Source organism: Pseudomonas nitroreducens TX1, assembly GCF_000313755.1.
In the GTDB taxonomy this organism is placed as follows: Bacteria; Pseudomonadota; Gammaproteobacteria; order Pseudomonadales; family Pseudomonadaceae; genus Pseudomonas; species Pseudomonas nitroreducens_A.
In genome coordinates this window covers 1-55,271 of sequence record NZ_AMZB01000106.1, presented here as the reverse complement: position 1 = coordinate 55,271, position 55,271 = coordinate 1, and the positions used below count along the sequence as shown (strand labels likewise).

The 55,271-nt window shown below is 67.2% G+C and carries 51 protein-coding genes and 3 pseudogenes (1 of these 54 running past the window's edge); 33 read left to right on the top strand and 21 right to left on the bottom strand.

What is annotated here, in order from left to right:
• A protein-coding gene (ycaC, locus tag C167_RS0112340; RefSeq protein ID WP_017518589.1) for an isochorismate family cysteine hydrolase YcaC crosses the window boundary here: on the top strand, positions 1-490 show its 3' portion. Its footprint begins 137 nt before the window's first position; only the last 490 of its 627 coding nucleotides appear in the window; its start codon lies beyond the left edge, outside the window; it ends in the stop codon at positions 488-490.
• Between the two features lie 48 nt (positions 491-538).
• On the opposite strand, the gene C167_RS32505 is transcribed toward ycaC, so the two are convergent.
• Positions 539-823 carry a hypothetical protein gene (locus tag C167_RS32505; protein ID WP_017518588.1) on the bottom strand — a complete coding sequence of 95 codons (285 nt, stop codon included), beginning with the start codon at positions 821-823 and terminating at the stop codon, positions 539-541.
• Positions 824-1,565: 742 nt separating this feature from the next.
• A complete protein-coding gene (locus C167_RS0112330) occupies positions 1,566-2,852 on the bottom strand; it encodes an OprD family porin (RefSeq protein WP_017518587.1) in 1,287 nt (428 codons plus the stop codon).
• Between the two features lie 192 nt (positions 2,853-3,044).
• On the opposite strand from C167_RS0112330, the gene C167_RS33675 reads away from it, so the two are divergent.
• On the top strand, positions 3,045-3,341 hold the full coding sequence (locus C167_RS33675) for a DUF6021 family protein (protein ID WP_235154317.1): 297 nt from the start codon (positions 3,045-3,047) through the stop codon (positions 3,339-3,341).
• Between the two features lie 97 nt (positions 3,342-3,438).
• Here the strand turns inward: C167_RS33675 and C167_RS33670 are convergent.
• A pseudogene (locus C167_RS33670) lies at positions 3,439-3,840 on the bottom strand (HAD family hydrolase); the annotation flags it as partial.
• Here C167_RS33670 and C167_RS35465 point away from each other — a divergent pair.
• The 4 genes and pseudogenes from C167_RS35465 to C167_RS0112305 all read left to right on the top strand — a co-directional run.
• Positions 3,754-4,436 (top strand): annotated as a pseudogene (locus C167_RS35465) (LysR family transcriptional regulator substrate-binding protein); the annotation flags it as partial. The pseudogenes C167_RS33670 and C167_RS35465 sit on opposite strands and share 87 nt — an antisense overlap.
• Before the next feature lie 86 nt (positions 4,437-4,522).
• Positions 4,523-5,650 (top strand): MFS transporter, encoded by a 1,128-nt coding sequence (locus C167_RS0112315; protein ID WP_017518585.1) that lies wholly within the window; start codon positions 4,523-4,525, stop codon positions 5,648-5,650.
• An 87-nt stretch (positions 5,651-5,737) separates the two neighbouring features.
• Positions 5,738-6,067, top strand: coding sequence for a c-type cytochrome (locus tag C167_RS0112310; protein WP_200860153.1), 330 nt, complete (start codon positions 5,738-5,740; stop codon positions 6,065-6,067).
• Positions 6,068-6,186: 119 nt separating this feature from the next.
• A complete protein-coding gene (locus C167_RS0112305) occupies positions 6,187-7,074 on the top strand; it encodes a sterol desaturase family protein (RefSeq protein WP_017518583.1) in 888 nt (295 codons plus the stop codon).
• Here the strand turns inward: C167_RS0112305 and C167_RS0112300 are convergent.
• The 7 genes from C167_RS0112300 to C167_RS0112265 all read right to left on the bottom strand — a co-directional run bounded on the left by C167_RS0112300 (position 7,063) and on the right by C167_RS0112265 (position 12,264).
• Entirely contained in the window at positions 7,063-7,746 is a 684-nt protein-coding gene (locus C167_RS0112300) for a helix-turn-helix domain-containing protein (protein ID WP_017518582.1), read from the bottom strand. The two genes, C167_RS0112305 and C167_RS0112300, sit on opposite strands and share 12 nt — an antisense overlap.
• Positions 7,733-8,293, bottom strand: coding sequence for a GNAT family N-acetyltransferase (locus C167_RS0112295; protein WP_017518581.1), 561 nt, complete (start codon positions 8,291-8,293; stop codon positions 7,733-7,735). The genes C167_RS0112300 and C167_RS0112295 overlap by 14 nt, the downstream gene beginning before the upstream one ends.
• Positions 8,294-8,654: 361 nt before the next feature.
• A complete protein-coding gene (locus C167_RS0112285) occupies positions 8,655-9,584 on the bottom strand; it encodes a LysR family transcriptional regulator (protein WP_017518579.1) in 930 nt (309 codons plus the stop codon).
• 40 nt (positions 9,585-9,624) lie between these two features.
• A complete protein-coding gene (locus tag C167_RS0112280) occupies positions 9,625-10,599 on the bottom strand; it encodes a quinone oxidoreductase family protein (protein ID WP_017518578.1) in 975 nt (324 codons plus the stop codon).
• A gap of 114 nt (positions 10,600-10,713) precedes the next feature.
• Positions 10,714-11,058 (bottom strand): VOC family protein, encoded by a 345-nt coding sequence (locus tag C167_RS0112275; protein WP_017518577.1) that lies wholly within the window; start codon positions 11,056-11,058, stop codon positions 10,714-10,716.
• Positions 11,059-11,103: 45 nt separating this feature from the next.
• Positions 11,104-11,514, bottom strand: a complete 411-nt coding sequence (locus C167_RS0112270; protein WP_017518576.1) for a hypothetical protein — start codon at positions 11,512-11,514, stop codon at positions 11,104-11,106.
• 93 nt (positions 11,515-11,607) lie between these two features.
• The gene (locus C167_RS0112265; RefSeq protein WP_017518575.1) at positions 11,608-12,264 is read right to left on the bottom strand and encodes a hypothetical protein; all 657 of its coding nucleotides are present in this window, start codon (positions 12,262-12,264) and stop codon (positions 11,608-11,610) included.
• Positions 12,265-12,373: 109 nt separating this feature from the next.
• Here C167_RS0112265 and C167_RS0112260 point away from each other — a divergent pair.
• From C167_RS0112260 to C167_RS0112245, 4 genes and pseudogenes are all read left to right on the top strand, one after another.
• Positions 12,374-12,600: pseudogene (locus C167_RS0112260) on the top strand (cyclase family protein); the annotation flags it as partial.
• A gap of 71 nt (positions 12,601-12,671) precedes the next feature.
• Positions 12,672-13,250 carry an NAD(P)H-dependent oxidoreductase gene (locus C167_RS0112255; protein ID WP_017518574.1) on the top strand — a complete coding sequence of 193 codons (579 nt, stop codon included), beginning with the start codon at positions 12,672-12,674 and terminating at the stop codon, positions 13,248-13,250.
• 66 nt (positions 13,251-13,316) lie between these two features.
• On the top strand, positions 13,317-13,697 hold the full coding sequence (locus tag C167_RS0112250; protein ID WP_017518573.1) for a MerR family transcriptional regulator: 381 nt from the start codon (positions 13,317-13,319) through the stop codon (positions 13,695-13,697).
• A gap of 85 nt (positions 13,698-13,782) precedes the next feature.
• Positions 13,783-14,127 carry a cupin domain-containing protein gene (locus C167_RS0112245; RefSeq protein ID WP_017518572.1) on the top strand — a complete coding sequence of 115 codons (345 nt, stop codon included), beginning with the start codon at positions 13,783-13,785 and terminating at the stop codon, positions 14,125-14,127.
• Positions 14,128-14,167: 40 nt separating this feature from the next.
• On the opposite strand, the gene C167_RS34465 is transcribed toward C167_RS0112245, so the two are convergent.
• A complete protein-coding gene (locus C167_RS34465; RefSeq protein ID WP_157791832.1) occupies positions 14,168-14,419 on the bottom strand; it encodes a hypothetical protein in 252 nt (83 codons plus the stop codon).
• A 142-nt stretch (positions 14,420-14,561) separates the two neighbouring features.
• Between C167_RS34465 and C167_RS0112235 the strand changes: the two genes are divergently transcribed.
• From C167_RS0112235 to C167_RS0112220, 4 genes are all read left to right on the top strand, one after another.
• Positions 14,562-15,311 (top strand): creatininase family protein, encoded by a 750-nt coding sequence (locus tag C167_RS0112235; protein WP_017518570.1) that lies wholly within the window; start codon positions 14,562-14,564, stop codon positions 15,309-15,311.
• 173 nt (positions 15,312-15,484) lie between these two features.
• The gene (locus C167_RS32495; RefSeq protein WP_017518569.1) at positions 15,485-15,874 is read left to right on the top strand and encodes a hypothetical protein; all 390 of its coding nucleotides are present in this window, start codon (positions 15,485-15,487) and stop codon (positions 15,872-15,874) included.
• Positions 15,875-15,898: 24 nt separating this feature from the next.
• A complete protein-coding gene (locus C167_RS0112225) occupies positions 15,899-16,315 on the top strand; it encodes an organic hydroperoxide resistance protein (RefSeq protein WP_017518568.1) in 417 nt (138 codons plus the stop codon).
• A gap of 138 nt (positions 16,316-16,453) precedes the next feature.
• On the top strand, positions 16,454-19,324 hold the full coding sequence (locus C167_RS0112220; protein ID WP_017518567.1) for an ATP-binding protein: 2,871 nt from the start codon (positions 16,454-16,456) through the stop codon (positions 19,322-19,324).
• A gap of 7 nt (positions 19,325-19,331) precedes the next feature.
• On the opposite strand, the gene C167_RS0112215 is transcribed toward C167_RS0112220, so the two are convergent.
• From C167_RS0112215 to C167_RS0112205, 3 genes are read right to left on the bottom strand one after another with little or no spacing between them, the layout of a single operon-like run.
• On the bottom strand, positions 19,332-20,018 hold the full coding sequence (locus C167_RS0112215; protein ID WP_017518566.1) for a response regulator transcription factor: 687 nt from the start codon (positions 20,016-20,018) through the stop codon (positions 19,332-19,334).
• A 32-nt stretch (positions 20,019-20,050) separates the two neighbouring features.
• Entirely contained in the window at positions 20,051-20,422 is a 372-nt protein-coding gene (locus tag C167_RS0112210) for a response regulator transcription factor (protein ID WP_017518565.1), read from the bottom strand.
• The gene (locus C167_RS0112205) at positions 20,422-23,220 is read right to left on the bottom strand and encodes a PAS domain-containing protein (RefSeq protein ID WP_017518564.1); all 2,799 of its coding nucleotides are present in this window, start codon (positions 23,218-23,220) and stop codon (positions 20,422-20,424) included. Before C167_RS0112205 ends, C167_RS0112210 begins: the two co-directional genes overlap by 1 nt.
• Positions 23,221-23,441: 221 nt before the next feature.
• On the opposite strand from C167_RS0112205, the gene C167_RS0112200 reads away from it, so the two are divergent.
• From C167_RS0112200 to C167_RS0112180, 5 genes are all read left to right on the top strand, one after another.
• The gene (locus tag C167_RS0112200; RefSeq protein WP_026078984.1) at positions 23,442-24,791 is read left to right on the top strand and encodes an epoxide hydrolase family protein; all 1,350 of its coding nucleotides are present in this window, start codon (positions 23,442-23,444) and stop codon (positions 24,789-24,791) included.
• Positions 24,792-24,849: 58 nt separating this feature from the next.
• Complete coding sequence (locus C167_RS0112195; protein ID WP_017518562.1) at positions 24,850-25,845, top strand: alpha/beta fold hydrolase; 996 nt, start codon at positions 24,850-24,852, stop codon at positions 25,843-25,845.
• 14 nt (positions 25,846-25,859) lie between these two features.
• Complete coding sequence (locus C167_RS0112190) at positions 25,860-26,360, top strand: cytochrome P460 family protein (RefSeq protein ID WP_017518561.1); 501 nt, start codon at positions 25,860-25,862, stop codon at positions 26,358-26,360.
• A 45-nt stretch (positions 26,361-26,405) separates the two neighbouring features.
• Complete coding sequence (locus tag C167_RS0112185; protein WP_017518560.1) at positions 26,406-27,242, top strand: oxidoreductase; 837 nt, start codon at positions 26,406-26,408, stop codon at positions 27,240-27,242.
• Positions 27,243-27,324: 82 nt separating this feature from the next.
• Entirely contained in the window at positions 27,325-28,098 is a 774-nt protein-coding gene (locus C167_RS0112180) for an alpha/beta fold hydrolase (protein ID WP_017518559.1), read from the top strand.
• Positions 28,099-28,138: 40 nt separating this feature from the next.
• Here the strand turns inward: C167_RS0112180 and C167_RS0112175 are convergent, their stop codons facing one another.
• On the bottom strand, positions 28,139-28,882 hold the full coding sequence (locus tag C167_RS0112175; RefSeq protein WP_026078983.1) for a class I SAM-dependent DNA methyltransferase: 744 nt from the start codon (positions 28,880-28,882) through the stop codon (positions 28,139-28,141).
• A 321-nt stretch (positions 28,883-29,203) separates the two neighbouring features.
• Here C167_RS0112175 and C167_RS0112170 point away from each other — a divergent pair, with 321 nt between their 5' ends.
• The 3 genes from C167_RS0112170 (at position 29,204) to C167_RS0112160 (ending at position 32,786) form a co-directional block, all read left to right on the top strand.
• Positions 29,204-30,583 (top strand): APC family permease, encoded by a 1,380-nt coding sequence (locus C167_RS0112170; RefSeq protein ID WP_017518557.1) that lies wholly within the window; start codon positions 29,204-29,206, stop codon positions 30,581-30,583.
• Between the two features lie 170 nt (positions 30,584-30,753).
• The gene (locus C167_RS32490; RefSeq protein WP_268744089.1) at positions 30,754-31,587 is read left to right on the top strand and encodes a LysR family transcriptional regulator; all 834 of its coding nucleotides are present in this window, start codon (positions 30,754-30,756) and stop codon (positions 31,585-31,587) included.
• 98 nt (positions 31,588-31,685) lie between these two features.
• A complete protein-coding gene (locus C167_RS0112160) occupies positions 31,686-32,786 on the top strand; it encodes a M14 family metallopeptidase (RefSeq protein WP_037006127.1) in 1,101 nt (366 codons plus the stop codon).
• A gap of 9 nt (positions 32,787-32,795) precedes the next feature.
• Here the strand turns inward: C167_RS0112160 and C167_RS0112155 are convergent, their stop codons facing one another.
• Positions 32,796-33,704: a LysR substrate-binding domain-containing protein gene (locus C167_RS0112155; protein WP_017518554.1), complete on the bottom strand. Its 909-nt coding sequence runs from the start codon at positions 33,702-33,704 to the stop codon at positions 32,796-32,798.
• Positions 33,705-33,863: 159 nt separating this feature from the next.
• Here C167_RS0112155 and C167_RS0112150 point away from each other — a divergent pair, with 159 nt between their 5' ends.
• The 5 genes from C167_RS0112150 (at position 33,864) to mrdA (ending at position 40,879) form a co-directional block, all read left to right on the top strand.
• On the top strand, positions 33,864-35,162 hold the full coding sequence (locus C167_RS0112150; RefSeq protein WP_017518553.1) for an NAD(P)/FAD-dependent oxidoreductase: 1,299 nt from the start codon (positions 33,864-33,866) through the stop codon (positions 35,160-35,162).
• A gap of 57 nt (positions 35,163-35,219) precedes the next feature.
• On the top strand, positions 35,220-36,311 hold the full coding sequence (locus C167_RS0112145) for a polyamine ABC transporter substrate-binding protein (RefSeq protein WP_017518552.1): 1,092 nt from the start codon (positions 35,220-35,222) through the stop codon (positions 36,309-36,311).
• Positions 36,308-37,576 (top strand): NAD(P)/FAD-dependent oxidoreductase, encoded by a 1,269-nt coding sequence (locus tag C167_RS0112140; RefSeq protein ID WP_017518551.1) that lies wholly within the window; start codon positions 36,308-36,310, stop codon positions 37,574-37,576. The genes C167_RS0112145 and C167_RS0112140 overlap by 4 nt, the downstream gene beginning before the upstream one ends.
• A 46-nt stretch (positions 37,577-37,622) precedes the next feature.
• Entirely contained in the window at positions 37,623-38,522 is a 900-nt protein-coding gene (locus tag C167_RS0112135; protein WP_017518550.1) for a DMT family transporter, read from the top strand.
• 464 nt (positions 38,523-38,986) lie between these two features.
• Positions 38,987-40,879, top strand: coding sequence for a penicillin-binding protein 2 (gene mrdA, locus C167_RS0112130; RefSeq protein ID WP_017518549.1), 1,893 nt, complete (start codon positions 38,987-38,989; stop codon positions 40,877-40,879).
• Positions 40,880-40,896: 17 nt separating this feature from the next.
• On the opposite strand, the gene C167_RS0112125 is transcribed toward mrdA, so the two are convergent.
• Genes C167_RS0112125 through C167_RS32485 form a run of 4 tightly spaced genes read right to left on the bottom strand, consistent with a single transcriptional unit; the run spans position 40,897 to position 46,044 of the window.
• Positions 40,897-41,118 (bottom strand): formate dehydrogenase subunit delta, encoded by a 222-nt coding sequence (locus C167_RS0112125; RefSeq protein ID WP_017518548.1) that lies wholly within the window; start codon positions 41,116-41,118, stop codon positions 40,897-40,899.
• The gene (fdhF, locus tag C167_RS0112120; RefSeq protein ID WP_017518547.1) at positions 41,115-44,012 is read right to left on the bottom strand and encodes a formate dehydrogenase subunit alpha; all 2,898 of its coding nucleotides are present in this window, start codon (positions 44,010-44,012) and stop codon (positions 41,115-41,117) included. The genes C167_RS0112125 and fdhF overlap by 4 nt, the downstream gene beginning before the upstream one ends.
• The gene (locus tag C167_RS0112115; protein ID WP_017518546.1) at positions 44,009-45,568 is read right to left on the bottom strand and encodes a formate dehydrogenase beta subunit; all 1,560 of its coding nucleotides are present in this window, start codon (positions 45,566-45,568) and stop codon (positions 44,009-44,011) included. The genes fdhF and C167_RS0112115 overlap by 4 nt, the downstream gene beginning before the upstream one ends.
• Positions 45,562-46,044 carry a formate dehydrogenase subunit gamma gene (locus tag C167_RS32485; protein WP_037006126.1) on the bottom strand — a complete coding sequence of 161 codons (483 nt, stop codon included), beginning with the start codon at positions 46,042-46,044 and terminating at the stop codon, positions 45,562-45,564. The genes C167_RS0112115 and C167_RS32485 overlap by 7 nt, the downstream gene beginning before the upstream one ends.
• A 369-nt stretch (positions 46,045-46,413) precedes the next feature.
• On the opposite strand from C167_RS32485, the gene C167_RS0112100 reads away from it, so the two are divergent.
• The 5 genes from C167_RS0112100 (at position 46,414) to C167_RS0112080 (ending at position 51,254) form a co-directional block, all read left to right on the top strand.
• Complete coding sequence (locus C167_RS0112100; RefSeq protein WP_017518544.1) at positions 46,414-46,779, top strand: c-type cytochrome; 366 nt, start codon at positions 46,414-46,416, stop codon at positions 46,777-46,779.
• Positions 46,780-46,792: 13 nt separating this feature from the next.
• Complete coding sequence (locus tag C167_RS0112095; RefSeq protein ID WP_017518543.1) at positions 46,793-48,187, top strand: D-arabinono-1,4-lactone oxidase; 1,395 nt, start codon at positions 46,793-46,795, stop codon at positions 48,185-48,187.
• 16 nt (positions 48,188-48,203) lie between these two features.
• A complete protein-coding gene (locus tag C167_RS0112090) occupies positions 48,204-49,481 on the top strand; it encodes a DSD1 family PLP-dependent enzyme (protein WP_017518542.1) in 1,278 nt (425 codons plus the stop codon).
• A 190-nt stretch (positions 49,482-49,671) separates the two neighbouring features.
• A complete protein-coding gene (locus C167_RS0112085; protein WP_017518541.1) occupies positions 49,672-50,712 on the top strand; it encodes an AraC family transcriptional regulator in 1,041 nt (346 codons plus the stop codon).
• 89 nt (positions 50,713-50,801) lie between these two features.
• Positions 50,802-51,254, top strand: coding sequence for a universal stress protein (locus tag C167_RS0112080; RefSeq protein ID WP_017518540.1), 453 nt, complete (start codon positions 50,802-50,804; stop codon positions 51,252-51,254).
• A gap of 267 nt (positions 51,255-51,521) precedes the next feature.
• Here the strand turns inward: C167_RS0112080 and C167_RS0112075 are convergent, their stop codons facing one another.
• Positions 51,522-54,329, bottom strand: a complete 2,808-nt coding sequence (locus C167_RS0112075; protein WP_017518539.1) for an ATP-binding protein — start codon at positions 54,327-54,329, stop codon at positions 51,522-51,524.
• A gap of 464 nt (positions 54,330-54,793) precedes the next feature.
• Between C167_RS0112075 and C167_RS0112070 the strand changes: the two genes are divergently transcribed.
• Complete coding sequence (locus C167_RS0112070; protein ID WP_017518538.1) at positions 54,794-55,204, top strand: helix-turn-helix domain-containing protein; 411 nt, start codon at positions 54,794-54,796, stop codon at positions 55,202-55,204.
• Positions 55,205-55,271: the final 67 nt, after the last annotated feature.

The window sequence follows — 55,271 nt, the reverse complement described above, 5'->3', positions numbered from 1 at the left end:
GGCCAAGTACTTCAAGCTGCCGACCATTCTCACCACCAGCTTCGAGAGCGGCCCCAACGGCCCGCTGGTGCCGGAGCTGAAAGACCTGTTTCCCGACGCGCCCTACATCGCCCGCCCGGGCAACATCAACGCCTGGGACAACGAGGATTTCGTCAAGGCGGTGAAGGCCACCGGCAAGAAACAGCTGATCATCGCTGGCGTAGTCACCGAAGTCTGCGTGGCCTTCCCGGCGCTGTCGGCGCTGGAAGAGGGCTTCGACGTCTTCGTCGTCGCCGACGCCTCGGGCACCTTCAACGAAGTCACCCGTGACGCCGCCTGGCGCCGCATGGAAGCCGCCGGCGCGCAGATGATGACCTGGTTCGGCGTGGCCTGTGAGCTGCACCGCGACTGGCGTAACGATATCGAAGGCCTCGCCGCGCTGTTCTCCAACCACATCCCCGATTACCGCAACCTGATCACCAGCTACAGCACGCTCACGGCCAAGAAGTGAGGCATCGCTCGCCGGGCCGGCACTTCGGGGCCGACCCGGTGGCGGAACTCAGCCTTCCATCGGCCCCGCCTGGTAGCCGGGGCGGCGCTCCAGGGCCAGCTCGTAGAGCTGGCGGGCCTCGCTGACCAGCGGGGCCAAAGCCGAGGCAAAGCGGGCTGTGGCGCGGATCAGGCCACTGTCGCTGTCGTCTTCCATCAACTGCAGCAGGTCCTCGACCGCCGTGATGCGGCGCAGGGCGGCTTCGCGCAGGTGCTCGACCGGGGCCAGGGCATTGATGAAGAGGACTTCCTCGCCGAACTGGCCGGTCAAGGCAACGGGGAGAAATTCACGCATGGGGCACCTCCGTGGGGAGGGTTGAATCCTGGCGTGACGAGGGGCGGTGCGCGGGGGAGAAAAGGGGATAGTTCATGTCGGCTCTCTTTAAGGATCGAGTAGCCGCCAATCGACCTTCCTACGGGTAGAGAGGCGGACCGTGCGAGGGTAGGAAACCCGTACAAGGGAGCCAAAAACGGGCAGGCCGAAGCCTCCTCACACGGCCGCCATAGAGGCACGAGTCATCAGACAACTTCCGCGAATCGTGGCTACAGAGCTACCGCTTTCTGACTCCTTACCGGGTTCCTACACCCGACCGCGATGACGCTGCGGCGAACCAGAGGCTAGGGACGGCGCTCGTAGGCCCGCAAGGCTAATGGCCCGTGAGATTTTTCGGTTGGTAACGGCGATCCCGATGCAGGACGTTGCTGACAGAGTGAAATCTGCCTCATCTGGCTTCCCAATCTGTAGGAGCGAGAGTGCTCACTTGTAGGGCGCTGCTGGAGTTTCGTAGGAGCGGACTCCGTCCGTGATGTGTTTGCCTCGTGTCAGGGGTTCCCCGCGCCGCCGCGGCGTGCGCGTTGACTTCTTGTTTCACCCCTCGGGCGACCTCCTTTGGAGAGACCCAAAGGAGGCATTTTTATGAGTCTTCCAGCGAAACATCCACGCACGCCCGAGCGGCGCAGAAACACCCAAGCCGAAGCAACAGACCAGCACCGGCGCCGGCACAGTCAGCGGAACGCGCAGGGCCCGCTCAGGCACTTCAGAGAATCGAGAAGTTGTAACTCGCGATCAGTCGCACCTCATCCACGTCACGCGCCGACTGTTCGTAGTTGGTGCGGTAGGTGGCATTGCGCAGGCGCAGGTTGAGGTCCTTGAAGGTGCCGGCCTGGATCACGTACTTGAACTCCACGTCGCGTTCCCATTCCTTGCCTTCGTCGCCGTTGGCCAGGGCGATGTGGTCGCCGTTGACGTAGCGGGTCATGAAACTCAGGCCGGGCACGCCGACGCTGCGCAGGTCGAAGTCGTAGCGCAGTTGCCAGGAGCGCTCCCGGGCGTTAGCGAAGTCGTTCACCTGCACGTAGTTGGCGAGGTAGGGATTGCTGCCGTCGAGGTAGGGCAGGGAGGTATCGCCGTTCATGCGCTGCCAGCCGGCGCTGAACACGTGGCCGCCCTGGGCATAGGACAACAACAGGCTCAAGGCGCGGTTGTCGATCGCCCCGGCGCGGGCCGAGCCGTCGTCGTTGCTGTCGAACCCGCGCAGGTCGGCGGTGAGCTTGCCGGCGCCCACCGCCTGCTTGCCGACGATACCGACGTAGCGCTGGCGGTAGACGTTCTCCAGCCCGCCCTGGGCGTATTGCAGCAGGACTTGGTCGTTGATCTGGTAATCCGCCTGGTAGGCGTCGAAGCGGTTGCCGGTGGTGTCGCAGGCGTAGCGCTTGTTCTTGCAGTTCAGGCGCACGTCCTGGGCGTCGGTGGAGTCGCGCGCGGTGTAGCGCTCCAGGCGCGTGGCGGTGAGCTTGAGGTGGGCGATCTCCTCGCTGGTCAGCTGCGCGCCGTGGAACATGTTGGGCAGCAGGCGGCCGTCGTTGTACTTGAGCAACGGCATGTCCGGCAGCATCGCGCCGTACCTGAACTGGGTATGGGAGACGCGCAGCTTGCCGGCGACGCCGGCCTTGGCGTACTGGTCGGCAGAGTGGCGCGGGTCGTGGCCGCTGGAGGGCAGCAGCCCGCTGTTGCTGTTCGCGGGGCTGGAGTCGAGCTTGACGCCGAGCATGGCCAGGGCGTCCACGCCGAAGCCGACGGTGCCTGCGGTGTAGCCCGATTGCAGATTCAGGATGAAGCCCTGCGCGCTTTCCTCGCGCTTGGAGGCGCCCTGCGGGTTGGACGAGCTGCCATCGCGGAAGTCGCGGTTGAAGTAGAAGGTCCGCGATTCCAGGCGTGCGCTGCTGTCCTCCAGGAAGTCGGCGCTGGCCGGGGCGGCGATGCCGCCGAGCAGGGCGAGAGCGCTCAGGCGCGCGAGCGGGCTGGAGGAGAGGGGCGAGGGCATGCGGTGACTCCGGGGTGCTAAAAAAGCGCGCGAAGGTGTCACAGATGAAGGCAGGGGTCTTTGCGACCATGGTCTAGAGTGCCGGCTTTCGCGGCGAGCATTCTCACCCTGCGCACCGCCCGGCAATCGGCTGAAACCTTCCCGCCGGCTTCGCGTCCACCGCAGAACAATGGATCAACCCAGGAGGTGAGCATGAAAGGCCACGGTGAAATCAGAGAACGTCCGGGCGTTGCCCCTGAACGCTGGCCGGACAGGTCCGGCCCTGGCGACAAGCGCGGATTGCCCGGTTACCCGCAGCGTCAGGTGCCCCCTGGCGGTTCGCGGCATATCGATCCGGAGCTGGGTTTCGACCCGGATTCGCCAGACCTGGCCGATCCGCAGATCGACCCGCCGCATCCGCCTCGCGTGCCCCAGCGCGGCCCTGAGCCGCAGGGCCAGCGGCGGGTGCCGGGGGACAGGTATCCGCCGTATTCGGGGCACGAGGGCTAGGGTGAGGGGCAACTCGGCGCCGATACCGCCGAAGGCGAGTTCGGACCGTTCTCTGTAGGAGCGAGCTTGCTCGCGAACGCTTCCGCTGCGGGCCCGGGGCCGCTACATCGTTGATGCCCAGGGCAATCACGTTGGCCAGCGCCTGCGCCGGGTGCGGGCGGCCGTTGGGCACTTCATCGGTGGCGACCACGTGGTCGGCGACGTAGCCGTTGGTCTTCGCCAGTGCCACTACCTTCTCCATCACCACCGCCGGATAGCCGGAGCAGGAGCCGATCTTCAGTCCCTGATTGCGCAGTGTGGCGATGGCGTCCAGCGCACCGGCTATCAGCACCGAGTGCTCGGCGATCTTCTCGATCTGCAGCGGCATGAAGCGTTCGTAGATGGCGGTGACGTCGTCGTCGGTGGGCCGGTGGCCGAAGGCCGCACCTTGCTGCCCATCGCCCAGCAAATGTCGATGCTCGAATCCGAGGCGACCAACCTGCTGCGCGACTCCGGCCTGCTCAACCGGGGGCAGCTGAAGGTCGGCGCGGTAGGGCCGTTTCATGTGATCGAGATGGTCGACCTGTACCGCCGCGACTACCCGCAGTTCGACGTGTCGATCCGCATCGGCAACTCCGCCTCGGTGCTCGCCGACCTGGAGAACCATGTCATCGACGTCGGCGTGCTGGCCGGGCTGCATGACGACCCGGCCTTCGTCGCGCAGCTGTATGCACGGCACCCGGTGATCCTCTTCGCCCATGTCGGCCACCCCTTCGCACGCCACGACGAAGTCCGCCTGCAAGCCTTGCAGGGCCAGCCGCTGCTGCGTCGCGAGCAGGGTTCGACCACGCGCGTGGCGCTGGAGCAGGAGCTGGACAAGGCCGACGTCACGCCGCGTATCGCCATGAAATCGGCAGCCGCGAGGCCCTGCGCGAGGCGGCGATCCGCAGCATCGGCATCGGCGTGGTGTCCGAAGCGGAGTACATCGCCGACCCGCGCCTGAAGGCCATCCGCATCAGCGGCGACCCGGTGTGCACCGAGGCCTACCTGTACTACCTCGCCGAGCGTCGCAGCAGCCAGGTGATCGCTTCCTTCCTGCGCACACTCGCGCGATAGCACAGCTGCCGGCGCGGGCGTAAGGCTTGTCCTGCGGGGCGGGGCGCGGGTTATCCTGCGGCCCCCGTCTTTGTCACGAGGCTCTCATGTCGTCCGCTTCCGCGCCTGCCCTGCAGCGAGCCGACCGGGATTCGCGCAACTCCGCCCAGGTGCTCGGCCTGTGCCTGCCCGCCGACGTGCTGCTGTACCTGCTGCTGCCGATGTACGCGGCGGACTTTGGCGTGACCCTGGTGGAAGCGGGCATCCTGCTGGCGGCCAATCGTCTGGTGCGCATCGTGGGTTATGGCTGGGTGGTTCGTTTCTACGCCCGCCATGGCGATAGAGCCGCCTGCAGCCTCGCCGCGCTGGCGACGGCAGCCTGCGCGCTGGCCTCGGCGACGCTCTCCGGGTTTGCCGTACTGCTGGTGTTCCGGCTGGTCTGGGGCCTGTGCTTCGCCACCTTCAACCTCAGCACCCAGACTCTCGCTACCGCCGAGGCGCAAGGCGCCGCGCGCCGCGCCGGACGCTCGCGGGCAACCCTGTCCATCGGGCCGATGCTGGCCCTGCCGCTGGGGGCGGTGATGGCCCAGGCGTTCGGGCCGCGCAGTGTGTTCTTCGTGCTCTGTGTGGCGGCCCTTTGCGGCCTCTGGCGTGCCCGCGCGTTACCCGCGACGGGCCATGACATTCCGCTCGGCGGCGGCCGCCGCCTGCGCCTGCCGGACAGCATTGCTACCTGGTCCTTCATCGAAGGCGTGACCCTCGACGGCCTGTTCGTCTTCGGCCTGTCGCTCTACGCGCAGACCCACCTGGGCGCTACCGGCGTGCTGGTGGCGGGCATCCTGATGGCGGTGCGTTATCTCAGCGAGATGCTCTTCAGCCCCTTCGGCGGCCGGTTGGCGGATCGCTTCGGCGCGCTGCGCATGCTGGTCGTGCTGTCGCTGGCCACATCGCTGGCGCTGCTGATGTTCGGCAGCTATTGGCTGTTCATCGGCGCCTTCTTCGTGCTGGTGCTGCGCGCGCTGCAGCTGCCGCTGGTGGTGACGCTAGTGGCGCAGCGCAATCCGCAGGCGCGCATCCAGGCTCTGGCGGGCAACGCGGTGTGGCGCGATATCGGAGCAGGGCTCGGGCCTATCCTGGCCGGCGTGTTGCTGCCGCAGGTGCCCGCGTTCTGGGCTTATGCGGGGGCGGCGGCGATACTGGCGCTTAGCGCACTGGGGTGTGCCTGGCGGCGCTGACTGAATCAGGATTGATAGGCACGGCAAGGAAGCAGGAAAGTGAAAGCATTGTTCATCGCTCTGACCGGGGGTCTTTTGCTCGCACAGATGACGCCAGCCATGGCGGATAACCTCAACGGCAAGAACCTCTTTACCCAACGCTGTGCGGTCTGCCACGGCGCGGACATCAAGGCGACCGGGCCGCTGGCCCACAAGAGCAACCCGCCCACACCCGACCTTACGACGACCGCTTTCAGGAAGCGCCTGAGCGATTACCCGGGCGTCATCGTGTCTTCGGTGGTGCTGCGCCCCAACGGCAGCCTGATCCCCCGGACCCTGCGCGAGAACGGCGTGAAAATCCCGCCGCACGCCTGGAGCCTCGATGATCTGCGCGATCTGAACCAGTACATGGCCGGGGTGATTTCCAAGAGTCGCTGAGGCTGCCCTTGGGACGCGGAAATCCGCACGCGATGGCGGCGCCGAATGCGCGGATTGTTCAAGCGCGGCTGACGGCCTGGCAGGAAAACTGGCGGCTCATCCTGAATTGGAGATGCCCCATGCGACACCTCTACGCCCCCGCGTTCTTCCTCGGCTTCATCGGCCTGGCCCTGTACCTGGTCGGTGAAGGCGTATCGCTCTTGTGCCTGCCGGCGCTGTTGCCGCTGGCGATCCTGCTGGCCTTCCTCGGCGAGCGACTCTGGCCCTATCGAGCCGGCTGGAACGAGAGCCACGGCGATGGCGCCCGCGATCTCCTCCATGCGCTGGTCAACGAGACGCTGAATACGCTGGGGATTGCCGCGATTCCGTTGATGGCCCTGTGGCTGCCGCATTTCGCGCTGTGGCCAACGGATTGGCCGCTCGCGCTGCAATTGCTGGTTGCGCTGCTGGTCGCCGACCTCGGTATCACCCTGGTGCACTACGCCAGCCACCGGTCGCCGCAGTTGTGGCGCCTGCATGCGGTGCACCACAGCGTCACGCGCATGTACGGGTTCAACGGGCTGATGAAACACCCGTTGCACCAGATGCTCGAAGCCCTCGGTGGCACGCTGCCCTTGCTGTTGCTGGGCATTCCCGTGGAAGTCGCGGCGCTGCTGGCGTTCGCCATCGCCATCCAGTTGCTGCTGCAGCACAGCAATGTGGACATGCGCATCGGTGCGCTGCGCCATGTCTTCGCCTGGGCCCCGCTGCATCGCCTGCACCACCTGAAATACGGCACGGCCGGGGACGTGAATTTTGCGCTGTTCTTCAGCTTCTGGGACCGCCTGCTGGGCACCGCGCTGCATTTGCCGGACTACGCGCTGGCGGAGGATGACCTGGGCATTGGCGACCGGCCCGACTATCCGGTGGGGTACTTCGCGCAACTTGCCGAGCCGTTCCGTCGCGTTGATGTGGCGCATCCGCCAGCGCCGTTGCCCAGGGAGCTGCGCCGCCTGCTAGTCGAGTAGGCGCAGCCTCAGCCGGCGCAGCGTCAGGTCGGCGCGGATGCCGAACTGGCTGCGCACGCTCCGCGAGAAATGCGCAGAATCGGCAAAGCCCGCCGCGATGGCGGCGCTGGTCAGGCTCTCGCCGACCATGGCCAGCCGCAGTGCCTGGCGCAACCGCTGCCAGAGCACCAGGCGGCGTACCGACAGGCCGAGCGTACCGCTGAACAGCCGCTCCAGTTGGCTCAGCGAGAGCGAGGCTTCCTCGGCCAGGGCCTGGGCGGGCAGGGCGCTGTCGTCCTGCGCGCGGATGCGTTGCACGGCCTTCTCCAGACGTGGGTCGAGCTGTCGGCGCGGCAGCTCGTTCAGGCGTGTCGTCAGCGATTGCAGGTTTGGCCCGGCCTGTCGACAAACACTCTCCAGATCGGCCAACGCAAAGGCCAGCGGCTCGGCGAACAGAGTGACCGTGTGCTGGTCGCTGTCGAGTATCGCGTGGCGCTGGTTGGAGGCGATGACCAGCAGCGAATCCTGCTGCGGCTGGTCGTTGATCAGCGCCTTCACCTCGCCCTCGCGAGCCATCAGTACTTGATGCGCGTAGTGTGCATGGGGCCGCGCATGGCCGGTGGTGCCGGCGACGAGGCAGAAGTCCGCGCCCAGCCAGAGCTCGCCCTGCCAGGCCTGTTCAGTCGGTCGCATGGCGCGCCAGCCATTCTTCCCGTGTCAGTTCCCAGGTTTCCCTTGGCAGCACGCCACTGACGAAGTGACCTTCGTCGCGGCCCACCAGGCGCATGCCTTCGCGTTCGGAGATACGCCGCGAGCCTTCGTTGGGGATGGCCTTGGGCACCTGCATCAGCGGGCGGCCCAGTGTCACGAACCAGAAGCGATTGACCGCTTCGCAGGCCTCGCTCATGTAGCCCTGGCCCTGCCAGGCGGGCGCCAGCCAGAATCCGCGATGATTGCCGGGCTGATCGAACAGCGAGATGTTGCCGATGGCCTCCTCGGGCGCGCTGGCCAGGCGGATCATCCAGTGCCATTCCTCGCCACGGGCCATGGCCGGCAGCACCACGTCGCGTACATAGACCAGTGCGCCATCGGCCGGGTAGGGCCAGGGCACACGGCGGTCCAGGTAGCGCACCACTTCCCAGTGCGGGAACAGGCGCTGGATGGTCGGTGCGTCGGTGAGTTGCACGGGCGTGAGCAGCAGGCGTTCGGTGCGCAGGACGGGTGGGCTTTGGCTATCCATGTCGGCTCCTGATTCTTCCGCGACAGTCTGCCGTTTCCCGGCGGTGGCTGGCCAGCCTTGCGCAAGGACGGCCTGCAACGGGTGCATAGCCTCGGACCAGACGCCCGAACGCGGCGATGGCGAGATAGTCGTCACGGTCCAAGGCGGGCCGCAAGGCCGCGGCTGCCCGGCATCGCAATGCCGGGCGCGCGTGCTGTTACTGGCGACCGGTCGGCTGGTCCGCCCCTTTGTCGACCAGGATCTGGAATGCTCCCTGACCCAGGCCTGTCACATGGTCTAACGCCCCGAGTGCGCCGAGTTGCCCAAGGTGCCGGCATTGCGCGACTGGCTGTTGGCCGAAGCGGGCGGTGAGGCGCATCGCTCAGCTGGTCCCCGATTGCCAGGGGGGGCCGCCGGCGAACTGTTCCTCGATCCAGGCCTTGAACGCTTCGCTGGCGGCCGAGCTGTAGCGCGCCGAAGGGCGCACGAAATAGATGCCGGCGGCGGAATCCAGTTGCCAGCCTGGTAGCACGCGTACCAGGCGTCCGGCGTCCAGATCGTGCTGCATCAGCCATTCGCCTCCGGCGAGGATACCGACGCCCAGCCGCGCTGCCGAGAGCAGCGCTTCGTTGTCATTGCTGTGCAGGTTGCCGCTGACGCGGACCGTTTGCTGGCGGTTGCCGCTGGCCAGCTTCCAGTCCGGCCAGGAGTTGAGGCCGGTGAAGCCCAGGCAGTTGTGTTCGGCCAGCTCCGCCGGAGCGCGGGGCGTGCCGTGGCGTTCGAGGTAGTCGGGCGCTGCGCAGAGGATGCGCCGCAGGTCGCAGAGCCGCCGCGCCAGCAGGCGGCTGTCGGCCAGCTCGCCGATGCGTATCGCGGCATCGAAGCCTTCGCCGACGATATCGACGAAGCGCTCCGAGTACTCCACCTCCAGCGTCACCTGCGGGTGCTCGAGGACGAAGCGCGAGAGGATCGGGCTCAGCCACAGTCGCCCCATGGCCGCCGGCACGGCGAGCTTCAGGCGGCCTTGGACAAGGGCCGCGCTGCGACTGGCTTCGTCCTGGGCCTCGGCGATCAGGCTGGCGGCCTGGCGCAGGCGCTCCGCCAGCCGTTGGCCTTCGTCGCTGAAGCGCAGGTGCCGGGTGGTGCGCTCCACCAACCGAACGCCCAGGCGCTGCTCGAGCGCGCCGAGGCGCTTGGACAGCACCGAAGGGTGGCGTTGCAGGGCGCGGCCGGCGGCGGCGAAGGAGCCGTGCTCGGCCAGCGCCAGGAGGGTGGCGAGTTCGTCGGCCTGGCGACTATCGAACAGATCCATAGGGCTCCCAATTCGGCGAATCCACTCGCCCGGCGGTGGTTCAGGGTATGAGGACGATGGCCCCTTCGGAGCGGCCTTCCTGCAGGTCGGCATGGGCCCGGGCGGCTTCCGCCAAGGGATAGCGACGCCATACCCGCGGCTGGATGATACCGTCCGCGACGGCCTGCAGGACGTCCTTCGCGCGCTGCTGGTATTCCTCGGCCGTGGCGGTGTGCGCGGCGAGCGAGGGGCGGGTGAGGAACAGCGAGCCCTTGGCGTTCAGCGTGGCGACCTCGACAGCGGGCGGCGCGCCGGAAGCCATGCCGAAGCTCACCAGCAGGCCGCGCGGGCGCAGGCAGTCCAGCGAGGCTTCGAAAGTGGCGCGACCGATGGGGTCGTAGACCACATCGACCTTGTGCCCGCCGGTCAGCTCGCGGACCTGATCGGCCAGCGTCGCTGCATCGAATACCAGCACCTCGTTGCAGCCGGCGGCACGAGCGCGTTCGACGCTCTGCGGCTTCGACACCACGCCGATGACGCTGGCGCCCAGGTGCCGGGCCCAGGGCACCATCAGTTGCCCCAGCGCGCCAGCGGCGCCGTAGATCAGCACGCGCGAGCCGGGGCCGACCGGCCAGGTGGATTTGAGCAGGTAGTGTGCGGTGATGCCCTTGAACAGTACGGCGGCAGCGTCTTCAAAGCTGACGGAGTCCGCCAGCTTCACCAGGCGCTCTGCCGGGTACAGGCGGCCGCTGGCGTAGGCGCCGAGCGGCCCGGTGGCGTAGGCGACGCGGTCGCCGACCTGAACGCTGGTCACGCCTTCGCCGATGGCGGCTACGGTGCCCGCGCCCTCCAGGCCGAGCGAGGAGGGCAGCGGCACCTTCACCGCACCGGAGCGCTGGCTCAGGTCCAGCGGATTGACGCCGATGGCGGCCTGTTCCAGCCACACTTCGCCGGGGCCGGGCTGCGGTGCCTGGCTCTGTTCGAGACGGAGGACTTCCGGACCGCCGAAGGCGTGGAGCGATATGCGGGTGATCATGGTTTTTCCCTGGCTGGTGATGATGTTCGCCAGTCTAGGGACAGGGTTGCGATGCACCAGACAGGGCGGGTGCAGGACATAGCTGCACGCAGTGCAGCAGTCCGCAGGGCCAGCTCAGGCCGAGGTGTACTGGGCGAAGGCCAGGTGGTAGCCGTTGCAATCGCGTATGCCGAACTCGCGCGAGCCGTAGGGCATGTCCTGCAGGGGCCAGGCGATCTGCGCCCGGTCTCTAACGGTGGCGAAGTAGCGCGCGACGTCGGCGAGTTGCAGGTAGACCGTGCCGGAGCAGCCCACCTCGCGCCCCCACAGGTCGTCGGCGGTGAACAGCAGGCGGCAGTGCTCCAGTTGCACGGTGAGCGTCCTTTCGGCGGAATCGGTCACGGCGAAGCCCAGCGTGTCGCGGTAATACTCGCGGGTGAGGTCCAGGTCGTGGCAGCGCAGCAGCAGGGTGAGCGGCATGGGGGCTCCGGAGAGAGGCGCGGAGCCGCGATCATGTCACAGGCTTCAGCGCAGAATCACCCGCAACAGTGAAACCAGTGCCGCACCGAACACCGGCGAAATCCAGATGCCGAAGGTCCGCAGGACGAACTGTCGGGCGTAGGCCAGCAGGTCCTGTTCCGGAAAGGGCACGCCCAGGCTGTGCCGGCAGTACGCCAGGATGGCGACGATGAAGCAGGTGCCGGCGAGCACCCCGGCCGACCGCCAAGCCATGCCGCGCTCGCTGGAGTAGGACAGCAGCGCGCCGCACAGGATGCCGCTCAGGGCCACCAGAATCTCGAAGGTAAATTCAGGCTCGGCGAACCAGCGATTGCCGTTCAGCCCGATGGTGTCGCCGATCTGCCAGCCGGCGAGGCTGCCCAGTGTCAGTGCCATGGCCAACCAGGGCAGGAAACGCAAAACGGTACTGTTCTGCATCACGATGGCCTCCCGGATTCGTCGATGATGGCAAAGGAGCAGTATAGCCGCCGGTCGGGGATTGGTTCACTTGGCGATGGAAGGTTGCCGCGGTCATTTACGCAGGATGTAGATCCGCACCCCGTCCACGCCGGGGATCACGTTGTAGTGACGGATCTGCGAAAAGCCCAGGCGCTGGAACTCTCGCTCCAGGGTACGGGCGCTGGCGAAGTCGGGGCCAATGGGATGCGGGTCGGCCCCGCATGGGCAGGGCTGGATATCCTTCACCGACGTCGGATGGCCGACGCGGGCGAACAGGATCACGCTGTCGCGAGTCACCGGAATCCACTCATTGAGCAATCGGATGTTCGGCATGTTGCAGGCGGTCCGCGGGACTTCCGGCAGCAACAGGCAATCGACCGAGCCCTTGCTCAGTTCGGCGTGCTCCTGGGGGGCCGGTAGTTCTTTGATCCGGCGCTTCATGGCTTCGGGCAATTTCTGGTGGGCCTCCACCAGCGAGTCGGTGGACGGGCAGGTGGCCACGATGATGCGGTTGCCGTGTTCCAGCAGCACCGGCCACGCAGAGCCGGGGGACTGCGAGACCTCCAGCACCAGGATCGGTTCTTCGGCCATGCGCAGGGCGAGGCGCAGCAGGCGCTTCTCCCGCCATTGGCGCATCCGCTGGCAGACACCGCTGCCGAATGCATTGCCGGCAGCGGCATCGTTCTCGCGGTGAGGAGCGGTGGCGAACAGGCGTTGGGGTTCGTTCATGGAGGGCGGACTCGTCAATTACGGCCATTGTCGAGTTGTGCGATCAAGGACTCGTCAAGGGCTTGTGAAAAAGACGTGGAACAGGACTTTTCAGACGCCGATACCGTGAAGCTGGTCTGCGCCGGCACAACCAGGCGCGAGCGCTTCGCCGCCTCGGGCGATGCATCGATCATCTGGGAAGGCCACAAGGCCGGGCGCGACATCGGCTACGGGCAGATGGAGAAGCTCGCCAACCTCGAGCAACTGCCTGACCACGGATTCCTGGTCAGTTGCTTCCCCTACAAGATCCGCCAGGCCTTCCCCGGTTTCGTGCGCGCCGTGGCAATCCTTGAGTGACTGCCTGGCGTTGACTCTCCCCCCAGGGGGAGGCTTTAGGCTCGACTCGCTTTCACAAGGAGTCGAGCACCATGCACCAGAAACGGATTCTCCTGATCCTCGGGCACCCCAGCGACGATAGCTTCTGTGGCGCCATTGCCGAGCGCTATCGGCAAGCAGCCAGCGGCGCGGGGCATGAAGTCAGATTGCTGCGCCTGAGCGAACTGGCCTTCGATCCGCTATTGCGCGGCGGCTACAACGCCGGTCAGCCGCTGGAACCGGACCTGCTGCAGGCGCAGCAGGCGATTGCCTGGGCCGATCACCTGGCGCTGGTGTTTCCGGTTTGGTGGGGCGGGGTACCCGCGCTGCTCAAGGGCTTTCTCGACCGGACATTCCTGCCCGGTTTCGCCTTCCGTTACCGCAAGGGGTCGCCCTTTCCGCAAAAGCTGCTCAAGGGCCGCACCGCTCACCTGCTGGCGACCCTGGACACGCCGCCCTGGTACTTCCGCTGGTTCCAGCGCATGCCCGCGCTGCAGCAAATGCGCAGGACCACCCTGGAGTTCTGCGGTATCCGCCCGACCGGCACGCTCCTGTTCGGGCCGATCATCCACTCGGCTGCGCCGCGGCGCGAGGCCTGGTTGCGGCAAGTGCAATCGCTCGCCGGCAGATGATCCGCAGGCTGGGATTTTCGCCGCGGCTGCTCCATGCTGGACGCCACCTGTGCAGGAGTGGTTCACATGTATATCGGGAAGGTTGCCGAGCTGTCCGGCGCCACGGTCAAGTGCATTCGTCACTATGAGGAGATCGGCCTGCTGCCCACGCCGCGTCGGGAGGGCAAGTACCGCGTCTATACCCAGGAGACGGTCGAGTTGCTGGTGTTCATCAAGTGCGCCCAGCAGCTGGGCTTCCGCCTCAGGGAGATGCAGGACATCTTCCTGCGCGGCGGCGAGCTGGCGCGCTGGGACCTTGTGCGCGAAGCGATTGCGGCGAAGAAGCAGGAGCTGAGTCGGCGCATCGAGGAACTGCAAAGCCATTACAACGGCCTCGAGGACTTCGAGAAGAGCCTGCTGGACTCCACCGCGCTCTGCGATCTGGAGCACCTGCCAGCCGTGGGCTGAACGACCCTTTGTCGCCTCGCTTCGAGCGGCGCCATGCAGCGTCTTTACTGGCACACAGACCCTGTCGCTCAGCGAGGCATGCGTGATGAACAGCTTGGAGGTGGCACCCGAGACTCGGGGCGTGACGGTGGAGCTGCTGTCCTCGGTCGACCTCGGTCCGGAAATCGAAGGCATGGCGGGCCGCCAGCTGCGGATGCGCCGGGTAACCATCGCGCCCGGCGGCGTCTTCGGCCCGCTGCATGACCACGTGGACCGTCCTGGCACGGTGTTCATCCTGCAGGGCACCATCACCGACCATCGCAACGGTATCGCCACCGACTACGGGCCGGGCGCCGGCTGGCCCGAGGACCACACCACCACCCACTGGCTGGAGAACCGCGGCAGCGTCACCGCCGTGGAGATTTCGGTCGATATCGTCCGGCTCGGCTAAGTCCGGCGGGATGCGTTGCTCGAACATCACCTGCCAGCGCTCACTCAATGGCACGGACGAGGGACGACGAGCCGCGCTCGCCGACCGGGAAGGAAGCGAAGGACAAAGCCGGGAAGGGCACCTGGCAGCGGGTGCTGGAACCGGTCGACCGTATCACCGAAGTGGTTTTCGGCCTATTGATGGCCATGACGTTCATCGGCTCGCTGAGCTGCAGGTCATCGCCACGCTCGCAGCCTGGACCTTCATCGCTCAGCCGCGAGCTCCAGTAACCCGCGACGCCGATAGACACCATGGTGCAATGTCCCCATGGGTGGCCTGCGTGTTGTCATGCGAGACAAGGGCAAACCGGCGAGGGTTCCGGCAGCCCGAACGTGCATGGCCCAGGCGGTGCACGCTCTTCCCACTTGGCGAGCCCGTCGAATCGCGAGGTCTTTATGCTCCTACCCCTGTGCACCTGGTCCGAAATCGAGCAGTTCCTTGGCCGCAGCCGGACCATCGTCATCCCGATCGGCTCCAACGAGCAGCACGGCCCCATCGGATTGCTCGGGACCGACTGGATGTGCCCGGAGATCATCGCCCACGAAGCGCAGAAGTCGGCCGATATCCTTATCGCGCCGACCTTCAACATTGGCATGGCGCAGCACCACCTGGGCTTCCCCGGCACCATCACGCTGCGCCCCTCGACCTTCATCGCTGCCATCTGCGACTGGGTGAATTCCCTGGCCGCCCACGGCTTCGAGAAAATCCTCTTCCTCAATGGCCACGGCGGCAACGTGGCCTCCATCGAGGCCGCGTTCTCCGAACTCTACGCCCAGGCCAGCTTCGCGCGGCGCCCGGCGGGGTTCGCCCTGAAATTGTGCAACTGGTGGGACCTGGAAGGCGTCGGCGAACTGGCCAACCGGCAGTTCCCCAAGGGGCACGGCATCCATGCCACACCGTCGGAGATCGCCGTCACCCAGTGGGCCTACCCGCAGCACATCAAGTCGGCCGAGTACTCGCCAGCGATCGCCAACTGGGGGCCGATCCGCGAGGCGGCAGATTTCCGCGCGCGCCATCCGGACGGCCGCATGGGCTCCGATCCCGGTCTCGCCACGCCGGAAAAAGGCCGCGAACTGGTGATGCTGGCCGCCCAGGGACTGGTGCAGGCGGTCGAGGTCTTCAGCGCTGAACTGTCGCCGTTCTGAGCCCTACCGCCGCAGCGTTGCCCTTCACGAAACCCGAGCCTTGCTCGGGTTTTTTTGCGTTGCAGGTCCTCCCGGGGGGCAGCTAACAAGAGCTAACAGCAGATAACTGGCCCGATAGCGCGGTCCTTGCCACGCTGGCAGCCGGGAGTCATTGGCTAACCAGGGAGGCCTCCATGACCCAGCATGACGGCTGCATGAATCTGGCGGGGCGTCGCAGCAATGCGGAGTTCCGTGTGTTGGTCCTCGGCGCTGGCGAGCCGGCGGGCATCGCATCGCGACAGCTGTACATGGCCTTGCTGCCGCTGCTCATCGCCTTCTTCGAGGGCCAGGTGCAGGCCGGCCGCATCGGCCAACCGGCCATGGGCGACCTGGTTCGCGCCACCTTGCGCCAGGTCGAGCGGCAGCGTGCAGCCTTCGACCCGGCCATTCCCTTTCGCGCCTGGCTGCTGGAGCTGGCTCGCCAGGAGCTGAGTGCCTACCGCAGTACGGTACACGCCGAGTCTGCCGCTGCGAGTCCGTCGAACGTGTCCGCGCGAAGCAGGCGCACCGCCGCCGCGCATTGATTTCACGCCGTCAGAGATGTCCCCATGCAGTCGATCGAGAAGGTTCTCTACACCGCCCGGGTGCGCACCCGAGGTGGCCGCGATGGCGAAGCGCGCAGTGACGACGGTCGCTTGCAGGTTCGCTTGACGCCGCCAGGCGCGCCGGGGGAGGGCAGTAACCCCGAGCAGTTGTTCGCCGCGGCGTGGTCCGCCTGTTTCATCGGCGCGCTGCGCCACGCGGCCCATGCGCGCAAGCTGGAGTTCCCCGCGGAGACGGCGGTGGACAGCCAGGTGGAGCTGATGCATGGCGAGCACGGCTTCTTCCTGCGCGCGCATCTGGCAATCGATCTGCCTGGGCTGGAAGCGGAACTGGCGCAGTGCCTGGTGGACGCGGCGCAGCACAGCTGCCCCTATACCAAAGCGCTGCGCGGCCATATTGCCGTCACCCTGAGCCTGCGTTGAGCCCGGTCGCCGCCGATTTAGCGTGACAGCGCACATAAACGGCCGCGCGCCAGGCTTGATCGCGCGCTCGAAACTCCTATCCTGCTAGGACTTGCGGGCCAGCCTCGCGCCCACTCCCACTTCCGGAAGAAATGCCCCGTGGAGTCTGCAGCGGACGATCTGTCCCCCTCAGCGATAGCGCCGATCGAATTCGGCCCGTTCCGGGTGATACCCGGCAAACGCCTGCTCACCCGTGATGCGCAGCCGATGGACATCGGCGGGCGCGCCTTCGACCTGCTCCTGGCGCTGCTGGAAAAGCCCGGACGGGTGCTTTCCAAGCGCGAACTGCTCAAACGTGTTTGGCCCGACATGGTGGTGGAAGAGGGCAGCCTGCGCTTTCATATGAACGGCCTGCGCCGCGCCCTGGGCGATGGCGAGGGTGGCGCGCGCTACATCGCCACCCAGGTCGGCGTCGGCTATGCATTCGTCGCGCCCGTGAGCCGCAGGGCCGATGCGGCGCCGGCAGCGTTGCCGGTGCTGCCCGTGGCCGACGGCGTTGGCAGCCTGCCGCCGCGGGTGAGGCTGATCGGCCGCGAGGCCGACGTGCAGATGATCCTGCAGCGCCTGCGCGAGCCGCGCCTGCTCACCGTCGTCGGCACTGGCGGGGTGGGCAAGACCAGCCTGGTCGTCGAAGTCGGCCATCGTCTTCTTGCCGAGCGCCGGCAAGCCGTGCGCTTCATCGACCTGGCCCAGGTGGAGGACGAGCATCTGGTCGCCTCGGCGCTGGCCGCCGCGCTGGGGGTGCCAGTGCAGGCCGAAGACCCGCTGGCGGTGCTGTTGGCGCACCTCAAGGGCCAGGCTCTGCTGCTGCTCGTCGACAACTGCGAACATGTGGTCGACGTCATCTCCGCGCTGGCCGAACGTATCCGCGACGTCGCTCCCGGCGTCGGCCTGCTCGCCACCAGCCGCGAACCGTTGCGGGCGCGGGACGAAGAGGCGCACTGGCTCGGCCCGCTGGAGTTTCCCGAGCAGCCGCACGGCCTGCCTGTCGAGACATTGCTGGCGTACCCTGCCGTGCGGCTGTTCGTGGAGCGCGCCGAGGCGGCCAACGCTGCGCTGCAATGGCAGGAGGGCGACCCCGCCCTGATCGCCGACATGTGCCGACGCCTGGGCGGCATGGCCTTGCCCATCGAGCTGGCGGCGGTGCGGGTGGCGCTCCACGGCGTCAAGGCCACCCATGCACTGCTGGGTGAGCGTTTTTCCCTGGGGTGGTCCGGTCGGCGCACGGCACAGCCTCGCCACCAGACGTTGCGCGCCATGCTGGACTGGAGTTACGCGCTGCTCGCCGAAAACGAACGCCTGGTGTTCGATCGTCTGTCGGTTTTCGTCGGGCCCTTCTCCCAGGAGGCGGCCGCGCAGGTCGTCGCGGACGCGCGCATCGATGGATTGGAGGCCGCCGCCATCCTCGACGAACTGGCGTCCAAGGGGCTGGTGGCCGTGGACCGCAGCGAGGCCGCTTCGGCGTATCGCCTGCTGGAGATGACCCGCGCCTTCGCCCGTGAAAAAGCTGCTTGCCACGGTTCTGATGAGGCGCATGCCCTGGCTTTCCGTCATGCCGCTTATTACCTGTGGTTGCTGGAGCAACTGGGTAGCGCGCCCGAGGTGATCTACGAGGGCTGCGCGCGCCTGGCCAACCAGCTGGGCAACGTGCGCAGCGCGCTGGAGTGGAGCTTCGGTCCGCAGGGCGACCCCGGCCTGGCGCTGCCGCTGGCGGCTGCCAGTGCGCCGTTGTTCCTGCACTATTCGCTGCAGGTGGAATGCCGCACCTGGTGTGCGCGGGCCACCGAGTTGCTGGAACTGGGCTATTTCGGCAGCCCCACCGAAATGGAACTGCAATCGGCCCTCGGGCTGGTGCTGATGTTCACTCGCGGTAACAGCGAGGCGGCCGGCAAGGCCCTGCTGCGCGCGCTGGAAATCGCCGTGGCACTCGCCGACCACTGGGCCGAATTGCGCGTACTGGGGCGCCTGCAGATCTTCTACGAACGCATCGGCGACTTCGCCTCGTCGCTGGCCTGGGCGGAGCGCGCGGTGGTGGTCGGCGACACCCTGGGCGAACCGGAAGCGGTGGCGGTGGCCGCCTCGCTGGCAGGTATCTCCCATCACCTGCTGGGCGATCAGCGGCGCGCGCGCGAGGAGCTGGAAAAGTCCCTGCGCAACAGCCTGCCCTCGGAACGCAGCCGCACACTGCACTATGGCTTCGATCACCACAACCGCACCGGCCTGGCCCTGGCGCGCACGCTCTGGCTGCTCGGTTGCGCCGACCAGTCGCGGCGCTGGGCGGACCAGGTAGAGGCCGAGGCGGCGGAACTCAACCATCCCGCGACCCACTGCATCGCCCTGGTGTGGACGCTCTGCATCCACATCTGGACCGGTGAGCTGGACAAGGCCGACCGGAGCCTGGCGACCTTCAGCCGCATTGCCGAAGCCAACGCCTTCGCGCCGTATCAGGCTGCCACTCAGGGGTTCCATGCAGCCATCGCCATTCGCCGTGAACAGCCCGGCGACGCGGTGCGCCAGTTGGAGGAGAGCCTCACGCGCCTCCACGGCATGCGCTACGAGTTGCTGACCACGTCCTTCGAGATTGCCCTCGCCGAGGGCCTTATCCTCGCTGGCGAACACCGCCGCGCGCTGGGCGTTGCGCGGCGCTGCATCGCCCATTGCCGCGGCAGTGGCGATGCCTATGCGTTGCCGGAGCTGATGCGCATCGAGGCGCAGATCATCGGCGCCTTGGGCGAGGAGGGCGATCAGGCGGTGGAGCAACTGCTGCAGGCTTCGCTGGCGATGGCGCGCGAACAGGGCGCCAGGGCCTGGATCCTGCGTACGAGCCTGGACCTGGCGCGGCTGCGCACGAGACAGGGCGAGGACGTCGCGGCGCTGGCGTTGCTGGACGCCTGCCGGCTCGAGGAAGGCTTCGACACGTTGGACGTGCGTCTGCTGGAGGAGCGGCGACGCGCGCTGGGCGCCACCTGACTCGCGCTCAGCGGCTCTCGGCGGGCGTGATCGCCAGCAGGGCCGCCATGTTCACCAGGTCCGGCAGGGTGCGCGCCTGCATCTTGCGCATGACCCGGCCGCGGTGCGCCTTTACGGTAATCTCGCTGATGCCCAGGTCGGCCGCGATCTGCTTGTTCAAGCGTCCGGCCACCACCATTTCCAGCACTTCCCGCTCGCGGCTGGTGAGCAGCGTATAGGCCTGGCGCAGGGCATCGAGCCGGCTTTGCTGGCCGAGCGCGACGCGGCTGTGCTGCAGCGCGTCGGCGATGGCTTGCAGCAGGATGTCGCTGTCGAACGGCTTGGTGAGGAATTCCACCGCGCCGGCCTTCATTGCGCGCACGGTCAACGGCACGTCGCCATAGCCGGTGATGAAGATGATCGGCATCGCCGGGCGCGCACCGGCCACGCTGCTTTGCAGGTCGAGGCCGTTGAGATCCGGTAGGTTGACGTCAAGCACCAGGCAACTGGGCGCGACGCTGGCCGGCTCGTCGAGGAAGGCCGTGGCGGCGTCGAACAGCACTGGTCGCCAGCCGGCCGAGCGGATCAGCAGTTCCAGTGATTCACGCACCGAAATGTCGTCGTCGACGACGTAGACGATAGGCGTCGGCTCTTGCATCGGCAGGCGTTCCACTCGCTGGGCTGGGCCGGGATGGGCGGGATAGTGGTGCAACATGCCATGTCCTCCGAGTGGCGTCGACCGGGCTGTCAACTGACCGGCAGGGCGGCACTGAGTGCCTTGAGCAATTCCGCTTCGCTGAACGGTTTGAGCAGGCAGTCCACCGCTCCCTGGGCAATCAGCCGCGGTCGGGTGGCCGCGTCGCTGTGGGCGGTGATGAAGATGATCGGCACGCCCATCGCGCGCCGTGTCAGTTCCTTCTGCAACTGCGGACCGCTCATGCCCGGCATCGACACGTCGAGGATCAGGCAGCGGGTGCGCTGCAGCGCGTCCGACGCGAGGAAGTCTTCGGCGCTGGAAAACGCGCAGACCTGGAAGCCGAACTCGCGTAGCAGGTCCGGCAGGGATTCGCGCACCGATTCGTCGTCATCGACCACCGACACGAGCAGGGGCGTGGCCATCAGCGGATCTCCGTCGGTTGGTCGGGGGTGGGTTGCGCATGGGGCAGCGCGAAGATGAAGGTAGCGCCCGGCCCGTCGTGGGTGGTGGCCCAGATACGGCCGGCGTGGTGCTCGACGATGGAGCGGCTGACCCATAGACCGATGCCCATGCCCGCCTGCTTGGTGCTGAAGAAGGCGTCGAACAGGCGGCCGGCGTCTGCTGGCGCGAAGCCCGCGCCGTTGTCGCGCACAGCGAGGAAGATGCTCGCGTCCGGGTCCAGGCCGCTGCTGATGCGCAACTGTCGGGGACGGTCATGCACGTCGCCCAGCGCATCGAGGGCGTTGAGGATGAGGTTGAGGATCACCTGCTGCAGTTGCACGCGATCACCGCTCACGGCGGGCAGGTCTTGCTGCAGCGTCGGCAGAACGGTCACGCCGTGACGCTGCAGTTCGTTGTGCAGCATGGCGATCACTTCCCGCGCTGCCTCGTTGAGGTCGACCGGTTCGCTGACCGCCTCGTGGCGGGCGAACAGGGCACGCAGGCGCTTGATCACGTCCGCCGCGCGGTTGCCGTCGCGGATGGTGCGCCGGGCGGTTTCCCGCGCGCCTTCCAGGTTCGGCGTTGGCGCTCCCAGCATGCGCAGGCAGGTGCTGGCGTTGGTGATGATGCCGGCCAGCGGCTGGTTGACCTCGTGGGCGATGGACGCGGTCAGTGCGCCCAGGCTGGCCACACGGGCGACGTGGGCCAGTTCGGCACGGGTTCGGTGCAGGGTTTCCTCGGCCAGCCGGCGCTGGGTGACGTCCTGCGCCGTGGCGATGTACAGCAGCGCACCGTCGGCCTCGCGGGTGGCCTGTGCGACCAGGTGGACATGGCGCACGGAGCCGCAGGGAAGCAGCAGTCGATGTTCGTGCTCGAAGTCGCAGCCGTCGCGGCGCTGGCGCTTGAGAAGCGCTTGTACGGTGGCGCGGTCCTCGGGGTGGATGCGCGAGAAGATCAGCTCGAAGCTCGGCGTCAGGCCCGGCTGCAGGTCGAGAAGCCGGTAGATTTCCTCCGACCAGGCAATCTCGTCGTTGTCCACGCGCCAGGAGAAGGTGCCGGTGAGGCTGATGCGCTGGGCCTTGGCCAGGAAGGCTTCGCTCTGGCGCAGGGCCGCTTCGCTGCGGGCGCGGTCGATGGCGATGCTGGCAAGGTGGGTGAACTGTGAGACAAGCGCGCACTGGGTTTCGTCCGGCGCATGGGGCTGGGTGAAATAGACCGAGAGGATACCGCTGACCTCGCCTTGGTTGGACACCACCGGTATTGCCGCCAGCGCTCGCAGCCCACAAGCCCGTGCCTGTTGCCGCCAGTCGGGCCAGCGGGTTTCGCCGTCCAGGTCATTGGCCTGAACCCTGGCTTTTTCCAGTGCGGCCTGGGCTTGCGGGCTGCTGTGGGCCTCCACTGGCTGACCGTCCGCGCCGCCGTACAGCGAAGCCGGCAGATGGGGAGCGGCACCGGCCTGCAGACGCAGCGTCGCTTCCGGCGGGCGGCCATGGCGGGGCGTGACCAGGGTGATGGCGCAGCGGCTGTCTTCGAGGTTGGCTTCCACCAGTTCGCAAAGGGTTGCCAGTACCTGCGGCAGGGCACAGCCGCCGGCCATCAGGCCGAGCAGGCGTTTCTCGCCGGCCAGCAGCAGCTCGGCGCGCTTGCGCTCATGGATATCGGTGTTGCCGCCATACCATTTCAGCACGCGCCCGGCCGCGTCGAGCTGCGGCACCGCGCGGATCAGGAACCAGCGGTAGCTGCCGTCGAAGCGCCGCAGGCGTGCCTCGAACTCGCCAGCGCTACCGGCCTCCAAAAGTCCCTGCCAGTAGGCACCCAGCGCCGGCGCGTCCTCGGGGTGCAGGGCGCTCATCCAGCCGACGCCGGCAGCGCCTTCCGCGCTCATGCCGGTGTAGTCGAACCAGCGCTGGTTCAAGAATTCCACGCTGCCATCCGGGTCGGTGCGCCAGACGAAACCCGGCACGGCGTCGATCAGCGTGCGCAGGCGGTCTTCAGAAGCCCGGACCTCGTCCAGCGCCAGGGCCAGCGACTCCCGCGCCTGGGCAATCAGCGCCCGGTCACGCTTCTGTTCGTCGATGTCCACCTTGAGCACGAACCAGCGCTGGATGCGTCCAGCGGCATCGCGGTGGGGCAGGGCGCGTACATGGAACCAGCGGTAGATGCCGTCCGCGCCGCGCACCCGGTGCTGGACGTTGTATGGCTCGCCGCTGGCGACGGAGTGCTGCCACGCCTTCAGCGCCTGGGGCAGGTCGTCGGGATGGAGCGTGCTGGAGCCTGTCCAGCCGCGCAGCTGCTCGAGGCTGGCGCCGAGGTAGTCGCTGTTGTGGCGATTGACGCATTCCAGCTCGCCGTCGGGCGTCATCAGCGAGATCAGGCCGGGAATGCTGTCGATGATCTCCTGGGTGTCCTGGGTGATGGCAGCCGGTGCGGCGGCCGGCAGGTCGTCGATATCGATGTTCTGGCCGCACCAGCCAACCAGTGCGCCATCGTCGTCGGTGAGTGCACGGGCGCGCAGCAGGAAGCGCCGGTAGATCCCGTCGTGCCGGCGCAGGCGCGCCTGCAGGTCGCGGGGCGTGCCGGACTGGCGGATGGCACTCCAGCCCTGCTGCACCACGGGCAGGTCCGCAGGGTGCACCAGCGTCTGCCAGATGTCGTCGCCAAGGGTATCCCGGTCCCGGCCGGCATAGCGGCGCCAGGCCTGGTTGACGCTTTCCAGACGGCCTTCGAGGTTGGCGGTCCACGCCATGTCGGGCAGTTTGTCGAAGGCTTCGTTGTGCATTCCGATCCTCTCCCGGCGCTAGCCGTGGGGCGATCATGCGCCTTGCCGGCGGGGCTGCCAATGATACCTAGGTGTCGGCTGCGACACCGCACGCGGGGCGCGCGCGAGCCCCGATACCAAGGTATCGACCGACACCATGGTGCAATCGCCGCATCTGCCGGGCTTTGTTGAGATCGCTGCAGGCCGCCGATCCGCCGGCCAGTGAACCAGGGAGATCGACCATGCCAGCCGCCTCGTTATCGCCTCTTCTTCGTCGTCGCTTCAGCCGTTCGCTCATGGCCACCGCCGTGGGGCTGTTCCTGCTCGGCGACGGCCAGCATCACCTGCTGCAACAAGCGTTCGCCGCGAACGCCAGCAGCACAGCGAACGCCGATGACAGCGTGCGCCCGTTCCGCATTCAGGTGCCCCAGGAGCAACTGGACGACCTGCGCCGGCGCATTGCCGCCACGCGCTGGCCTGACCGCGAGACGGTGAACGATGCCTCCCAGGGCATCCAGCTGGAGAAGGTCCGCGCGCTGGTGGACTACTGGGGCAAGGACTACGACTGGCGCCGCGCAGAAGCCAGGCTCAATGCGCTGCCGCAGTTCGTCACCCGCATCGACGGCATGGACATCCAGTTCATCCACGTGCGTTCGAAGGAGCCGCATGCCATGCCGCTGATCCTCACCCACGGCTGGCCAGGCTCGCCGCTGGAGTTCCTCAAGACCATCGGCCCGCTGACCGACCCGGTGGCCTATGGAGGACGTGCGGAAGACGCCTTCGACGTGGTGATCCCGGCCATCCCCGGCCACGGCTTCTCCGGCAAGCCGACCGCCACTGGCTGGGGCCCGGACCGGGTGGCCCGCGCCTGGGACGTGCTGATGAAGCGCCTGGGCTACAGCCACTATGTGTCCCAGGGCGGCGACCATGGCTCGGTCATCTCCGATGCGCTCGGCCGCCTGGCCCCGCCCGGCCTGCTCGGTATCCACCTGAACATGCCGGCGACGGTGCCGCCGGAGCTGGTCGGGCCGATCAACAGTGGCGCCCCGGCACCCGCCGGGCTGGGCGCTGATGAGCGCCGCGCCTTCGATGCGCTGAGCTCCTTCTTCGGCCGCAACGCCGCCTACGGCGCGATGATGGTGACCCGCCCGCAGACCATTGGCTATTCCCTGGCCGATTCACCGGCCGGCATGGCCGCCTGGATGTACGAGAAGTTCGCCGCCTGGACCGACAGTGGTGGCGAGCCCGAGCGCGTGCTGAGCCGCGACGAGATGCTCGACGACATCTCGCTCTACTGGCTGACCAACACCGGGGCTTCCTCTTCGCGCTTCTACTGGGAAAACAACAACAACAACTTCAGCGCGGCGGCGCAGAAGACCTCTCAGATCAAGGTGCCGGTGGCCATCACCGTCTTCCCCGGCGAGATCTACCGCGCGCCGAAAAGCTGGGCGCAGCGCGCCTATCCGTCGCTGGACTACTTCCATGCGGTGGACAAGGGCGGCCACTTCGCCGCCTGGGAACAGCCGCAGCTGTTCAGCGAAGAACTGCGCGAGGCGTTCCGCCCCCTGCGAACCAGCCTGAACAACCACTAGAACCCGCCGCTTGCCGGCAACCACCGGGTAGGCCGCGCGTCTGCCCTGGAGACCTGCAATGAACCTGTTCAAGTCCCCGCAACTCGGCGCCTCGGCGCTGGCCATCGCCCTTGCGCCATTTACCTGTGGCGCCGTGGCGCAAGCGGCCACCGACCCGGCCTTCGGCGCGCTCAAGCACGTCGATGCCGGCCTGCTCAACGTCGCCTATGCAGAAGCCGGCCCGGCCGATGGCCCGGTGGTGATCCTGCTGCATGGCTGGCCCTACGACATACACAGCTATGCCGAGGTGGCGCCGCAGTTGGCAGCCAAGGGCTACCACGTGCTGGTTCCCTATGCCCGTGGCTATGGCGAAACCCGCTTCCTTTCCGCATCGACCCAGCGCAACGGTGAACCCGCCGCACTGGCGGTGGACGTCATCGACTTCATGGATGCGTTGAAGATCAAGCGCGCGGTGCTCGCCGGTTACGACTGGGGGGCACGCTCGGCGGACATCGTCGCGGCGCTGTGGCCCGAGCGGGTGAAGGCGCTGGTGTCGGTCAGCGGCTATTTGATCGGCAGCCAGGAGGCGGGCAAGGCGCCGCTGCCACCGGCCGCCGAGTTGCAGTGGTGGTACCAGTTCTACTTCGCCACCGAGCGCGGCAAGGCCGGCTACGACCAGTACCGTCACGAGTTCGCCAGGCTGATCTGGCAACTGGCTTCGCCGCAGTGGAAGTTCGACGACGCCACCTTCGAGCGCAGCGCCCAGGCCCTGGATAATCCCGACCAGGGGCCGATCGCCATCCACAACTACCGCTGGCGCCTGAACCTGGCCGAAGGCGAGCCGCGCTATGCCGAGCTGGAAAAGAAGCTCGCGGCCTTCCCGACCATCCGGGTGCCGACCATTACCCTCGAAGGCGATGCCAACGGCGCGCCACACCCGCCGGCCGAGGCCTACGCCAAGCGCTTTGGCGGCAAGTACGAGTACCGGCTGATCACCGGCGGCATTGGCCACAACCTGCCGCAGGAGGCGCCTGCCGCCTTCGTCAAGGCGGTGATAGACGCCGATCATCTGTGAGCCGGAGAGCCGCCATGACCATCGCAGCAACCGCATTGCGCCACATCGCCCTGGCCGGTTTCGCCCTGTTGGCGGCGACAGGCGCCAGGGCCGACGGGGAGGCTTCGCCGATCTACGGCGTGCGCATACCCGAGGGCTACCGCAACTGGCAATTGGTGGCGCCCGCCCAGGAGGCGGCGCCGCTGAACGAACTGCGTGCCGTACTGGGCAACGACATTGCCATGCGGGCCTACCGTACCGGGACCTTGCCGTTCCCCGACGGCAGCGTACTGGCCAAGCTCGCCTGGAAACACGTGCAGTCGCCGGAGTTCGAACCGGCGTCGATCCCTGGCGCGGCCACCACCGTGCAATTCATGGTCAAGGATTCGAAGAAGTACGCGGCCAGCGGTGGCTGGGGCTTTGCCCGCTTCATCGACGGCAAGCCCGCCGACGAGGCCCAGCACCAGACCTGTTTCGCCTGCCACCAGGCGCGGGTGAAGGACCATGACCTGGTCTTCACCCGCTACGCACCTTGAGAGCTGCACCTTGAGCGCTACACCTCGCGAGAGGGGGAGGTTCCCATGAACCAACGATGGCTGATCACCGGTTGCTCCCGCGGGCTGGGCCGGGCGCTGGCCGAAGCCGTGTTGCAGGCAGGCCACCGCCTGCTGGCCACGGCCCGCGACCCGGACGCCCTGGCGGACCTCGCCCGGCTCTACCCGCAGACGCTGCGCCTGGCTCCGCTGGACGTCACCGACCCGGCGGCCGCGCAGGACGCCGTGGCGCAGATGGTCGAGGAGTTCGGCGGGCTCGACGTGCTGGTCAACAACGCAGGCTTTGGCAATGTCAACTCGGTGGAAGACACCTCGCTGGAGGACTTCCGCCGGGAGATCGAGACCAACCTGTTCGGCACCATCATCGTCACCAAGGCGGCGATTCCTCTTCTGCGCCGGCAGCGCAGCGGCCACATCATCCAGCTGTCGTCGGTGGGTGGACGCATCGGCGCGCCGGGGCGGGCGCCCTATTCGGCGGCGAAGTGGGGTGTCGAGGGCTTCTCCGAAGTCCTGGCACGCGAAATGGCGCAGGTTGGCGTGCGGGTGACGATCATCGAGCCCGGCGGCTTGCGCACCGATTTTGCCGGCGCCTCGACGACGCTCAGCGAAGGACGCTTCGAATACGACGCCGTGGTCGGCGCCGTGGCACGCCGGCAACGGGCCTACGACGGCAAGCAGCCGGGCGACCCGCAGCGGGCCGCGCAGGCGATTCTCGCGGTGGCCTGGATGGATCGTCCGCCGTTGCGCCTGGCCCTGGGCAGCGATGCGCTGCTGGCCATCGAGAACGCCGACAAGGCACGGCTGGCGGAGCTGCGCCTGTGGCGCGAGCTAAGCCAAACCAGCGACTTTCCCCGCTCGCCATGAGCGTTCCCCGCACGGCTTGTGATTCCCCCGGATCGCCGTGCGGGGCTTTTTATTCCTCAAATCCTCAGCAAGGAGATCCACCATGAAAAAGACCCTTTCTGCCCTGGCGCTCGCCAGCGGCCTGCTGGCGAGCGGCGCTTTCGCGGCGCCGGTGAAACCGACCGTGGTGCTGGTGCATGGCGCCTTCGCCGATGCCTCCAGCTGGAACGGCGTGACGCGCATCCTCGAAAAGGACGGCTACAGCGTGATCGCTGCCGCCAACCCGCTGCGTGGCGTAGCCAGCGATGGTGCCTACATCGGCAACATAGTCGGTAGCGTCAAGGGGCCGGTGGTACTGGTGGGGCACTCCTACGGCGGCAATGTGATCAGCGCGGCGGCCAGCGACCGGCCAAACGTCAAGGCGTTGGTCTACGTCGCCGCATTCGCCCCGCAAAAGGGAGAGAGCGCCGCCGAGCTGGCTGGCAAGTTCCCCGGCAGCACCCTCGGCCCGACCCTGGCCGCGCCGGTGGCGCTGGCTGACGGCGGCAAGGACCTGTACATCCGGCAGGACAGGTTCCACGACCAGTTCGCCGCCGATGTTCCCGCCAGCGAAGCTGCGTTGATGGCGGCGGCGCAGCGTCCGGTCACCGAGGCGGCCTTGAACGAAAAAGCCGGCGCAGCGGCCTGGACGGCGATCCCCTCATGGTTCGTCTATGGCGACCAGGACCGCAACATCCCGCCGCAGGCCATGGCTTTCATGGCGCAGCGCGCCAAGGCGAGGGACGTGGAGGTGGTCAGCGGAGCCTCCCATGTGGTCATGGTTTCGCACCCCGATGCGGTTGCGCGATCCATCGAAAAGGCCGCCGTCGGTTACTGATCTGTCGTGCCGGGCAGGGGCGAACGTCCCGGCCCGGCAGTCAGCGCTTCACGCAGACGAACAACCCATTGCCTGAATGGCCTGTCCACGGCGTGATGCGTTCGTAGTCGTGCTCGAAGACCTGCACCTCGAACAGTGGCTGCAGCAGGCCCTGCAGCTCGGCGAAGGTCAGCGCGACCATCGCGTGTTCGTCCTGCCAGGTCAGGGTCTCGCCGGCAGTGGTCTTCTCGATGCTCAGGCGCAACGCCTGGCGCTCACCCTCGCCGCTGTAGTACCAGCCCGAACCGAAGCCGAACTGGCTGCCGTCGTGCTCCACGCTGTGACGTACGAAGGAGCGGTTGTCGATCAGCGCCTTGTCGACGCTGTTGAAGCAGAACACCCCACCGTCGGCGAGGGCGTTGTGCACGCTCGCCAGGCACGCCTGCAGCTGCTCGATACCAGGGTTGTAGTGGATCGAGTAGAGGAAGCAGGTGATCAGGTCCAGCGGCTCCTCGACCTGGAAGCTCGCCATGTCCTGCCGGCTGAAATGCGCCTCGGGGCACCGTTGCTGGGCGATGTCCAGCATCGGCGGGTTGATGTCCAGGCCCGCGCTCCCATAGCCGAAATCGAGGAAGTGGCGCACGTGCGGCCCGGTCCCGCAGGCGAGGTCCAGGTGCCGCCGCCCCTGGTTGCCGAACAACTGGTGCAGGCGGCGCACGCAGTGGCTCTGCGCCTGATAGTCGATGTCGGCGCACATCAGGTCGTAGTAGCAGGACAGGTCGGTGTACAGCGCGTTGGAGGACATAGGCAGCCAGGCAGGGGTTCGCCGCAGTTTCGGCGCGGCATGGTACATCAGCCTCGGGCATTCGCCGCTGAAATCGGACTGGCGCGCAGCTCGCCTGTGTCCGGTCGCCCGCCAGGGGACAGGAAAAAGGGCCGATCGGTCCTGGCGCCCGGCCATTTTTTTCATTGGGCTCGAGCATATTTTTACTAATTTTCCTCGGCGGCGAGCTGAAGCACCATGCGGCCCGATTCGAACAACTGCGTCCTTCGAGGCGGCCCACAGGAGCGCCTCACGCCGTTCCAGTCCCACGGGCGCCCGTCGCTCGCCGTCCAAGAGTTCGCCATGAAAAAAACAACAAGCGTGTCCGATACTTCCTTGCCTGCCCATCAATCTCACGAGCCGTCCTCGCGGTCATTCCGCAAATCGCTGGGCATTCCCGCCCTGGTGCTGTTCGGCCTGGCCTACATGGTGCCGCTGGCGGTGTTCACCACCTACGGGCTGGTTACCCGCATGAGCAAGGGCCACCTGCCGGCGGCCTACCTCTTCACCCTGGCGGCCATGCTGCTGACCGCCTACAGCTACGGGCGCATGGTGCAGGCGCACCCGTATTCGGGGTCGGTCTACAGCTACACGCGCAAGACCTTCGGCGCGGCGTTCGGCTTCCTGGCCGGCTGGACGCTGCTGCTGGACTACATCTTCCTGCCGCTCTTGAGCTACCTGCTGATCGGCATCTACATGACCGACTATTTCCCCTCGGTGCCGCTGTCGGTATGGATCCTCGGCTCCATCGTGCTGGTTACGCTGCTCAACCTCGTCGGCATCGAATCCATCACCCGCGTCAACTGGGTGCTGATCGTCGCGCAGATGGTCTTCGTGGTGGTGTTCATCGCGCTGTCGCTGAGCCACCTGGGTGCCCAGGCGGAGCCGGTGCCGCTGGTCCAGCCGTTCTATGACGAGCACTTCAGCCTGCCGCTGGTAATGTCCGGCGCGGCGGTGCTGTGCCTGTCGTTCCTCGGCTTCGACGCCGTGTCGACCATGGCCGAGGAGACCCCGGAGCCGCGCCGGCAGATCCCTGCGGCGATCATGCTGGTGACCCTGATCGGCGGCGTGCTGTTCATTGTCATGGCCTACTTCGGCCAGCTGGTATTCCCCGAGTGGCAGGCGCTCACCGATGCCGACTCCGCGTCGCTCGATGTGCTGCGCCGCATCGGCGGCGAATGGCTGGTGACCTTCTTTACCGCCACCTACGTGGCCGGCTGCTTCGCCTCGGCGATGGTGTCCCAGGCCAGCGTTTCCCGCGTGCTGTTCGCCATGGGCCGGGACGGCGCGATTCCCCGTGTGTTCGGCAAGCTGGTGACGAAGAAGCGGGTGCCGGCCAATGCGATCCTCCTGATCAGCCTGCTCTCGCTGATCGCACTGTTCGTCACCCTGGATACCGTGGCCAACATGATCAGCTTCGGCGCGCTCTTCGCCTTCTCGGCGGTGAACCTGGCGGTGATCAAGCACTACCTGATCGATGAGCGTCTCACCGGCCAGGGCAACTACCTGCGCTACGGTGCGCTGCCAGCGGTGGGCTTCCTCAGCACCATCTGGCTCTGGTCCAGCCTGTCGGGCATGTCCTTCCTGATCGGCTTCGCCTGGATGTGCCTGGGCTTTGTCTGTCTGCTCAGCGCGACCCGGATGTTCCAGCAGCAACTGCCGGACCTGAACATGGCGGAGTGATCGCAAACCCTTGGCGAAGCCGGGCCTGGTCCCGGCTTCTTTCAAGCCGGCTCGATACTGGTTAAGGTGGCGCGCATTCGACGAGTCGGTTGGATTTCGCCATGAAACTGCATCAACTGCGCGCCCTGCGTACCATCGCCGAGAGCGGCAGCCTCTAGGAGGCGTCGCGGCTGCTCGAAGTCACCCAGCCGTCGCTGTCCAAGGCGGTGAAGGAGCTGGAAGGCGAGCTTGGCGTACCGCTGCTGGTGCGCTCCAACCGTGGCGTGACGGTCACCCCGTACGGCGAGCGGCTGGTGAGCATGGCCCGGCTGGTCACCGAGGAAGTGCGCCGCGCGCGCGACGAGATTGACACGCTCAAGGGCGAGACGGCCGGCCGTGTGGCCATCGGCGTGTCGCCGGTGACGCCCAACCGCGCCTTCGCCACTTGCTTCAAACGTTATCGCGCGCTGTACCCGAACGTGCAGTTGCAGATATTCGAATTGCGTTCGGTGCAGCTGTTCGAAGGGTTGAGGGAGGGCCGGCTGGACCTGGTGTTGACCACCCAGCCGTTGCAGCAAGCCACGCAAGAGCAGGTCTGGTACGAGCTGGCGCCGCAACCTTCGGCGTTGGCAGTGCGCAAGGGCCATCCGCTGGCGGGCGCGCAGTCGCTGCACGAACTGCTGGACCTGGAGTGGTTGCTGTCCGACCTGCTGGAGGTCGCCCTGGCCGGGCAGTTCTTCCGCGAACGCCAGGTGCCGCCGCCCGGGCACATCACCGAGTGCTCGTCGTCGCTGCTCTACCTGGAGCTGGCGGCCAACACCGACGCCGTGAGCTTCTGGTCGCAGCGCATGCTCAAGCTGCCGATGGTGGCCCAGGTGCTGGTGCCGTTGCAGATCGCCGAGGCGACGCCGGTGGCGAGTATTTCCCTGGTCACCCGGCCGCAGGAATTGATGACCCGCGAGGCCCTGTTGCTGGCCGAGGAAATGCTGGCGGCATTCAACGCGGAGCAGGCGCCGCTGGCATAACCAGGCTCAATGCTCATGTGTAGAGATCATTACTCCGCGTGTTCGCGCTGATGCATCCTGCCGGCCGCCAGATGTTCCTCGAAACGGCCGGAGTCGCCATGAATGCATCGTCGTATTTTTCCCAGAGCTACGCCCAGGCGCGCAGCAAGTTCCTCGACGCCTGCGCAGCCGCCGGCTTGCCGGTGGAGTCCCACGTGCATCCATTGGCCGGACGCGACGGCGAGACGTTGGCGGTGGATGTCGCCCGCGCGGGACCGACCGATGCGCAGCGCCTGCTGATCATCAGCAGCGGCTGCCATGGCGTCGAAGGCTTCTGCGGCTCGGGCGTGCAGAGCGCGCTGCTCGCCGACACAGAGTGGCGCGAGCATGCGCGTCGCAACGATTGCGCAGTGCTCTACCTGCACGCCGCCAATCCCTATGGCTTTTCCTGGTGGCGTCGCTGGACCCAGGAAAACGTCGACCTCAACCGCAACTTCCGCGACTTCACCCAGGCAGCGCCTCAGAACCCCGGTTACGCCCAGCTGGACCCGGTGCTCGCGCCACGGCGCTGGCCCAGCCCGCTGGGGCGCCTGCGCCTGCTCGGCTATGCGCTGCGCCATGGCCGCTGGGAGTTGCAGCGGGCCATTTCCTCCGGCCAGGCCACCCATCCCGACGGGCTGTTCTTCTCCGGCACGCAGCCGACCTGGAGCAACTGCACGGTGCGCCAGGTGCTGCGCCAGCATGGCCGGCAGTGCCGCGAGATGGCCTGGATCGACGTACACACCGGCCTCGGTCCGAGCGGCTACGGCGAGTACATCTACTCCGGCGACCCGCGTCCCGAAGCGCTGCTGCGCGCCCGTGCCTGGTGGGGCGACGAGGTGCGCTCCACGGAGGAGGGCAACAGCGTGTCGGTGAAGCTCAGCGGCAAGCTGGTCCATGCAGCGCTCGAAGAGTGCCCGCAGGCATTGCTGATCTCCATGAGCCTGGAGTTCGGCACCGTGCCCGGTCCGCAGGTCCTCGAAGCGCTGCGCGCGGACCAGTGGCTGCAGCGCAATCCCGATGCGCCGGCGGCGAAGGTGAGGCGGATCAAGCAGCAACTGCGCGATGCCTTCTACGTCGACACGGAGCAGTGGAAGCAGGCCGTGCTGACCCGCGCGCGGGAGGCTGCCTGGAGAGCGGTGGAGGGGTTGAGCAGCGAGATTCCGATGGCGCTGGCCTGAGTCTGCGGGTCAACCCTGCAGCGAAGTGCGCTGCTCCTCGAACCAGTCGAGCACCGGCTGGCAGGCGGGGTGGGCGGCGCCGCTGTCGCGCAGCCACAGTGCATAACGGCCGCCGGTTTTCAGCGCTTCGCCAAAGGGCACGATGAGGTCGCCACGTTGCAGTGCGTCGTGGGCCAGCATGCGGTCGGTCATGGCGACGCCCAGGCCTCGCGTGGCGGCGTCCAGTGCCAGGTCGTCGAGGTTGAACAGCATGTGCTTGAACTGTGCAGGCGGCGGGGCGGCCTGGGCGCGCAGCCACTGCGGCCATTCCAGGCCGCCGCTGGAAGCGTGGATCAGCGGGTGGCGCGCCAGCTCCTCCAGCGAGCGCGGCGGCTCCTGGCCGTCGTCCAGGCGCGGTGCGCAGACCGGGACCAGGTATTCGTCGTACAGCGGCATCAGCACGCGGCCCTGCGGGTCGCTGCCGCTGGGCAGGTAGAGCACGTAGGCGTCGCAGTCGCCGCCGTCGTCCACCACTTCGCCGCCTACCGTCTCGATGGACAGGCACAGCTCCGGGTGCCGCGAGTAGAAGGAGCTCAGGCGCGGCAGCAGCCAGCGGACCGCCAGCGAAACGAAGATGCGGATGCGGAAGGGCCGTTCCGCCGAGGCCGGTATCAGGCGCTCCTCCAGGCGCAGCAATTGCTGGAGCATGCCCTCGGCCACCGTGTAGACCTCGCGACCGGCGTCGGTCAGCGCCACCTTGCGGCTGGTGCGGTCGAACAGGGGAACGCGGTAGTACTCCTCCAACTGTTGGACCTGCCGGCTGATGGCGCTCTGGGTCAGGTGCAGCTGTTGCGCGGCCGCCGTGAAGCTGCCGGAGTCGGCGACCTGCACCAGGGCCTGGAGTGCCTGCAGGGAGGGAACGCGCAGCAGTTTGTCCATGACGCTTCCCCTCTGCAATCTATGCGTTTTGAGAATACCAGGATGAAAAATGAGCGTTGGTGTGGCCAGCGCAACTGCCCGTAGATTCTGGCCATGACGCGCCAACTGGGAAATCGCTTGGATACGCCCGGCGCATGGATTGTGAAGGAGTCACGGGCAATGGACAATCACTGCGGCTGGATCGCCCTGGCGGGCGAACTGCCTGCGCGGCCCACGTTGAGCGGCACTCAGCGGGCGGACTGGCTGGTCATCGGTGGTGGTATCACCGGGTTGTCCGCCGCCCACGCGCTGGCGGCGCGCTTCCCCCAGCAGCGGATCGTCCTGCTGGAGCGCCAGCGCATCGCCCAGGGCGCCTCTGCGCGCAACTCCGGTTTCGTCGTCGCCCATGAACTGCCTGGCGCCAGCGAACGCCTCGGGCAGCCCGGCCACGCTGCCTACCAGGTCGCTTCGCGCATCGGCATCGCGGCGGCGCAGGAAGTCCGCCAGCGGATCGCAGGGTTGGGCATCGACTGCGAGCTTTTCGAGGACGGCTATCACTTCGCTGCGCATCGCCCCGAGCACCTGGTCGATATCGACGGCATCCTCGCCACCCTGGCATCGGTGGGCGCCAACGCGCGCTACTACGAAGGCTCGGCGCTGGAGCAACGCCTGGGCAGTGGCTTCTATGCGCGGGCCATTCATTGCGCGGGCGGCAATGCGCTGCTGCAACCGGCGCGTTATGTGAAAGGACTCGCTGACAGCCTGCCGACGTCGGTAGAGGTCTTCGAGCAGAGCAATGTGATCGACCTGCGCCGCAGCGGCCAGGGCTGGACGGCGCGCACCGAGCACGGCGAGGTTCATGCGTCGCAGGTGCTGGTCTGCCTGGGCGCCTTCATCGCCCGCGCCGGCCTGCGCGACAGCGGGGCTTTCCCACTGGAGCTGAGTGCGAGCATTACCCGCCCACTGGATGAGCCGCGCTGGCAGTCGCTGTTCGGTGAGCGCCAGTGGGGCGTGCTCGCGCCGCTACCGGGCGGCGGCACCGTCCGCCTGCTGCCGGGGCGCCGGCTGCTGATCCGCAACACCGTCGAATACCGCCATCGCGACCTCGACAGCCACGCGCTGATAGCGCGCCGCCGCCGCCATCTGAGCGGCCTGCAGAAACGCTTCCCCGGAATCGTCGAGGCTGACATCGCCTACACCTGGACCGGCCACCTGAGCGGCACCCGCTCCGGCGAGCCGTACTTCGCCCGCGTCGACCAGGGCCTGCATGCCGTCGCCGGCTGCAATGGCTCGGGCGTGGCGCGCGGCACCCTGTGGGGGCGCCTGCTGGTGGAGATGGCGGTGGGCGAGGGCTCGCCCGTGCTGGCCGACGTACTGGCGCAGGCCAACCCCGGCTACCTGCCGCCCAGACCCTTCTTCGATATCGGCGCCTCGCTGCGCATGGCCTGGGAAGTGCGCCGCGCGCGCGCCGAGGCCTGACTCACCGCTTTACCCACGCAAACAAAGTCCATCCCGACAACAAAAAACGAGGGCAGCATGATCATCCGTCCCATGACCCTGGCAGGCCTGGCCCTGTCGATGTTGGCTGGCACCGCCCAGGCGGCGCAGACCGTCACCATCGCCAACTGGAGCAGCTACATCGCCGACGATACCCTGGCGAACTTCACCCAACAGACCGGCATCCAGACCACCTACGACCTGGTGGACAGCAACGAGACCACCGAAGCCAAGCTGATGACCGGCGCCAGCGGCTACGACCTGGCCAGTCCGTCCAACCACTTCCTGCCGCGGCTGATCAAGGCGGGCGCCATCCAGGAACTGGACAAGAGCAAGCTGCCCAACTGGAACAACCTCGACCCCAAGCTGATGAAGATCCTCGAGGTCAGCGACCCGGGTAACCGCTACGCCATTCCCTACCTCTGGGTGACGGTCGGCATCGGCTACAACGAGGACAGGATCAAGGCTATTTTCGGCAACACCGAGATCACCCGCAGCTGGCAGCTGCTGTTCGATCCGAAGAACGCGGAGAAGCTCGCCCAGTGCGGCATCGCGGTCATCGACAACGCCACCCAGATGGTGCCCATCGCCCTCAAGGTGCTCGGCCGTGATCCGGCCAGCCAGAATCCGGACGACTTCAAGGCCGCCGAAGCGGCGCTGCAGGCGATCCGTCCGTCGATCCGCTATTTCCACCAGTCCAAGTACGTCAGCGACCTGGCCAACGGCAACATCTGCGTCGCCATCGGCTTCAGCGGCGACGTGCTGCAGGCCATGACCACAGCCCAGCAGGCCGGCAACGGCGTGAAGATCGGCTACAGCCTGCCGCGCGAAGGCAGCACCATCGCGGTGGACACCGTGGTGATTCCCAAAGGCGCGCCGCACCTGGACAACGCCTACGCCTATATGAACTACCTGCTGCAGCCACAGGTGATCGCCAACATCACCAACGCCGTGCAGTACCCCAACGGCAATGCCGCCGCGACCTCGTACGTGAAGCCCGAGCTGCGCGCCAACCCGGCCGTGTACCCGCCGCAGGAAGTGCTCGACACCCTGTTTCCGATCAAGACCCTGTCGCCGTCCGGGATGCGCATGAGCACCCGCCTGTGGACCCGCGTGATGAGTGGCAAATGACCCAGCCCAACGACCTGCGCCGCCACGCGCTGGTGGTCGGTGCCGGCGTGGTCGGCCTGGCCACGGCGCTGCAACTGCAACGCCGCGACTTCCGCGTGACCCTGCTGGACCGCAACCCGCCGGGCCTCGCCACTTCGTTCGGCAACGCCTGCACCTTCGCCACCTACTCGGTGGAGCCGGTGGCCACGCCGGGCATCTGGCGCAAGGCTCCGGGCATGCTGCTGCGCCCCGACAGCCCGCTGGCGATCCGCCCGGCCTACCTGCCGCGCATTGCGCCCTGGCTGCTGCAGTTCCTGGCAGCCTCGCGGCGAGATCGCGTTGAAGCCATCGGCCACCACCTCAACACCCTGCTGCGCCCCTGCATGGGCGCGTGGCAGGGACTGTTCGACGAGGCCGGCGCCAACGACCTGATCCGCCATGACGGTTCGCTGTATATCTTCGAGGAGCATGAACGCCGCGATGCGCAGGCCATGGTGGATTACCATCGGCGCTTCGACGTGCCGATCCGTTTCGTCGAAGGAGGCGAGTTGCGCGAGCAGGAACCGGCGCTCAACGCACGCGCGAGTTGCGCAGTGGAGCTGCCCGGCGTGAGCCGCACGCTTGATCCCTACGCGCTGAGCCAGCGTCTGTTCGAACGCTACCTGGCCCTGGGCGGCGAGTTTCGCCGTGGTGAGCTGCTGGGCCTGGAACCCGCCGGGCAGGGCAGGGACGCCGTGCAGGCGCGACTGGCGAGCGGCGAGCGCCTGGCTGCCGACCGTGTGGCGCTGTGCACCGGGGCCTGGTCGCGCACCCTGGTCGATCAGTTGGGCGATGCGGTGCCGCAGGATACGGAGCGCGGTTACCACGTGCTCTTCGGCCACGCCGGGCAGGTGCTCAACCGCCCGGTGTGCTGGGGTGCCGGCGGTTTCTACATGACACCCATGGCGCAGGGCCTGCGGGTGGCCGGGACGGTGGAGTTCGCCGGGCTGGAGGCGCTGCCGAGCCCGGCGCGCTACCGCTACCTGACCCGTGGCGCGCGGCGCTTCCTGCGCCTGCAGCACGAGCCGGTGTCGCAGTGGATGGGCTTCCGCTCCTCGGTGCCGGACAGCATGCCGGTGCTCGGCCCGTCCCGGCGACTGCCGCAGGTCTTCTACAACTTCGGCCACGGCCACGTCGGCCTGACCCTGGGCGCCATCAGCGGCCAGTTGCTCGCCGAGCAGGCCAGCGACGTCGTCACTAGCGTGCCAGTGAAGCCGTTTCTCGCCAGCCGCTTCAGCGCGCGCTGAAGCCTTGGCGGCGCATCCAACCCCCCTCGAAACAGGAGATCACGACATGCCCCAGCTGACCCTCGTCGCCTCCCGCAGCCATGCCATGCGCAGCGTGGGCCTGATGCTGTTGTCGATGTTCTGTTTCGCCGTGGTGGATGCGCTGGCCAAGGTGGTGGCACTGAAGTACCCGGCCAACGAGGTGACATTCTTCCGCATGGCCTTCGGCGTGCTGCCGGCGTTTCTCCTCTGCCTGCGTGGCCGGCCGCTGGCTGAGCGTTGGCGGCAGCTGGACGTGCGCGGGCAGAGTATCCGTGCGCTGACGCTGCTGGGGTCTTCGGCGCTGTTCTTCGCCGGGCTGCCCTACGTGGCGCTGAGCGAGGCCATCTCCATCGCCTACTCCGAGGCGCTGCTGGTGATAGTGCTGGCGCCGCTGCTGCTGGGTGAACGCCTGCTGCCGCGCAACGCGATGGCGGCGGTGCTGGGCTTCATCGGCGTGCTGATGGTGGTCAAGCCGGACAATGCCGAGGCCAGCCTGATCGGACCGGGCCTGCTGGTGGCCAGCGCGTTCTTCGGCGCGCTGTCGATGATCCAGATCCGCCGCATTCGCGCCACCGACGATTCCACCACCACGGTGCTGTACTTCACCGTGGTCGGCACCCTGGTCACCGGCGCCACGCTGCCGTTTTCCTGGAGCTCGCCGAGCCTGCCGGACCTCGGTTTCATGCTTGCCCTGGGGCTGCTCGCCACGGTCGGCCAACTGCTGTTCACCATCGCTGTGCGCCGTGCCCATGCCGCCACGCTGGCGCCCTACACCTACACCAGCATCATCTGGGCAAGCCTGCTCGGTTACCTGATCTGGGGCGAGGTGCTCGGCGTGCTGTCGCTGCTGGGCATCCTGCTGATCGTCGGCAGCGCCGTGGTGGTGGCAGTGCTGGAGCAGCCGGCAGAGGGGGCGGTGGTGTGATGAAGCGGAGACGGCTGACGCCCTGCGTAGAATTTTTTCTGTAGGAGCGCCTGTCTTGCTCTGTTATTCCGTGCCGCGGATTTCCCTCTCCCTAGCCCTCTCCCTGAAGGGAGAGGGGACCGTATGGTGCAGGGTGAGGCTAACGTTTCAGCCGGCACGGGCGGCTCCCTCTCCCTTCAGGGAGAGGGCGGGGGAGAGGGCAGGCCGCGCACATTCCTCAAACCAGGGGCGGACTCAGCACAAGCGCGAGGGCCCCGCCACGACTACCGGTCAGAATCCGGCGTGTCGGTCTGGTACCATGCCGCGCCGGCAGGCCCGCTGGCGCGTGATTGCACCGCGCCGGATGCTGCCGGCTTCATCCGCCCAACAGCGCTGTAAACAGGCCGCATCGATCGGAAAGCGCCCCTGCCCGGCAGGGGCGAAAACACTTTCCGCCCGGTCGATGGGGACCTTCTGGAATCCCGATGCACGATCCGATCAAACTCAAGGACCACCAGCAGGAATCCAAGCTGGTCAACCGCCGGCTGATCGCCTGCGGCGCGCTGGTGGCCCTGATGAGCGTGACCCTGGTGGCAAGGATGTATTTCCTCCAGGTCACCGACTACGCGACCAACGCCACGGTCTCCGAGAACAACCGCATCCACGTCCTGCCGATCCCCCCGGAACGCGGGCTGATCTTCGACCGCAACGGCAAGGTGCTTGCCGAGAACCTGCCCAGCTTCAACCTCACCCTGACCCGCGAGCGCGCCGGCAACTCCCGGGCGGTGCTCGACCAGGTGACCGATATCCTGCAGCTGAGCCCCGAACAGCGCCTGCAGTGCGACAAGGCGCTGAAGAAAAGCCGCCATCCCTTCGAGCCGGTCACGCTCCTGCATGACCTGAGCGAGGAGCAGATCGCCCTCATCGAGGTCAATCGCTACAAGCTGCCGGGCATCGACGTGGATGCCGAGTTCGTCCGTCACTATCCCTACGGTGAGCACTTCGCCCACTCGGTCGGCTTCGTCGGACGGATCAACGAACGCGAGGCGGCGCGGCTGGACAGCACCGAGTACCGGGGCACCGAGTACATCGGCAAGACCGGCATCGAGCACTTCTACGAGCCGCAGCTGCACGGCCACGTGGGCTATGAGGAAGTCGAAACCAACGCCCAGGGGCGCGTCATGCGCGTGCTGAAGAAGGTGCCGCCGGTGGCCGGCGAGAACATCGTGCTCGGCCTGGACGTGGACCTGCAGGTCGCCGCCGAAAAAGCCCTCGGGGACCGCCGCGGCTCCGTGGTAGCGCTGGACCCGAACACCGGGCAGGTGCTGGCGATGGTCAGCAACCCCAGCTTCGACCCGAACCTGTTCGTCAACGGCATCAGCTCGGCGCAGTACGCGCAGCTGCGCGACTCCATCGACCGGCCGCTGTTCAACCGGGCGCTGCGCGGGCTGTATTCGCCGGGCTCGACCATCAAGCCGGTGGTGGCCATCGCCGGGCTGGATACCGGCACCATCACACCGACCACGCGGGTGTTCGATCCGGGGTACTTCCAACTACCCAACTACGACCACAAGTACCGCAACTGGAACCATAGCGGCGATGGCTGGGTGGACCTGGACACGGCCATCAAGCGTTCCAACGACACCTACTTCTACGACGTCGCGCACAAGCTCGGCATCGACCGCATGCACGACTACCTGACCCGCTTCGGGCTGGGCAGCAAGGTGTCCATCGACATGGCCGAGGAGTCTCCCGGGCTGATGCCCTCCCGCGAATGGAAGCGCGCGACCCGGCGCCAGGCCTGGTTCCCCGGCGAGACGGTGATCCTCGGCATCGGCCAGGGGTACATGCAGGTTACGCCGCTGCAGCTCGCCGAAGCGACTTCGCTGATCGCCAGCAAGGGGGCCTGGCACCGGCCGCGGCTGGCCGAATCGGTGGGTGGCGAAGACGTGGTCGATGCCAACCCCATGCCCGACATCCACCTGAGTAATCCCCGTGACTGGGATGCGGTGAACTACGGCATGCAGCTGGTCATGCACGATCCGGGCGGCGGCGCGCGAGCCGCGGGCCAGGGCGCGCAATACCGGATTGCCGGCAAGAGCGGCACCGCGCAGATCGTAGCGATCCGTCAGGGCGAGCGCTACAACCGCCTGAAGACCAAGGAGCGTCACCGCGACAACGCGCTGTTCGTCGGCTTCGCCCCGGCGGCCGAACCTTCCATCGTGGTCTCGGTGACCATCGAGAACGGCGAGGCCGGCGGCCGCGTGGCGGGGCCGGTGGTGCGCGAGATCATGGATGCCTGGCTGCTCGACCAGGACGGCAAGCTCAAGCCGCAGTATGCCGTGCCGGCCGAGACGACCTCAGGCAAGCACGCCTGAGGTCCTGCGGAGCTCGGCTAGGCCTGGGCCACCGGCTCCGTCAGTGCCGCCCGCACCAGGGCGTGCAGCCCGTCGCCCGGGTTCTTCTCCTGCCAATCGCTGAGATCGCGGCGCATGGCTGGCGTCCAGAAGTTCTGCAGGTGCTGCCGCACGCCGCGTACCGCCAGGTCGTGGTCCGGCTCGCTGGCGAAGTACAGGCCGATCTGGTTGGCCATCTTGATCAGGTTCTCGATGCTCATCGACGGACCTCGGCTTTTTCCTGGTGGCGGCGCTCCTTGAGCAAACGCCGCTGTTCATCGCTGAACGCCTGGTAGCGCTTCTGCCATTCCGAAGGCTGGAATACGCGCACCACTTCCACCGCCGTGACCTTGTATTCCGGGCAGTTGGTGGCCCAGTCGGAGTTGTCGGTGGTGATCACGTTGGCTCCCGATTCGGGGAAGTGGAAGGTCGTGTAGACCACTCCTGGCGCGACGCGCTCGCTGATCTTGGCGCGCAGCACCGTCTGCCCGGCGCGGCTGCCCACGCCGACCCAGTCGCCGTCGCCGATGCCACGGCTTTCGGCATCGCTGGCGTGGATTTCCAGGCGGTCCTCTTCGTGCCAGGCGACGTTGTCGGTGCGCCGGGTCTGCGCGCCGACGTTGTACTGGCTGAGGATACGTCCGGTGGTGAGCAGCAGCGGGTAGCGTGCGTTGACCTTCTCCTCGGTGGGCACGTAGCCGGTGAGCATGAAGCGCCCCTTGCCGCGCACGAACTGCTCGATGTGCATGGTCGGGGTGCCGTCGGGCGCTGCGTCGTTGCACGGCCATTGCAGGCTGCCGTGGCGGTCCAGTTCGGCGTAGCTGACGCGGGTGAAGGTCGGCGTCAGGCGGGCGATCTCGTCCATGATCTGCGACGGGTGGGTGTAGTTCATCGGGTAGCCCAGGGCATTGGCCAGGGCCACGGTGCCTTCCCAGTCAGCCTTGCCGCCCAGTGGCTCCATCACCTTGCGCACGCGGGAGATACGCCGCTCGGCGTTGGTGAAGGTGCCGTCCTTCTCGAGGAAGGAGCTGCCCGGCAGGAACACGTGGGCAAACTTGGCGGTTTCATTGAGGAAGATGTCCTGCACCACCACGCACTCCATGGCGGAGAGGGCAGCGGTGACGTGCTGGGTGTTGGGGTCGCTCTGGGCGATGTCTTCGCCCTGGCAGTACAGCGCCTTGAACGTGCCGCCCAGGGCCGCCTCGAACATGTTGGGGATGCGCAGGCCCGGATCGGGCTGCAGGGTCACGCCCCAGGCCTGTTCGAACTGCGCGCGCACGGCCTCGTTGGAGACGTGGCGATAGCCCGGCAGCTCGTGGGGGAAGGAACCCATGTCGCACGAGCCCTGCACGTTGTTCTGGCCGCGCAGCGGGTTCACCCCGACGCCCTCGCGGCCGACGTTGCCGGTGGCCATGGCGAGGTTGGCGATGGCCATCACTGCGGTGCTGCCCTGGCTGTGCTCGGTGACGCCCAGGCCGTAGTAGATGGCCGCGTTGCCGCCGGTGGCGTAGAGGCGGGCGGCGGCGCGGATCTCTTCGGCGGGTACGCCGCAGACCGGGCCGAGCACTTCCGGGGCGTTCTCCGGCAGGCTGACGAAATCGCGCCAGCGGATGAAGTCGCTGGCTTCGCAGCGGGCATCGACGAAGTCCTGCTTGACCAGCCCTTCGGTGACGATGACGTGGGCCAGGGCGTTGAGCATGGCGACGTTGGTGCCGGGGCGCAGCTGCAGGTGCAGTTCGGCGCGGGCGTGGGGCGAATCGACCAGGTCGATGCGGCGCGGGTCGATGACGATCAACTGCGCGCCCTCGCGCAGGCGGCGCTTGAGCTGGGAGCCGAACACCGGGTGAGCGTCGGTCGGGTTGGCGCCCATCACCAGCACCACGTCGGATTGCATCACCGAGTCGAAGCTCTGGGTGCCGGCGGATTCGCCCAGGGTCTGCTTGAGGCCGTAGCCGGTGGGGGAGTGGCAGACGCGGGCGCAGGTGTCCACGTTGTTGTTGCCGAACGCCGCGCGCACCAGTTTCTGCACCAGGTAGGTTTCTTCGTTGGTGCAGCGGCTGGAGGTGATGCCGCCAATGGAGTCGCGTCCGTACTTCTGCTGGATGCGCCGGAACTCGCTGGCGGCATAGGTGACCGCCTCGTCCCAGCTGACTTCCTGCCAGGGGTCGCTGATGTGCTTGCGGATCATCGGCTTGGTGATGCGATCCGGGTGGGTGGCGTAGCCCCAGGCGAAGCGGCCCTTGACGCAGGAGTGGCCGTGGTTGGCCTGGCCGTTCTTGTCCGGGACCATGCGTACCAGCTGGTTGCCCTTCAACTCCGCGCGGAAGGAGCAGCCCACGCCGCAGTAGGCGCAGGTGGTGATGACGGCGCGCTCCGGCTGGCCGATCTCGACCACGCTCTTTTCCATCAGCGTGGCGGTGGGGCAGGCCTGCACGCAGGCGCCGCAGGAGACGCACTCGGAGTCCAGGAAGTTCTCGCCGCCGGCTGCCGCCACGCGGGATTCGAAGCCGCGCCCCTCGATGGTCAGGGCGAAGGTGCCCTGGGTTTCTTCGCAGGCGCGCACGCAGCGGTTGCAGACGATGCACTTGCTCGGGTCGTAGTCGAAGTAGGGGTTGGAGACGTCCTTCGCATCGCTCAGGTGGTTGGCGCCTTCATAGCCGTAGCGCACCTCGCGCAGGCCGACCTGGCCGGCCATCGTCTGCAGTTCGCAGTTGCCGTTGGCCGGGCAGGTCAGGCAGTCCAGCGGGTGGTCGGAGATGTACAGCTCCATGACGTTGCGCCGCAGGCTCGCCAGTTTCGGCGTCTGGGTGCGCACCACCATGCCTTCGGTCACCGGCGTGGTGCAGGAGGCCGGGTAGCCGCGCATGCCGTCGATTTCCACCAGGCACATGCGGCAGGAGCCGAAGGCTTCCAGGCTGTCGGTGGCGCAGAGTTTCGGGATGGTGGTACCCAGCAGGGCGGCGGCGCGCATCACCGAGGTACCGGCGGGGACGCTGATCTCGCGGCCGTCGATGCTCAGGCTGACCTGCACGTCGCTGTCGCGGGCCGGCGTGCCGAAATCGATGTCGCTGGTGTTGCCAGCGGTGGACGTGGAGGGATCGAAATAGTTGATCACTGGTCGGCCTCCGAAGTCGCCAGACCGAAGTCGGCGGGGAAGTGCTTGAGGGCGCTGGCCACGGGGAAGGCGGTCATCCCGCCGAGGGCGCAGAGCGAGCCGTATTGCATCGTGTCGCAGAGATCGGTGAGCAGCCGCGCCTGCTCTTCGCGAGCGCCGATGTCGGTGGCCGCGATCAGCCGGTCCACTACCTCCACGCCACGGGTCGAGCCGATGCGGCAGGGCGTGCATTTGCCGCAGGATTCCTCGGCGCAGAACTGCAGGGCGAAGCGCGCCATGCGCGCCATGTCCAGGCTGTCGTCGGCGACCACCACGCCGCCGTGGCCGAGCATGGCGCCGACGGCAGCGAAGGCCTCGTAATCCAGCGGCGTATCGAACTGCGCCGGTGGCACCCAGGCGCCCAGCGGGCCGCCGACCTGCGCGGCCTTCAACGGGCGGCCACTGGCGGTGCCGCCACCGTAGCCTTCCACCAGCTCGCGCAGGGTCAGGCCGAAGGCGCGTTCCACCAGTCCGCCGTGGCGGACGTTGCCGGCCAGCTGGAAGGGCATGGTGCCCAGCGAGCGGCCCATGCCGAAGTCGCGGTAGAACTGCGCCCCCTTGGCCATGATCACTGGGACCGAGGCGAGGGTGAGCACGTTGTGCACCAGCGTCGGCAGGCCGAACAGGCCTTGCAGCGCGGGCAGCGGCGGCTTGGCGCGGACCACGCCGCGCTTGCCTTCGAGCGAGTCCAGCAGGGCGGTTTCCTCGCCGCAGATGTAGGCGCCGGCGCCAACCCGTATTTCCAGTTCGAAGGCGCGGCCACTGCCGCAGACGTCTTCACCGAGGTAGCCGGCGTCGCGGGCGATTTTCACCGCCTGGTTGAGGGTGGCGATGGAGTCCGGGTACTCCGAGCGCACATAGAGGTAGCCCATGCTCGCGCCGACGGCGAGGCCGGCGATGGCCATGCCCTCGATCAGCAGGAAGGGGTCGCCCTCCATCAGCATGCGGTCGGCGAAGGTGCCGGAGTCGCCTTCGTCGGCGTTGCACACCACATACTTCTGCGCCGCCAGGGCGTCACGCACCGTGCGCCACTTGATGCCAGCGGGGAAGGCCGCGCCGCCGCGGCCGCGCAGGCCGGAGTCGAGCACCGCGGCAACGACCTCGGCGCCGTCCATCGCGATGGCGCGGGCCAGGCCTTCGAAGCCGCCGTGGGCGCGATAGTCGTCCAGCGACAGCGGCCGGGTGATGCCGGCACGGGCGAACAGCAGGCGCTGCTGAGTCTTCAGGTAAGGAATCTCTTCCACCGGCCCCACGGACAGCGGGTGGCTGGCAGGATCACTGGAAAGGGCGTCGAGCAGGGCGGGAACGTCACCCATTGTGAGCGGCCCGAAGCCCAGCCGGCCGTCCTCGCTTTCCAGTTCCACCAGCGGCTCCAGCCAGTAGAGGCCACGGGAGCTGGTGCGCTGGATCTGCACCGGTAACTGGCGGCGCTCGGCCTCGGTGACCAGGGCATCAGCCACTTCATCGGCGCCCACCGCGCAGGCCACCGAATCGCAGGGGACGAACAGCTTCAGCATGCGGCGTCCTCCCGGCATCCATTCACCAGCGCACGCAAGCGCTCGGGAGTGAGACGGGCGTGCACCCGGCCGTCCAGCTCCAGCGCCGGCGAGCAGGCACAGGCGCCCAGGCAGTACACCGGGCGCAGGGCGATGCCGCCGTCGGCGCTGGTGCCGTGGTCGTCCAGCCCCAACTGTTCGCGCAGCTGCGCGGCCAGGGCGTCGGCGCCACGGCTCTGGCACGACTCGGCGCGGCACAGGCGCAGCGTATGGCGGGCCGGGGGCGCAGTGCGGAAGTCGTGGTAGAAGCTGATCACCCCGCGCACTTCGGCGACGCTGAGGTTCAGCGCGTGGGCAATCTCGGGAAGGGCATGGTCGGGGATGTAGCCGACGCAGTCCTGGATGGCGTGGAGCACCGGCAGCAGCGCGCCGGGAGTGGCCTTGAGACGTTCCAGCACGTCGTGGATCAGGGGCAGGTGAAGCGAATCATCAGGCATACAGCACACCTCGACATCGCAGGCGCCTCCCTCGGGCGGCGACCCGGAATCCTTCGGCTGCGGCGCGCCGCCCACGTCACGGTTGGCGTGGCTCTGCGGAGCGCCATTGTTGTTATTGTTGCGGTCCGGCCAGACGTCTGTGCGCGCCCGGTCCTCGACAGTCTGGAAGATTGCCATCCCTCTGGATTAGGGATAGCACTCGAACGACCCTGCGTATCCTGAAACCGACAGGGAGCGCGAATGGCACCTTGTCCGCTCAGAGCCCCCTTGTTGGCCGGCAAAGCCCTCGGGCAGGACCGACCGTCGACTTAACCTGCCCTCTGCCCATGACAACAAGAATCCGCGCCGCGGTTAAAAGAGGGGAGCCCCATGCCGAAACCCGCGACACCCTGGCTGCCGTTCGCCTTGCTGGCCCTGCTCGGCCTTGCCGGCTGTGGCGACGACACCGCGCCCAGCGCTACCCGTTCCGCCGCCACCCTGGCGCCCTCCGACCCGGCCCTGGCGAAAATCTATGACAGCAGTTGCAAGCTGTGCCACGCCAACCCAGCCTCCGGAGCGCCGCAGACGGGCGATGCGCAAGCCTGGCAACCACGCATTGCCCAGGGCACCGACAGCCTGCTGGACCACAGCATCAATGGCTTCAAGGGCATGCCGCCGATGGGCATGTGCATGCAGTGCTCGGAGGAAGAGTTCCTCGCGCTGATTTCCTTCATGTCCGGCCAGCCGGTCCAGTAGAGGGCGCCACCCGATGCCCATTCATCTCACCCGACGCCAACTCCTGCAGAACGCCGGTATTGCCGGTGCGTTCGCGGCGCTTTCCGGCAGCCCGCTGGCGGCCGAACTGGCCCGCGCGCCACGCCTTATCCCATGGCGCAATTGGTCCGGCGGGCAGAGTTGCCTGCCGCAGGCGCGCCTGGCGCCGCAGAGTCTCGACGAACTGGTGCAGGTCATCCGCCAGGCCGAGGGCAAGGTGCGTCCGGTCGGCTCGGCGCATTCCTTCAGCGCCCTGGTGCCCACCGACGGCACGCTGGTCTCGCTGGCCTACTTCAACGGCCTGCTCGGCCACGATGCCGACACCTTGCAGGCGGAGTTCGCCGCCGGCACGCCCATGTCGCTCATGGGGCCGGCATTGAAGGAGATCGGCCAGGCCCTGCCGAACATGGCGGACATCGATTACCAGACGCTGGCCGGGGCGATCTCCACCTCGACCCATGGCACTGGTGTCGGCTTCGGTTCCTATTCCACCCGCGTGACCGGCCTGCAACTGGTGACTGCCAGTGGCGAGGTGCTGGACTGCGACGCCCAGCGGCGTCCCGAGGTGTTCAATGCCGCGCGGGTGTCCCTGGGCGCCTTCGGTGTCGCTACGCGAGTGCGCTTGCAGAACCGCCAGGCCTTTCGCCTGCGCGAACGGCAGTGGATAGCCAGCACCGAGGAGCTGCTGGAGGACGTGGAGAAGAACACCCGCGAGAACCAGCACTGGGAAATGCAGGTGCTCACCCATTCCGACTACGCGCTGGCCATCGCCCTGAACGAGACCGAGGACCCTGCCACGCCGCCGCTGGACCCGGCCGAGGAGGGCGGCAACGGCTATGTCGGCATCATCGAGAACCTCGACAAGTACGGCAGCGATTTCCCCGCCGCGCGGCGCTTCCTGCTCAACAGCCTGCGCCATGTCGCCAGCTTCGACGACCGGGTCGGCGACTCCTATGACATCTTTGCCAACGTGCGCAACGTGCGCTTCAACGAGATGGAATACTCGGTCCCCGCCGAACACGGCCCGGCCTGCCTGCGCGAGATTCTCAAGCTGATCAACGACAGGGACCTGCGCACCTGGTTCCCCATTGAGTACCGCTATGTGAAGGCCGACGATATTCCCCTGAGCATGTTCGAAGGCCGCGACAGCTGCTCCATCTCCGTGCACCAGCACTACAGCATGGACCACCACAACTTCTTCGCCGCCGTCGAACCGATCTTCTGGAAGTACGCCGGCCGGCCACACTGGGGCAAGCTGCACACGTTGAACGCGCGCACGCTGCAACCGCTTTATCCGCGCTGGAAGGAATTCACCGAGGTGCGCCGCGAGCTGGACCCGCAGGGCAAGTTTCTCAATGCCCACCTGTCATCGATCCTGGGCGTGGCCTGACAAGGAAGAACAACCCATGAAACGACGCAATTTCCTCGTCGGCGCGGCAGGCGCTGGCGTCCTGCTCGCCGGTGCCGGCGCCTGGCTGCGACCGGGCGACCACGGCGCCCCGTACGACGACTACTTCACCCGACTGAACCGCGAACTGCGCGAGCACGGGCCGATGCGCCCGGTGATGCTGATCGACCTCGACCGACTCGACCACAACGTCGACGTGGTCATGCAGTCGGTGGCCCGCACCGGCAAACACCTGCGCGTGGTGGAGAAGTCCCTGCCATCGCCGCGATTGCTCGACTACATCGCCAAGCGTGCCGGCACCCGGCGGATGATGTCGTTCCACCAGCCCTTCCTCAATCACGATGCAGAACGCTTCCCCGATTCGGACCTGCTGCTGGGCAAGCCGCTGCCGGTGGGTTCGGCGCAGCAGTTCTACGAGAACCTTCGCGGATCGTTCGACCCGACGACCCAGCTGCAATGGCTGCTCGACACCCCTGAGCGCTTGCAGCAGTACCTGGCGCTGGCGCAAGGGCGCAGCACCCGGTTGCGGATCAATATCGAACTGGACGTGGGACTTCACCGGGGTGGCGTGGCCGACCACGACACCCTGGAGCGGATGCTCACGATCATCGGTGCAAACCCGCAGCACCTGGAGTTCGCCGGCTTCATGGGCTACGACCCGTTCGTCGGCATGGGCGTGCCGGAAGTCCTGGGTTCCTCGGAAGAGCTGTTCACCAGGGTCATGCAGCTTTACGACGGCTTCGTCGATTACACGCGCACCCGCCATGCGCCACTGTGGAAGCCGGGGCTGACGCTCAATACCGCCGGTAGCCCGAGTTACCGGATGCATGAAAACGAACGCACCAGCACCGAGGTGTCGGTGGGGTCGGCGCTGGTCAAGCCGACGCACTATGACCTGCCATCCCTGGTGGACCACCAGCCGGCTGCCTTCATCGCCACGCCGGTGATCAAGAGCACCGGCGCGGTGCGGATTCCGGCGCTGGACGACAAATCCGCGATCTTCTCCTGGTGGGACCCGAACCAGCGGCAGACCTTCTTCGTCTATGGCGGCAACTGGATGGCCGAGCCCGAGTCGCCCAGGGGACTGCAGTTCAACGGCCTGTACGGGCGCAGCTCGAACCAGGAAATGGTCAACGGCTCCAGCGCCGTCGGCCTGAAGGTGGACGACCAGGTGTTCCTGCGGCCGACCCAGTCCGAGTCGATCCTCCTGCAGTTCGGCGACCTGCTCGCGGTGCGGCAGGGGCGCATCGTCGAACAGTGGCCGGTTTACAGTTGAGGACGGCAGTGCGGTAGCGGAAAGCCCGGGCCGTGCGGCCTGGGCTTTTTCCGCGGGTTTCCGGCAATGCAGTCCTTCGAAATATTCTGTTACGCCGTGTCTTGGCTTGTGAACGAACGCGTTATGATGGCTCCGCCGCGCGCCAGCCATAGAAGAACAAATCCAGGCGTGCCGTTCGAGAGCCGCCTCCATGCCCAACACCCTCCTCGATGCCCATTTCGACCTGGCCCAGGTTTCGCCCTTCCTGTTGCAGACCCTTGCCGAGGTCGCCGAGGAGAAGGGGGTGAGCAGCGAACGCCTGTGCCGTGGGTTGGGGTTCACCGCCGAAGAATTGCAGGACCCGGCACAGCGCGTTTCCCACCGACAGACGGTGGCGATGATCCAGCGAGCCCTTGCGGCCCTGCCCGAGCGCGGCCTGGGATTGTGGGTCGGGCACCGCAATGTGCTCGGCACCCTCGGCCTGCTCGGCCATGTGCTATCGCTGAGCAAGACCCTGCGCGATGCCTTCGAGCTCGGCCGGCGCTTCCAGCACACCACCGGCGGCATCGCCGTCTGCAACCTGCTCGAGGGGCCGCAGGAGAGCTTCATCGAAGTGGAGTGCCTGTTGCCGTTCGCCGATGTGCAGGTGTTCGCGGTCGAGGAGTTCTTCGCCAGCCTGCTGGTCTACAACCGCGCACTGATCGGTGACGAGTTCCAGCCGCTGCGCTTCGAGTTCACCCACGCCGCGCCCAGCTACGAGGCCGAGTACCGGCGCCTGCTGGGGCCGAACCTGCGCTTCGGCTGCCTGCACAACCGGGTGGCCATCGACACCCATTGGCTGGACCGGCAACTGCCGAGCCACCAGCCCGTGGCCCTGCGCCAGGCGCTCAATCTGCTGGAAGCGGAGTACAGCCAGGCGCCGCAGAAGGCCGGCCTGCTGGAGACGGTCGAGCGCGCCATCCTGCGCGACCTGCCGCACGGCAGCCCCATCGACAAGGTGGCCGGCGACCTCAACATGAGCAGCCGCACCCTGCGCCGTCGCCTGAGCGAGTACGGCACCAGCTTCGAAGCCCTCCAGGAGCAAGTGCGCCGGGCGCGCGCCATGAGCCTGCTGAGCAACCCGGAGATGCCCATCGAACGCATCGCCGAAGCTCTCGGCTATAGCGACGTGCGCGGCTTCCGCCGGGCCTTCAAGCGCTGGACGGGACAGAGCCCTTCCGCCTGTCGCGACGAGGTGGCGCAGGCGCATTGAAGCTGAGCCTGAGGTTACCTTGACGCGGCACAAGGGTGTTCCCAGTCCTGGTGGGTATGGTTGTTCTGCCAATCAACCAGGAGAGCACCATGTACGAACACGTACTGGCCGCCGTCGACGGCAGCCCTGTTTCCTTCCTCGCGCTGGCCGAAGGCGCGCGTCTGGTCCGCATGAGCGGTGGTGAGCTGCATGTCATCACCATCGTCGACCGCCCGCTGGGGCACATGCCTTACTACGCCAAGTACTACGACGCGCAGGCATTGCAAGTCGCTGCGGTCAAGGCCGCCGATGACATCCTGAACAAGGCGCGGGAAGTGGTCGCCGAGTATGCCGTGCCCGCCACTTTCCAGCAGGTCGCGATGGAAACCACCGGGGAGGAGGTCGCCGACCGCATCGAGATCGAGGCGGACGCGGTCAAGGCCGACGCCATCGTCATGGGGACGCACAGCCGCCATGGCCTGCATCGTCTCGTGCTGGGCAGCGTGGCAGAAGGGGTGCTGCAGTCGAGCAAGCGCCCGGTATTGCTGGTGCGTGCGCGCTGAATCTGCCGGGCCGGCTGCGCGGCTGCAGGCACCCGCTGTCGCGCCCGGAGCGGCCTTTCGTCGAGCAGTGCGGCGACCCCCGCGCCGCCATCGGCAAGGCGTCGGGAAATCGGCTGTACGGGAGAGTCTGCATTCTGTGTTGCAGAAGGTGGCGCCATGACCCGTTCCCTGTTCACTGCGATGGTGGCGGCGGCCTTCCTGGTCGCCTCGATCGGCACCGCCTGGGCCACCGAGCAGGGCAACCAGCGTCGCCAGGCGCGCAGTGCGTCAGTGACCAACAACCATGCGACACCCCTCCAGGCACCGCCGCGCCCGGCGCTGGTCCGGCAGTTCGAAGCCTTCGGTGAAATGCCGGCAGACCGGTTCCAGCCATTGCTGCGCGGCTTCCGCTTTACCCTGGGCGCTCCACAGCTCCGCCAGGCAGGCGGCCGAGCGTAGCTCCCAGGCCCGCGCGCCTTGCTGTTGCGCCAAGGCAAGCGCTCGCTTCAACAGCGTCTCAGCGCCCATGAGGGAGTCGCGGTCGCCTCGTTCGATCAGGGCGGCGGCGTGGTTGCGCAGGATTTCCGGCGCGCACCAGCCTGCCGCGCCGGTTCGTGCGCGCATCAGCTGCGCCTGATCGAAGGGCAGGGGACGACCACCCAGGGTCTGCACGATGTCGCGGACCAGGCCGACAGCGGGGGCCGGAGCGGCGGCCGAGTCGTCGAGCCGCATGGCCCACGCATAGTGCCGCGCCCAGTCGGTGAACAACGGCACGCGATGGCGCTCGGCAACCTCGATCATCTGCTGCACGCGGCCATGCGCCTTGTCCAATTCGCCGTTATAGAAGGCGATGACACAGCCAGCCGCCGCGAGGCTGTAGGCGATGGAGGCGCTGTGATCCATCTCGCAGGCCAGTTCGATGGCCTGTGTCGCCATGCGCTCGGCCTGTTCTGGCAGGCCGCGCAACCAGAGCGTGCGTGCCTGCGTGGCGAGAGAGGCGACCTGCTGGTCGTACTGCACGCCCAGGCAAGGGGCAAAGCGGTTGCCCTGGCGTTGCTCCTGCAGACGTCGCAGCACTTCTTCGCCAACGGCCTGGGCGCGTACCTGGTCGCCCGAGTAATGCAATGCCAGCACCTTCAGGCGCAGCGCGCTGGTGGCGAGCATTTCGCCCTGGCCGTCGCTCAGGCGGTCGAAATGCCGGCTTTGCTCGGCCGCCTTCTGGTACTGGCCGGCCCACAGCAGCACGGCCAGGCCGCCGGACAGCGCGGTGAGTTCACCGTTGAGGTCGCCGATCTGCTGGGCGAGGTAGCGGGCGCTCTGGAAGGCTTCGTCCGCCTGGCTGTTGCGCACGTCGTGGTAGGTCGTGTTGCCCAGTGCCAGCTCCAGGCGCATGGCCAGTGGCAGCGACGAAGCGGATTCGGCGCTGAGCAGGCCAAGTGCCGCACTCACATAGGGACCGTATTCGTGCAGCAGTGACAGCTCCTGCCAGAGCGGCGCCGAGCAGGCCGCCAAGTGGATTGCCTGGGCGTGCCGAACGTCCGCATGCAGGCCCCAGTCGAGGGCTGCACGAACATCAGCGAGCCATGGCGAATGTTGCTGGAGCCAGCCCAGCGAGGCAGACCGTTCCCATTCATCCTGGGCGGTTTGCATCGCGCCCTGGCAGAGCTGCAGGTGGCGTTCTCGGGCCTCGTGCAGTTCGCCGGCAGCCTGGAGCTTCTCCAGCGCGTAGACGCGGGTCGGTTCGAGTAGCCGGTAGGTGACCTGGTCGCTGCGGATTTCGGTGGTCAGCAAGGATTTGGCGGTCAGCTGGTTCACCAGCACGAAGGCCGCGCCCAGGTCCACGGGCTGGCTGAGGACGGCGGCGATGGCATCCAGCGTGAAGCTACCGCGGAACACGCTCAGGCGGCGCAGGCAGGATTGCTCCGCTGGGCGCAGCAACGCATAGCTCCAATCGAGCATCGCGCGAAGGTGTTCGTGGCGATTGGGCGACCCATCGGACTGTAGCGCAAGGTCCAGGAAGCCGTCCCGCAGCAGTGCATCGATGCTGCCGTCGGCCTGGCCCAGGTGGCCGGCAGCCAGTTCCAGGGCCAGCGGAATGCCTTCCAGGCGCCGGCAGATTTCGCCGATGCGGGGCAGGTCTTCAGGGCGGAGTTCGAAGTCCTCGTGGGTATCCTTCGTCCGCTCGACGAGCAGCGCGACGGCGGGGTAGGCGAGGGCGTCCTCGACGCTGCCGACCTGCACCGGCGGGCAACCGAGCGGCCGTAGCGGCAGGATGTACTCGCCGGTGGCGCGCAGGCTTTCACGGCTGGTGGCGAGGATGTGGATCTGCGGCGCGTGGCGCAGCAGGCACTCGACCAGATGCGCGGCCGCCTCGATCAGGTGCTCGCAGTTGTCGATGAGCAGCAGCATCCGCCGATCGGCGACCTGGGTGCAGAGATGTTCCAGCGATTCGCCCGCCAGCCCCGGAATGCCCAGCGCGCAGGCGAGCGTACTGTTCAGCGGCCGCGCGTCCTGCAACTGGGTAAGGTCGAGCATGCGGATGCCGTGGGGGTATTGGCCGATGAAGCGCTCGGCGGCCTGCAGGGCGAGGCTGGTCTTGCCGATGCCGCCACAGCCCACCAGGCTGACGCAGCGACGTCGCGGCAACTCGGCGACCAGGCGCGCAAGCTCGGCTTCGCGGCCCAGCAGGCGATTGCGCGGGGGCGGCAGGTTGTGGTCCGCCGACGGGCCGTCCTGGGGGGCGGGCGTCGCCTGCGCCGAAGCTATCAGGGGCTCGACGAAACTGTAGCCGCGCAGCGCGATGGTGACGATGAAGCGCCGGCCGTTCTGGCCATCGCCCAGCGCCTTGCGCAGGGCGGTCATGTGCACCCGCAGGTTGCCTTCGTCGATATCCTGGTCGGGCCAGGCGCGGGCCAGCAGCTCGCGCTTGCTGACCACTTCGCCTGCGCGCTCCAGCAGTGCCAGGAGGATGTCCAGCGCACGCTGGCCAAGGCGCAGCGGGCGGCCCGCCTCGAGAATCACGCGGGACGCGGGGTAGATCTGGTAGGGGCCGAAATGAAGCACGGTTTCGACCCCGGCCACGGGCTCGGGAGTCATCGTCTGGTCGTCGCTTTCGCACGCTGGGGGCAGGTTTCTTGCCGGGGCGGGTGTCCGCCCGGCGGGCACATGTCCATCGACTCTGCGGTCGATTGGCCATTCAGGGGAGATGGAGCATCAGGGTAAACGACGCTTCAACGTTCAGCCATCCCGCCCCGGGCGGCTTTGCTCGGGCGGTGTGCTTAATATCGATTAACGCCGGGCACGATTCGGCATTGCCAACCGCCGCGGCAGCGGTTGTGCCGCGTCGCCTGCTTTTTGGCTGCATGCCGCGCCTTGCAAGGCTTTGCACGGGGCTGACAGTCGCTTGTCGAGTGTGGCGCGCACGACGCGGCCATTGCCCTTGCCGTCCGCCCATCGCTGCTTTCCCGGCTCCATGGGTTAATGCGGTTTAACCAGCTTTAACTCGCCGCCACCCCTGCGCCCACAAAAAATGGTCTGCAGATCGCAGGGGAGGAACCAGCATGCTTCAGAGACTTATCAGCCAGATTCCAGTAAACGCTCCCAAGCGCAACCTGGCCCCCTGGCAGAAGGAGCGCGCCCAGGCGCTGTTGCTGCAGCATCTGGACAGCGGCATCACAGTCAGTGACCTGGCTGCCGCCTGTGCGCTGTCACGCAGCGATTTCACCCGCAAGTTCAAGGTCACCACCGGGTATTCGCCCCAGGCCTGGATGCGAATCCAGCGAGTGGAAAAGGCCAAGCAACTGTTGCGCGAAGCGTCCTTCCCGCTGGCCGAGATCGGCCTGCAATGCGGCTTCTGCGACCAGGCACACTTCTGTCGGATCTTCTACCGCATCGAAGGCCTCACGCCCCTGGGCTGGCAGCGGCACTTCCTCAATGCGGAGCGCGAATCCACTTGGCGACACGCGGGCTAGCCCGATCCCCTCGGTGCACCTTTACGGATGGGCGTTCTGAAAATGGAACGCTAGAGGCGATTTTTGC

What these genes read in the sequence shown, in the direction of transcription:
- C167_RS0112180 (WP_017518559.1), top strand. Translation starts at nt 27,325, where the DNA reads ATGAAAAAGACCCTTTCTGCCCTGGCGCTCGCCAGCGGCCTGCTGGCG.
- mrdA (WP_017518549.1), top strand. Translation starts at nt 38,987, where the DNA reads ATGCACGATCCGATCAAACTCAAGGACCACCAGCAGGAATCCAAGCTG.
- C167_RS0112175 (WP_026078983.1), bottom strand. Translation starts at nt 28,882, where the DNA reads ATGTCCTCCAACGCGCTGTACACCGACCTGTCCTGCTACTACGACCTG.
- C167_RS0112095 (WP_017518543.1), top strand. Translation starts at nt 46,793, where the DNA reads ATGCCCATTCATCTCACCCGACGCCAACTCCTGCAGAACGCCGGTATT.
- C167_RS0112245 (WP_017518572.1), top strand. Translation starts at nt 13,783, where the DNA reads ATGAACAGCTTGGAGGTGGCACCCGAGACTCGGGGCGTGACGGTGGAG.
- C167_RS0112280 (WP_017518578.1), bottom strand. Translation starts at nt 10,599, where the DNA reads ATGATCACCCGCATATCGCTCCACGCCTTCGGCGGTCCGGAAGTCCTC.
- C167_RS0112265 (WP_017518575.1), bottom strand. Translation starts at nt 12,264, where the DNA reads ATGAACGAACCCCAACGCCTGTTCGCCACCGCTCCTCACCGCGAGAAC.
- C167_RS0112075 (WP_017518539.1), bottom strand. Translation starts at nt 54,329, where the DNA reads ATGACTCCCGAGCCCGTGGCCGGGGTCGAAACCGTGCTTCATTTCGGC.
- C167_RS0112145 (WP_017518552.1), top strand. Translation starts at nt 35,220, where the DNA reads ATGATCATCCGTCCCATGACCCTGGCAGGCCTGGCCCTGTCGATGTTG.
- C167_RS0112195 (WP_017518562.1), top strand. Translation starts at nt 24,850, where the DNA reads ATGAACCTGTTCAAGTCCCCGCAACTCGGCGCCTCGGCGCTGGCCATC.
- C167_RS0112100 (WP_017518544.1), top strand. Translation starts at nt 46,414, where the DNA reads ATGCCGAAACCCGCGACACCCTGGCTGCCGTTCGCCTTGCTGGCCCTG.
- C167_RS0112225 (WP_017518568.1), top strand. Translation starts at nt 15,899, where the DNA reads ATGCAGTCGATCGAGAAGGTTCTCTACACCGCCCGGGTGCGCACCCGA.
- C167_RS32495 (WP_017518569.1), top strand. Translation starts at nt 15,485, where the DNA reads ATGACCCAGCATGACGGCTGCATGAATCTGGCGGGGCGTCGCAGCAAT.
- C167_RS0112300 (WP_017518582.1), bottom strand. Translation starts at nt 7,746, where the DNA reads ATGCGACCGACTGAACAGGCCTGGCAGGGCGAGCTCTGGCTGGGCGCG.
- C167_RS0112315 (WP_017518585.1), top strand. Translation starts at nt 4,523, where the DNA reads ATGTCGTCCGCTTCCGCGCCTGCCCTGCAGCGAGCCGACCGGGATTCG.
- C167_RS0112190 (WP_017518561.1), top strand. Translation starts at nt 25,860, where the DNA reads ATGACCATCGCAGCAACCGCATTGCGCCACATCGCCCTGGCCGGTTTC.
- C167_RS0112210 (WP_017518565.1), bottom strand. Translation starts at nt 20,422, where the DNA reads ATGGCCACGCCCCTGCTCGTGTCGGTGGTCGATGACGACGAATCGGTG.
- C167_RS0112275 (WP_017518577.1), bottom strand. Translation starts at nt 11,058, where the DNA reads ATGCCGCTCACCCTGCTGCTGCGCTGCCACGACCTGGACCTCACCCGC.
- C167_RS0112330 (WP_017518587.1), bottom strand. Translation starts at nt 2,852, where the DNA reads ATGCCCTCGCCCCTCTCCTCCAGCCCGCTCGCGCGCCTGAGCGCTCTC.
- C167_RS0112270 (WP_017518576.1), bottom strand. Translation starts at nt 11,514, where the DNA reads ATGCAGAACAGTACCGTTTTGCGTTTCCTGCCCTGGTTGGCCATGGCA.
- C167_RS0112295 (WP_017518581.1), bottom strand. Translation starts at nt 8,293, where the DNA reads ATGGATAGCCAAAGCCCACCCGTCCTGCGCACCGAACGCCTGCTGCTC.
- C167_RS0112115 (WP_017518546.1), bottom strand. Translation starts at nt 45,568, where the DNA reads ATGCTGAAGCTGTTCGTCCCCTGCGATTCGGTGGCCTGCGCGGTGGGC.
- C167_RS0112155 (WP_017518554.1), bottom strand. Translation starts at nt 33,704, where the DNA reads ATGGACAAACTGCTGCGCGTTCCCTCCCTGCAGGCACTCCAGGCCCTG.
- C167_RS34465 (WP_157791832.1), bottom strand. Translation starts at nt 14,419, where the DNA reads ATGGTGTCTATCGGCGTCGCGGGTTACTGGAGCTCGCGGCTGAGCGAT.
- C167_RS0112185 (WP_017518560.1), top strand. Translation starts at nt 26,406, where the DNA reads ATGAACCAACGATGGCTGATCACCGGTTGCTCCCGCGGGCTGGGCCGG.
- C167_RS0112170 (WP_017518557.1), top strand. Translation starts at nt 29,204, where the DNA reads ATGAAAAAAACAACAAGCGTGTCCGATACTTCCTTGCCTGCCCATCAA.
- C167_RS0112160 (WP_037006127.1), top strand. Translation starts at nt 31,686, where the DNA reads ATGAATGCATCGTCGTATTTTTCCCAGAGCTACGCCCAGGCGCGCAGC.
- C167_RS0112250 (WP_017518573.1), top strand. Translation starts at nt 13,317, where the DNA reads ATGTATATCGGGAAGGTTGCCGAGCTGTCCGGCGCCACGGTCAAGTGC.
- C167_RS32505 (WP_017518588.1), bottom strand. Translation starts at nt 823, where the DNA reads ATGCGTGAATTTCTCCCCGTTGCCTTGACCGGCCAGTTCGGCGAGGAA.
- C167_RS0112085 (WP_017518541.1), top strand. Translation starts at nt 49,672, where the DNA reads ATGCCCAACACCCTCCTCGATGCCCATTTCGACCTGGCCCAGGTTTCG.
- C167_RS33675 (WP_235154317.1), top strand. Translation starts at nt 3,045, where the DNA reads ATGAAAGGCCACGGTGAAATCAGAGAACGTCCGGGCGTTGCCCCTGAA.
- C167_RS0112135 (WP_017518550.1), top strand. Translation starts at nt 37,623, where the DNA reads ATGCCCCAGCTGACCCTCGTCGCCTCCCGCAGCCATGCCATGCGCAGC.
- C167_RS0112125 (WP_017518548.1), bottom strand. Translation starts at nt 41,118, where the DNA reads ATGAGCATCGAGAACCTGATCAAGATGGCCAACCAGATCGGCCTGTAC.
- C167_RS0112285 (WP_017518579.1), bottom strand. Translation starts at nt 9,584, where the DNA reads ATGGATCTGTTCGATAGTCGCCAGGCCGACGAACTCGCCACCCTCCTG.
- C167_RS0112235 (WP_017518570.1), top strand. Translation starts at nt 14,562, where the DNA reads ATGCTCCTACCCCTGTGCACCTGGTCCGAAATCGAGCAGTTCCTTGGC.
- C167_RS0112200 (WP_026078984.1), top strand. Translation starts at nt 23,442, where the DNA reads ATGCCAGCCGCCTCGTTATCGCCTCTTCTTCGTCGTCGCTTCAGCCGT.
- C167_RS0112150 (WP_017518553.1), top strand. Translation starts at nt 33,864, where the DNA reads ATGGACAATCACTGCGGCTGGATCGCCCTGGCGGGCGAACTGCCTGCG.
- C167_RS0112205 (WP_017518564.1), bottom strand. Translation starts at nt 23,220, where the DNA reads ATGCACAACGAAGCCTTCGACAAACTGCCCGACATGGCGTGGACCGCC.
- C167_RS0112310 (WP_200860153.1), top strand. Translation starts at nt 5,738, where the DNA reads ATGACGCCAGCCATGGCGGATAACCTCAACGGCAAGAACCTCTTTACC.
- C167_RS0112080 (WP_017518540.1), top strand. Translation starts at nt 50,802, where the DNA reads ATGTACGAACACGTACTGGCCGCCGTCGACGGCAGCCCTGTTTCCTTC.
- C167_RS0112215 (WP_017518566.1), bottom strand. Translation starts at nt 20,018, where the DNA reads ATGTTGCACCACTATCCCGCCCATCCCGGCCCAGCCCAGCGAGTGGAA.
- C167_RS32485 (WP_037006126.1), bottom strand. Translation starts at nt 46,044, where the DNA reads ATGCCTGATGATTCGCTTCACCTGCCCCTGATCCACGACGTGCTGGAA.
- C167_RS0112090 (WP_017518542.1), top strand. Translation starts at nt 48,204, where the DNA reads ATGAAACGACGCAATTTCCTCGTCGGCGCGGCAGGCGCTGGCGTCCTG.
- C167_RS0112305 (WP_017518583.1), top strand. Translation starts at nt 6,187, where the DNA reads ATGCGACACCTCTACGCCCCCGCGTTCTTCCTCGGCTTCATCGGCCTG.
- C167_RS0112255 (WP_017518574.1), top strand. Translation starts at nt 12,672, where the DNA reads ATGCACCAGAAACGGATTCTCCTGATCCTCGGGCACCCCAGCGACGAT.
- C167_RS0112140 (WP_017518551.1), top strand. Translation starts at nt 36,308, where the DNA reads ATGACCCAGCCCAACGACCTGCGCCGCCACGCGCTGGTGGTCGGTGCC.
- C167_RS0112070 (WP_017518538.1), top strand. Translation starts at nt 54,794, where the DNA reads ATGCTTCAGAGACTTATCAGCCAGATTCCAGTAAACGCTCCCAAGCGC.